Consider the following 56,168-nt stretch of genomic DNA (forward strand, 5'->3'; position numbering starts at 1 on the left):
CAGACGGCCACTCCGAGATCAGCCCACGAGCGACCCCCATTCTGGAGGGACGCAACAGTTCTGAAGTGGGCTGCCCAGATTGCCGTTCTGCTCGGACTCGTCTTCGTGGCTGTGATCGCGGCTCGCAGCGCCGCCAGGAACCTCGAGGCCCAGGGCCTCACGTTCTCGTGGCGATTCCTCAGCGATCCTCCGGGGATTCAACTCTCGGAAGGCTTCGCGACGCTACCCGAATCGGGACTCGAAGCAATCCTGGTCGGTGTGGTGAACATGTTGCGGGTGACCGCGTCCGGTGTTGTCGCCGCAACGATCCTCGGGATCGTGATAGGTATTGCCAGGCTCTCCTCCAACTGGTTGGTGAACAAGTCTTCGACGGTCTACGTCGAGACGATTCGCAACATACCTCTCCTGCTCCAGATCGTGTTCTGGGCCGCCGTCTTCGTCTCCTTCCCCAACCTGGAATCGGAGGGTTCGGGTCCGATCGAGGGGTGGCTGTACGCCACCAACAAGGGCTTGTCGATTCCGTGGTTCTTCCCGCGTGAGGCTTTCTGGCAGTGGTTCGTCTTCGTGGTCGCAGGAGCGGTCGCCGCTCGATTTGCGTTCAGGTGGCGCGTCAGGGTCTTGGAGGAGACCGGGCAGGAAGCCCACGCCGTTGGTTATTCGCTGGCCGCCTTTCTGATCTTCGCCGTCGTCGGCTGGTTTGCCCACCCCCTTGCCGGAGCCATCGGATGGATCTTCGGCGGCCTGGCGTGGCTGTTCGGCAGCATCCCGATGCTGCTCATGCAGATCATCCTGGCCGTCCTGGCGCTCGGCCTGGCCGCCTGGTGGATAAAACGGTTCCTCGACTCGCTGCGCAGCCCCGCAGGTCTGGCGAGACTGACAGACGATGACATATTCCGCATGGGTCTCGCCGGCGCGATGGGTCTGGTCGCCGCAGTCGTCTTCTTCTTGGTCCCGGGCATCACCGAAGGCATCAACCTCGGGCTCGAGCGGCTCTTCCAGTTCTGGGACACCAAGTTCGACTTCCTCCGGACCGGTACCGTGCTCGAATTCGGACGCCCCACAGTCGAAACACCTGGACGGTTCGCCGGATTCGGGTTGACCGGCATGACGATGAGCGGGCCATTCTTCGGTGTATGGATGGGAGTGACGCTCTATACGGCGGCGTTCATAGCAGAGATCGTGCGCGGTGGAATCCTGGCCGTCGCCAAGGGACAGTCTGAGGCCGGGCTGGCTCTGGGCCTCAAGCGAAGCCAGCTGCTGCGGATGATCATCCTCCCGCAGGCATTTCGTATCATCCTCCCGCCGATGGGCAACCAGTACCTCAATCTGGCCAAGAACACGTCTCTCGGAATTGCAGTGGGATACGCCGAGGTGGTCGCCGTCGGGCAGACCCTCTTCAATCAGACCGGTGCAACGATCCAAGTCATCCTGATCTGGATGGGTTTCTACCTGCTGGTCAGCTTGACCCTCTCTTCCATCGTCAACTGGTACAACCGCCGAGTCGCACTGGTGGAGCGCTGATGACAGACCCGATCGTCAACGAAGTACAGCAGTCCGAGAGTGCTCCGGAGAGGCAGTCGGCCGGCGCGATTCGCTGGGCGAAGGAGAACCTCTTCTCGTCGGTACTCAACTCGATCCTCTCGCTCCTGATGCTTGCCATCATCGTTTTCTTTGTCAGAGGGGTACTGAGTTACTCGTTCTCCGAAGACAGGCTCTGGAACGTCATCCCGCGGAACATGAAGCTCTATTGGACCGAGGCATACCCGGTAGCCGAGATGACCCGTACTTGGGTTTCACTCGGGGTTGTCGTCGTTCTCACCGGACTGAGCCTGGCGGTCTGGAGGGTCGGCGGCAGAACGTCTCCCCGTCAGTTCGGGCGCACTCTCGCCTCCCTGGGTATCACCGGCCTCGTGATAGCGGTCCTCGCCGAGGCGTCGGCCGGAATCCGGATCGGCGCAGCAGTGGCCGGACTCGTTCTGATCCTGGCCGGACAAGCCGTTCGTCTGTCGGCAGGACCCCGTTTCAAAGAGGAGACGATCCACATTCGCAGCATCCTGCTCGGCGTCCTGGTGATAATCGGGGTCATCGTCTGGATTCTGCCGATCGAGTCGGGTACCAAGGTCAGCTTGAGCATCCAGGGCGCCCTGCTCGTGGTTTCCTACCTCCTGGGCGAGTTGGTGGCGGGGCGCGTGTCGGGCGGGCTTTTGCGAGGCGTTCTCGTTGGACTGTGGATGCTGTCGCTCCCCGTCATCTACCTGGTGATCCAGCGGGCACCGGTTGTCACAGACGTGCCGCTGATGTCCGTGTTCCTGCCGGCGGTGCTCGGGTTCATCGTCGTCGGCGGAGCATTCCTCTGGTGGGCAGGATCCGCCGACTCCGGAGATCCGGAACGTCTTGCTTCAGGTGTCCTCGTGCTGGCCGCCCTGGGTTCGTGGGCGGTGTCGGTGCCGATGCTGGTTCGTTTCCTCCTCCTCGGCCTGGCGGGTTTCGCACTTGCCGCGCCGACCTTCGGAGGAACCTCGAAGGCACAGAAGAACATCGTCGTTGCCTGGTCGGCCGTGGTCTTGCTCACGGCTTACTTCATGGCGATGATGCAGGCGGACACCGGCCTCGAAGGACTTCAGGGAGAGTTCATCGGCGGCCTCAATCTGACCTTCCTGCTGGCGCTCGCCGGCCTGGCGATCTCGTTCCCGATCGGAATCATGCTCGCCCTGGGCCGGACCTCATCGATGCCCATCTTCCGGTTGCTGAGCACCGGCTACATCGAGACGGTGCGCGGAGTGCCTCTCATCACCGTGCTCTTCTTCGCCAACCTGGTGATCAACCGCTTCCTCCCGCGTGAAGTGGAACTGGACGACGTGGTGAAGGCGATCGTGGCGGTCGCATTGTTCTCTGCGGCCTATCTGGCCGAGAACGTCCGTGGTGGCCTCCAATCGATTCCGAAGGGCCAGTACGAGGCGGCGAAGGCGATGGGGTTGTCGACCGTCCAGACGACCGTGTTCATCACGCTCCCGCAAGCACTCAGGTCGGTCATACCCGCACTGGTCGGCCAGGTCATTTCGCTGTTCAAGGACACGTCGCTCGTGGCGATCATCGGACTGGCCGACTTCCTGCGGGTGGCTCGCGACATCGTGCCCAATCAGCCGGCGTCGCTCGGAAGCCTCCGGGAGAGCCTGCTGTTTGCGATGGTGATCTACTGGATCTTCACATTCAATGTCAGTCGCGCCAGCTTGAAGTTGGAGCGAAAGCTCGGCGTCGGCGAGCGGTAAGCGGAGGTAAATGTGCCAGGCGACAAAGACATCATCATCAGCGAGGGCGTCAAGAAATGGTTTGGGGATTTCCAGGCGTTGAAGGGCGTAACGACCAACATCAAAGAAGGTGAAGTGGTCGTCATCATCGGCCCCTCGGGGTCGGGCAAGTCGACATTCATCCGCTGCATCAACCGGCTCGAAGTTCACCAGGAAGGCCGCATAATCGTGGATGGAGTTGAACTCACCAACGATTTGCGCAACATCGAGAAGATCCGCTCAGAGGTCGGCATGGTGTTCCAGCAGTTCAACCTCTTCCCGCATCTGACCGTGATGCAGAACATCACTCTCGCCCCCATCTGGGTTCGCAAGCACACGAGAGCCGAGGCGGAGGCTACCGCGATGGCCTTGCTAGAGCGGGTCGGCATTCCGGAACAGGCACAGAAGTTCCCCGGGCAGCTCTCCGGCGGCCAGCAACAGCGTGTGGCGATCGCCCGTTCTCTGGCGATGGAGCCACGGATCATGCTCTTCGACGAGCCTACCTCCGCGCTCGACCCGGAGATGATCAAGGAGGTCCTCGACGTGATGAAGGAGCTGGCCAGGTCGGGCATGACCATGCTGGTCGTAACGCACGAGATGGGCTTTGCCAAGGAAGTGGCCGATCGCGTCCTGTTCTTCGACTACGGCAACATCGTCGAAGCCGGCACACCGGAGCATTTCTTCACGAATCCTCAGCACGACAGGACGAAGCTGTTCCTGAGTCAGATTCTCTGAGCAGCTAGCAGTTGCCGTCGTCCGGGGCGGCGATGCACGGCAGCATCGCCGCCTGTCGACACGGAGATCATCCGGTTTGTCTGATGTCGCGCCGATTGAACAGTCCGACGGATAGCGCCAATAACCCTGCGAACAAGCCGGCCAGGACCGCCCCGTGGCCCCAGTGCATTCCGTTCATCAGCGGGTCGCTGGTCAGGTAATAGTAGAACGGTGTCCACTTGGCCAGGCCTGCGAGGCTCTCGCTGAGCGGAAGGAAGGCGTGGAGCACGAACAGGATCAGTGCCAATCCGACCGTTCCGAAGGCGGCGAAACGGGGTCGTCCCGTTGCGGCACTAAAGGCCAGCGACAGAGCTCCGAACACCATCCCGAGGAGTGTCACCAGCAGGCAGGTGGCCGCGATGTTGCCCACGCTCATCCCCAGGCCGCCGATGATCGAACCGAGTGCAACGCCGGAGAACGTGGCAAAACCGACGATCGCGGCGCCGACGACGATCGATACGGTCTTCTCGTACACGATCTTCGATCGCTTGATCGGATTGGCGAGCAGCAGGCCCATGGTGCGGTTCGCTTCCTCTCCGGCGAGGGCCCGTGCCCCGATGGCGATCGTGACGACCATTACCGCAATCGGTGCCATCATGCCGAACGTCTCTATCTGGTAAAAACCCTCAGGAGTCCCCAGATCTCCTCCGCCGAACAAACTGAGGATCGCTTCGGGGAAGGACTTGCCCATGTCGATGAGAAACTCGTCGATCCAGTTGTACATCGGTCCGATGAGGACGCCCATGATCAGGAACTCCACGTAGGACACGATTATGAGGAGTCCCTGGTGCTCGGTGAGGGTCTTGATCCAGATCTTTGAAACCCGCGCCGATCCGGCGAGACGATCGGCGACCTTCTTGGTCATGGGGTGTGCTCGCAGACGGTCCAGTAGTGAAACGCCGGTGCTCTGTCCGCGAAGGTCGCGCCGGTTCAACCCCACGACGGCTGCCGCTCCGAGCACCGCGATTCCGGCGAGGAGGACGCCGATGTGACCCCAGTCGACCCCGTTCAATACTGGTTCGGCGGCCGAGTAGTAGTACCACGGGAAGATCTTCGCGACGTTTTCGAGGCCTTCGATGAGAGGGAAGAGCCCGACACCGATGAAGGAGAGAACCATGATTCCGGACGCAACACCCGACGCCAGTCCGGTCCTGCCGGTCCAGGCGCCGATGGCCATTGCCAGGAATCCGTGGAAGACCGATATGACGAACATGTGCCAGGCGAGGGCGGCGATGTGCATGCCGCCGATCTGGACATCCAGCAGGGCCGGGGTCGCCTCGCCGAATGCCCAGAGGATCAGAGCACCGATTCCCGTGAGGCCTATCAGGGAAGCCGCCTTCGACGCGAGGACGTGTGTGCGGCTCTTGGGATTGCCGAGAAGCAGGCCCATCGTGCCGTTTCGTTCTTCGCCGGCGATCGACGCCGAGCCCATCGAGAGGGCCAACGCCGCCAGCGTGAGCGCGCCGTACGAGGCGTAGATGGCACCGTAGGCGAGGCCGCCTGCATCCGTGTCCTCGGCGATCCCCATCAGCGAGCGAACCGCCTCCGGCATGCTCGTGTACACGGAGAGATCGATGTCGCGATATACCGACATGCCCATCAGGAGCAGCAGGCCGATGCTGACCGCCCCGACTGTGATCCCCTTCCATCTATCGAGGACGTTCTTGGTGAGGACGGTGGCCAGCATCAGGCAGATACCTCCTCATCGCGGTAGTAGGTGAGGAAGATCTCTTCGAGGTCGGCTTCGTGGGTGGTGATGTCGAGAACGTGGAATTGCTCGGTGACGACCTTGAGCAAGGTCTCCATCTGTCCATCGAAGGAGAGGGTCACGTGTTCATTCTGCGCGCTCACCTCGCGTACGCCGGGGAGGCCTTCGAAAGCAGATCCGCTGACCGGGCCGTCGAAGAAGATGTTCACCGTGCGGATGGCTTTCGACCGCAGGCCGGCCACGTCTTCGACTGCGATCAGTTTGCCGTGGCGGATGATGCCGACACGGTTGGCTACTCGCTGCACCTCCGACAGCGTGTGGCTGGACAGGAACACCGTGCGACCCTCTGCGGCTACCTCCCGCATCATCTTCTGGAACTCTCGCTGCACCAGAGGATCGAGTCCGGAGCTGGGCTCATCCATGATCAGGAGATCCGGCCGGTTCATGAAAGCCTGGATCAGGCCGACCTTCTGCCGGTTGCCGGAAGAGAGGTCGCCCACCTTCTTGTCGAGATCGGCATCGAGCCTATCGGCCAGGACCTCGACGTACGACCAGTCGACGCCGCCGCGCAGGTTGGCGAAATAGGTGAGCGTGTCCCGGCCGGTGAGGTTGGGATACATCGCCAGATCACCCGGTACGTAGCCGATGTGACGCCGGATCTCCACCGACCGGGCGTGGGAGTCCAGGCCGAGAATCGATGCCGATCCGGCCGTCGGCCGGATCTCGTCGAGGATCGTGCGGATCATCGTCGTCTTACCTGCCCCGTTCGGCCCGAGAAATCCGAAGATCTCACCCGGCCGGATGTCCAGATCAAGATCAACGAGAGCCTGCACCTCTCCGTAGTGCTTGGTGAGTCCTTCGGTGTGGATGGCGATCTGCTCGGTCATGCGGTTTCCTTTGCGTCGTCGGAGGCGTCGGCGAACGCCTCGGTCCATAGGTTCTTTGTGACGTCGGTGACTACTCCGCCCAGCACATCCAGCGCAGGCAGCACATAGGCGGCGGCCGACTCAGGATCTCGAGAGAAGTCGGCGGTGATGTCCACGCCGAGCAGGCGCTCCATGTGCTTGTGGAGAACGACACCTCCGAGCGACCAAAGCGTGAGCAGAGCGGCTCGCCGGCGAGGGATGTCGCTCGGGGTGAGGAGACCTGCGGCGACTCCGGTCTCCATGTAGCCGACCGCGTCGTTCACCAGTTCGTCGACCAGATCGTCGACGTGGGAAGACCCGTCCACGATGGTGCGCGCCAGGTAGCGAAGCAGGGGCGGTCCGCCGGCCGCGGACCGCAATGCCGCCAGGGGGTCGACACCGGCCCCCTGGGCCATCGCGCTGGCTTTCTGCTCGCGGATCCGGGCGGCGACGTGCTCGTCGCAGGCGATCCGCAGGGCATCCTTCGAGCCGAAGTGGTGAATCACCAAACCGGCCGACACGCCGGCGGCAGCTGCAATGGTGCGGAGGCTCGTGGAATCGATACCGTCGGCGGCGAAACACTCCATTGCCGCATCTCGGATGCGGGCTTTCGCCGTGCGGTCATCGATGCTTGAACGCATGTTCAATAACCTAAACGTTTGTTTCGCCGGGTGCAAGCCGCCGAACCGGGCCGGCCTCGATCGCCGACCAACCGCCGGATGCGGTGAGGCTGGAACCGGGTCTAGCCTCTGCTCGTGTTCCGGCGTGTTGGACTGATCTTTGTGCTGGCTCTCGCGGCATGTTCCGGTGAGGCAGGCTCGTCGACGCCCTTTACCGCCGCAGTCACGATGCCGGCGACTTCAACTGCGCCGCAGACCAGCACTACAACGCTGCCGACGATCGAGTCCTGCGCAGACATCCCCTACCGGCCGCTGGTCGTGCCCGATCGAGCGGCAGGTTCCGAGACGGATCCGGCCGACCTGGGCGAGGATCCGTATTCCACCATTCCCGGAACGACCGTCCGTCTCTGGGTCGATGAGGAGTCCGAACCGGTCATGGCTCTTGTGCGAGGCGCGTTGCCTCCGGAGCCGTGGGCGGGCCCGACCGCCCGGGTCGAGGTGTTGCGAGAAGTCGCCGCGCTCGGTCCGTTGCAGGACGGCGTGTGGGCGGTGGCCTGGTTCGAGAGTGAGGAGCGCTGCGATCTATACACGCTCGTCCTCTATCCGCCGACGTCCGCCGGTGAGGCCCTCGCCGTGGCCGAATCGCTGATACCGGACAGATAGGACGCGGCCCGGCCGGTGGCGGACACCACCGGCCGGGCGCTTCGTCTGCCCGAGGGCATATGCCTACATCGGGTCGTTGGCCGGTTCCTCACCTGGTTCGAACACCGGATTGCTCGCCGTGACCCGGGTCGCCTTGGCGGCGCCCGCCGGTTCGACGTCGATGAACAGGTCGCGAAGAGCGCCGAGGCTCCCGAGAATGCCCGAAGTCTCCAGCGGCAGGAAGATCTTCGTTGCCTGTCCGTCTGCGATTCCCTGCAGAGCCTCCAGGTAGCGGATGGCGATCAAGTCGGGTGTCGGGTCGCCGGTGTGGATGGCACCGAACACTCGCTCGATGGCCTGCCCTTCACCTTCGGCGACCGTGAGCTTCTGGTACTTGTCTGCGTCGGCCACACGCTTGATGGCCTCTGCTTCACCCTCGGCTCGCAGGATCTGGGCTTCCTTCACGCCCTCCGCTTTGAGGATGGCGGACCGCTTCTGACCTTCGGCCTCCGTCACGATTGCACGCCGATCGCGCTCGGCCTTCATCTGGCGGTGCATGGCGTCGGTGACGTCGGGTGGCGGCTCGATCCGCTGGATCTCGACACGGACAACGCGGGTTCCCCATTTGTCGGTCGCTTCGTCGAGGATCGCTCGCAGCGTCGTGTTGATCAGCTCCCGCGAAGTCAAAGCCTCGTCGAGCTGCAGGTCGCCGATGACGTTACGAAGGTTCGTCTGGGCCAGCTTGATGACCGCCTGGGCGAAGTTCTGCACGTTGTACTGGAGCTTCACCGGATCCGTTGCCTCGTAGTAGATGACCGCGTCGACGGTGACTACCACGTTGTCCTTGGTGATGACCTCTTGCGGGGGAACGTCGATGACCCGCTCACGCATGTCGACCTTCGTCATGCGCTTCACGAATGGCATGACCCAGCGCAGGCCTTCTCCCACCGTTCGCTCGTACCTACCCAGGAACTCGATGAGCCCCTGTTCGAACGGGCGAACCACCTTGAGGCCCATCGCGGCGATCACGATCGCCATCAACGCGAGGACGATCAGTAATCCAATCAATGCCTCCATGTCTTCTCCCTTTCTTCCGTTGCGTGTATCAGTTCTTCACAGCCCGGCTGCTACAAGCCGGTCGCGGCGCGTTCTTGTTCGATCTCGGCTCCGGTCATGCCCGATCGTCTTCCGTCACCACCAGGCGGGATCCGGTGATACGAATCACCCTGACCGGAGTGCCCTCCTCGATGATCTCGCCCTCGGTCGTAGCCCGCCACTTCTCCGACTCCATCCGCACCATGCCCGTGCTTGCTGCGGGGTCGATCGTCTCGAGGACGATGGCCTTGGCGTGGAGGTAACGGTTGCTTCCTACCGGGGTCGGCTCATGGTCGTCCTGGTGGTGGACGAACCGCCGCACGAAGAAGAGCGAGATGATCGACACCACGAAGAACGTGATCCACTGGGCCGCCGGCCCTGCCTCGAACCAGGCGAGCAATGCCGCCGCGCCGGCTCCGATGCCGAACGGCAGCAGGAAGAACCCCGCTGTGAACATCTCGCCGATCAACATGACGACGGCGAGGATCGTCCAGACCCAGCGCCATACCTCAAAGTCCATTCCCTCGTCTCCTTTCCCAATCCAGTACCCAAGCGCCGTAACCGCTGCAATCGAAACTATGTAGAGGAGGAACGCCATCTGTGCACTCCGCCGGCGCTCGGCTGCGCCACTCTTGACCTCTTGCCACGTCGGCAGATCCCCTGATGTGCGGCTGCGCTGCTCCGCCGCCCAGGCCTCTGCGAATGCGGCAATGTCGGGTCCCACCACCATGGTGGGGGTCTTGCCCTCGCTCGCCGCCTCGCTGAGGTGTTGTTCCAGCTCGATACGCATCTCGTTCGCCGTTTTGCGCGGCACATGTGTCTGCAACCAATAGCGCTCGCAGTCGGCGGCCGTTTCGGTCACTGATCTATCGGTCGACACGTGTACCTCCATCAAGAACTCGACTGACACCGTCTGTCAGATCCAGCCATTCCCCTTTCCAGACGGCGAGGCGTTCCTCGCCGTCCGGAAGAATCCTGTAGTACTTCCGTCGCGGCCCTTCGGTCGATGCCACCAGATAGCCCTCGATGAGCTCCTGTCGCTGGAGTCTGCTGAGCAGCGGGTAGATGCTGCCTTCGCTGGCCAGCGACAGTCCGCGCTCGTGCAGTTTTCGGACCATCTCGTAGCCGTAGCTCGGTTCCTCGGCGATGATTGCCAGCAGGCACATATCGAGCACGCCCTTGAGGAGTTGTGAGCTACGTTCGACGCTCATTTCTTCACTACCATGCAATGCAGCATAGCAGACATTACCTTGCAGTGCAAGATAGCGGGTCGGGAGGATCCGGCCCCCGACGGCGAAGCGCCGGCCCGGAGGCCGGCGCCTCAACCTGCTACCTCTAGTAGTCCATGATGGCGACGAAAGTGGCCAGAGCCTGATCCAGGGCGTCGAGGTCGGCATCGGTGACAACCTGCATTTGGACCAGCATGACGAATGATCCGTCTGCCGGTTGGGCGGCAACGTTCACGATCGACGAATCGGTTCCGCCGCACGATTCCCACACGTCCCACAGGCCGACGTATAGGCCGTCGTCGTAGGGTTCTCTGCCTCCGTCTACACAGCTGTCGAGGAAGCCGTGATAGTCGAGCATATCGTCGAGACTCCACGAAGCACCCAGACTCGGAGAGGCGCCGAAGAAGATACCCGGCGTTGTCCACGACCCGAAGTAGCCGTCGAGATCCGGAGAGGCAAGCACCTGGATCCCGACGTCCATGCCATCGAGATTCCAGACGCCGGAGGCGACGTCTGACCAGGATGACGGAACATCGACGTACAGCGAACCCGTGTCGTCGGATATCTCCATGTAGTCGCTGTAGTCGACACCCGAATCGACTATCTCGTCATCGAGTTCCGTTCCGAACGAGAATGAGACCTGGAGCCCTTCGTCCGAGTTGAGGGTGCCTTCGAGGAACTCGCCCGTGTCGGGCCGGTAGATCTCGATCGCTAACGGGTCGCTTGCATCGTGCGAGCGCAAGATGTCGCAGTAGTCGGCCATCGTCCCATCGGTCGCCAGGACGAGGCCCTCGAGCAGGGTCACGACGTCGCCGCCTTTGATTCCTGCGGTCTGGGCTGGTGAGCCAGACTCGACCGATGAAACCCAGATTCCGGAGAACCCGTCACCGACGAACGCCTGGCCGTTGATCCCGAGCGAAGTGACGTCTTCGCCTGCCGCCAACCGGTCGAGCACTCGCTCGGCTTCGCCGCGTCCGATCGCGTACGACTGTCCGGCCGAGTCGCCGGCATAGGTGACGGCGACGACCTTTCCGTCCGGGGTGACCACGGGTCCACCGCTGTTTCCCGGAAGGATGTCGGCCGAATGTTCGATCACGCTGTCGACGGAGGACCAGTTGCTCTCACCACCGGCATCCTCCTTCGAGACGATTCCGTCGAGGATGGTGTACTCCTCGGTTCCGAGAGGGAAACCGATGGCGTAGATATCCATTCCGGCGACGACTTCGCCGTCGAACCACTCCAGGTACGGGTAGCCCTCCCCGTCGATGTCGATGACGGCCAGATCGGAGCATTCAGAGACGCCCAGCACCCGTGCGTTGCGAGGATCGGGCTCGCCGCCCACGAAGACCTGGAGGAACGCTGCCCCGGTGACCACGTGGTTGTTGGTCACCGCGATGCCGGACGGGTCGATGATGAATCCGGAACCGCTGCCGGCTGCATTGAACTGAGTTCCGTAGTCAGGATCGACGAACGTGCCTTGGGCGACGATTCGAACCGTGGCTCCCTTGACGTCGGGAAGCGACGCGACCGCTCCGCTTTCGGGCTGGGTTGAAGCTGTGGTCCCGGCAGCGGTGGTCTCGGTGGACCCGGTGCTCGGGGATCCGGTCGTGGTGGTCTCTTCGCTTCCACCGCCGCAGGCGGCAAGGATCAGAGAGAGAATCGTCAAGAAGATGATTCCACGGACGGCTTTGATGCTCATTACGGCCTTCCCTGTCGAACTTGCTTCTATCCGGACGGCCGGAGCCGCCAAAGTCGAGGCCCCCGAGCCAATGCTAGGTATCGGCCGGTGGTCGATGGCGCTTTGTGCGCGAGAACCGAGGGGCCCCCGGCGCGTCCGGACGGCTTCCGGCGGAAAATCCTCACCCTGGGACTGATCGTTATGCCAGGCTGGCGTTCTGATGGCGACCGTCGACGTTCAAGAACTTCGGAAAGTATTCAAGGTACCGGTCCGCGAGACCGGACTGCGTAACTCGCTGCGCTCGCTCTTCAAGCGGGAGCATCGGATGGTGGAGGCCGTCCGGGGCGTCTCCTTCTCACTGGAGCCGGGTGAGATAGTCGGATTCCTCGGGCCCAATGGGGCGGGCAAGACCACAACGTTGAAGATGCTTTCCGGTCTTCTCTACCCGGATGGTGGAGTAGCCAGAGTGCTCGGCTTCCGGCCGGAGCGTCGTGATGCGGAGTTCCTGCGAAGGGTGGCCTTGATCATGGGCAATCGCAACAGCCTCCAGTGGGACCTGCCGGTCGCAGATTCACTCGAACTGCGCAAAGCCATCTACGAGGTGGATCGTGTCGAGTTCGATCGGCGTATATCCGCCTACACGGAGATGCTCGATGTCGGCGAGCTTCTCACCAAGCCGGTGAGGAACCTGTCGCTCGGGGAGAGGATGAAGGTCGAGATACTCGCCTCCCTGGTACCCCATCCACAGGTGCTGTTCCTGGACGAACCGACCATCGGACTCGACATAACCATGCAAAAGCGGATCAGGGAGTTCGTGAGGGTTTACGCAGCCGAGACCGGTGCCAGCGTCTTGCTGACGAGCCACTACATGGCCGACGTGACCGCGCTGGCCGAGCGGGTGATCGTCATCCACCACGGCAACATCCTCTTCGATGGAGGCCTGGCCGGCCTGTCCGACCGCTTCACGGCGCACAAGACCATCGTTGTTTCGGTGGCAGGGGAGCTCGGCTCTCTCACCGAGCTGGGCCGTGTGGTCGAACAGAACACCTTCAAAGCGACCCTCGAGGTAGCCCGCGACGAGATCGCTGCAGTCGCGGCCCGGCTGCTCGCCGAATACTCGGTGACCGACCTCTCGATCTCGGACCCGCCGATCGAGGACGTCATCGAACAAGCTTTTGCCATCGGCGACGTCCAGGAGGCGGAGGAGGCAGGAGAGTCGAGGCTGTGAGAAAGCTGATCGCCGTCTACGCGGCGGAGATGAAGTTCGCCGTCGCCAACCAGATGCAGTATCGGTGGGCGGCATTCTTCCAGCTGGTCGGGTTCCTCATCGAGCCTGTCGTGTACCTCGTCGTCTGGCGGACGGTGGCCGAATCGGGGGGCCCGATAGGCGGCTACGGAGTGGCAGAGTTCACGTCCTATTACATCGTCTGGACGCTGGTCAGGAACATGAACCTGGCCCTGGCTCCTGGTTCCTGGGACTACTGGATTCAATCGGGGCGGATATCCAACGACCTCATGCACCCGGTGCCGATCTTTCACCGTCAACTGGCGGCCTTCGCCGGTTTCAAGTTCGTCTGGATACTTCTCTGGTTCCCGGTGGCGGCCGGCCTGTCCCTCATCTTCAAACCCGATCTGAGCCCGACCCTGGTGCAGGGCCTGGTTTTCTTCGTGGCGATCTGGCTGGGATACGTCATCCGGTTCTCGATCTTGTTCTTGATGGGGCTGATCAGCTTCTGGACGACGCGCGCTCAGGCGTTGATCGAGATCGTGATGGGTGCCGAGCTTCTTCTGTCCGGCCGGTTGGTTCCGCTGGCCGTGATGCCCGAGTGGGTTGAGCGGCTCGCCGGATGGCTGCCGTTTCAGTGGACCTTCCAGTATCCGATCGAGGTCCTGATCGGCCGTCTGAGCGATCGAGAGGTATACGTGGGTCTCGGCCTGCAGTTCCTCTGGATAGGCCTCCTCACGGGTGGCATCTTCCTGACCTGGCGGCGCGCGATCAAGCGCTACACGGCGGTTGGGTCATGAACGGGTTCCGTCTTGCCGTCATGCATTGGAAGGTCGGCGCGATGCACGAGGTTCAGTACAGGGTCAACTTCTTCCTGCAGCTGGTCGATTCGGTCATCCGCCTGGCAACCGGGCTGGTTGCGATCTGGCTCGTGTTCTCGCACACGGACGACCTGGCCGGGTGGAACCGTCACGAGCTCCTCGCCGTCATGGGTATCCACATTCTCCTGTCGGGCATCAACCGCACATTCGTGGAACCGAACGTGTTCCAGTTCATCTACACGATCGGAGAGGGAGAGTTCGACTACGTGCTGGCCCGCCCCGTCGATTCCCAGCTGCTCGTCAGCGTTCGCAACCTGCGTTTCTGGCAGCTGGTGGATGTCGTTGTCGGAGCCGTCGTGATCGGTTGGGCGGTCTCGGGGATCATGGCGACGACCTCATGGCTCGAGGCGGCCACCTTCCTGATAGCCGTTTCCTGCGGCGCCGTCATCCTCTATTGCATGTGGATGATGGTCGCGGCCGCCGCGTTCAAATGGATCAGGGTCGACGACACGGTGGGTCTCCTGAACGGCTTGTTCCAGGCGGGTCGCTGGCCGGTCACGATCTACCCGGGCTGGCTGCGACTGACCCTGACTTTCGTGATACCGCTGGCTTTTGCCATCACCGTCCCGGCAGAGAGCCTCTCGTCACGCCTGACGGGCGGGACGATGGTTCTGACGCTCGTGGTGACCGGTGTGATGCTCCTGATTACCCGCCTCGCATGGCAGCGCGGTGTGCGCAACTACTCGGGAGCCTCGGCATGACCTCTCCAGCGACCCGCGACGAGGAACTCGCGACTCGCGACGAGGAACTCGCGACTAGGAAAACTCCAAGCCGGATTCACCCGCATCGACCTTGACCGTGTCTCCGTCTGCGAACGTACCGTCCAGAATCTTGACGGCCAGCGGATCGCCGATCGCCTTCTGGACGAGGCGCTTCAGAGGCCGGGCGCCGAACGAGGGGTCGTATCCATGCTCGGCCAGCCAGTCGAGAGCGGAATCGGTCAGTTCGAGGCCGATGCGCCTCTCCTCGAGGCGCTGGCGCAGGTTTCCGATCTGGATTTCTGCGATCGAGCGGAGCTGTTGGCGGGTGAGGCGGTGGAACACGATGAGCTCGTCCACACGGTTGATGAACTCAGGCCGGAAATGCTGGTGCACTACCTCGAGGACCCGCCTCTCCGTAACGTCATCCGGCAGGTCCTGATCGATCAGCTCCGATCCCAGGTTCGACGTCATTACCAGCACCGCGTTGGTGAAGTCCACCGTGCGTCCCTGACCATCGGTCAGCCGGCCGTCGTCCAGCAGCTGCAGCAGGACGTTGAAAACATCACTGTGCGCTTTCTCGACTTCGTCGAGGAGAATGACCGAGTAGGGGCGCCGGCGGACGGCTTCCGTGAGCTGACCTCCCTCTTCGTAGCCGACATATCCCGGGGGAGCGCCGATCAGCCGGCTGACCGTGTGCTTCTCCATGTACTCGGACATGTCGATGCGCACCATCGCCCGCTCATCGTCGAAGAGGAACTCTGCGAGGGCTCTCGCCAGCTCTGTCTTGCCGACTCCGGTCGGGCCGAGGAACACGAAAGAACCGATGGGACGATCGGGGTCGGAGAGGCGGGCGCGGCTGCGTCGAATCGCGTTCGAAACGGCGGCCACCGCATCCTCCTGGCCGATAACCCGCCTGTGAAGGTGCTCTTCGAGGCGGATCAGTTTCTGGATCTCCCCTTCCATCAGCCGCGAGACCGGCACGCCGGTCCAGCGGCTGACGACCTCGGCAATATCGTTCTCGGTCACCTCTTCCGACAGCATCCGGGTGTCGCTCTGGAGATCGTCCAGGGCGGCCTGGCGAGCGTCCAAGGCAGTATCCAGCTCGCGCAAGCGCCCGTACCGGAGTTCGGCGGCGCGCTCGAGGTCGCCATTGCGCTCGGCCAGTCCTGCTTCGGTCCGCGCGGCTTCGATCTGTTGCTTGAGGGAGCGGACCTCCTCGATCGACTCTTTCTCGCGGCTCCAGTGGGCCTTCAGCCTGTCGCCCTCCTCGGTTAGGTTGGCGAGGTCCTCTTCGATGGCGGCGAGGCGCTGTTGCGAGGAAGAGTCCTCCTCCTTCTGGAGTGCTGCCCGCTCGATCTCGAGTTGCCTGATGCGCCGCTCCAGGTCGTCGATCTCCTCGGGCATGGAATCGATCTCGATCCGCAGCCGCGCAGCCGCCTCGTCGACGAGGTCGATGGCCTTGTCGGGGAGATGGCGGGCCGTTATGTAGCGGTCGGACAGGACGGAAGCCGCCACGATTGCAGCGTCGGTGATGCGGACGCCGTGGTGGACCTCGTAGCGCTCCTTGAGGCCGCGCAGGATGCCGACCGTGTCCTCGACCGAAGGTGGTTCGACCATGACCGGCTGAAAGCGCCGTTCGAGCGCTGCGTCCTTCTCGACGTACTCGCGGAACTCGTCGAGAGTGGTGGCGCCGATCATGCGGAGTTCGCCTCTTGCCAGCATCGGCTTCAGCATGTTGGAGGCATCCATCGATCCCTCGGCTGCTCCTGCCCCCACGATTGTGTGCATCTCGTCGATGAATGTGATGATGCCGCCCTCGGCTGCGGTGATCTCGGCCAGGACGGCCTTGAGTCGCTCCTCGAACTCGCCGCGGTACTTGGCGCCGGCGACCATCGAGCTGAGGTCCAGGGCGACGATCCGCTTGGTCTTGAGACCCTCGGGGACGTCTCCGTCGGCGATCCGCTGGGCGAGGCCTTCGACGATGGCCGTCTTCCCGACACCCGGTTCGCCGATCAGCACCGGGTTGTTCTTCTTGCGGCGGGAGAGAACCTGGATGACCCTCCGGATCTCATCATCACGACCGATAACCGGGTCGAGTCTCTGCGCGCTCGCCGCCGTGGTCAGGTCGCGGCCGTATTGCTCGAGCGCGTTGAAGGCCGCCTCGGGGTCGGCCGAAGTGACGCGCTGACTGCCCCGGATCTTCGTCAGGGCGGTGAGCATCGCGTCGCGTGTGGCTCCGAGACCCCGCAGTATGTCACCGACCGTCTCGCCGGAAGCGGCCATGGCGAGGAGCAGGTGCTCGACGCTGAGGTAGTCGTCCTTGAAACCGAGCCGCTGTTCGTCTGCCTCTTCGAAGAGCCGCAGGGACGACGTCGAAAGATGAGGTTCCTCCCCCCCGTACACGCTCGGGAGGCCCGAGAGGATGGCGTCAACGTCGTTCTTCAGTTCGGCCGGCGATGCGCCCACTCGATCCAGGAGTGGGTAGACGAGTCCATCGGTCTGATTCAGCAGGGCTCGCAGGATGTGTGCCGGTTCGACATACTGGTGGTTGCGTGCTGCGGCCGCGCTGCGGCCGTCGAGGATGCTTCGCTGGGTTGCGTTGGTGAGTCGTTCGAAGTCCATGGGTGATCTCTCGAATAGTGAAACCGTAGGCTGACTGCCGATATTCCAGAAAATCTAAGTCGTATCATATCAGATCTACCAAGGGAGGGCCCGCAGTGGAGGGCAAGACACCGGCCGAATCCGCATCCACAGTGACCCTGGTCATGCAGCTCATTCATGCCAACTCGGCGGGTTTCATACATGGTGGGGAGATCATGAAACTTGTCGATACCACGGCCGGCGTTGCATCCATGCGACACGGCAACAGCCGGGTGGTGACGGTGGAGGTCGACTCACTCACCTTCCTCGCCCCGGTTCACATCGGCGACCTGGTGACGCTCGAGGCAGTGGTAACTCAGGCGTGGCGGACTTCGATGGAGGTCGAAGTGCGGGTGAAGCGGGAAGACCCGCGGACCGGAGATCAAGAGCAAACGACGACCGCCTATCTGACCATGGTGGCGGTCGACGAGAACGGTCGGCCGGCAAGAGTCCCCGAAGTGCTGGCAGAGACGCAGGACGACATTCGCCGGCAACGAGAGGCCAATGTCAGGCGCGAGGAGCGTATCCGCGTTCGGGAGAGACTGGCGTCCGAAGCCTGAGCGGGTGTCGTCGCGAGTCGCGAGTCGCGAGTCGCGAGTTGCGAGCTGCGAGCTGCGGATCCTCGACCCGGGGCCTTGTCAGCCGAGCATCAGCTCCATACGGCGGTTGACGGCGTCGAGGACGGCCCGGGCGGTTGCCTTGGCCGGGTCGTTCTCCCTGATCACCGCGCTGCCGACCAGGGAGTCGAGCGAACCTTCGATTCGAACCTCGGCGATTGCCACCCGCGCGGTTCCCAGATCGGTAGTCGCGACACCGGTCAGATCGAGCCGGGTGCCGTCGCCGATGATCCTCTCCACTGCGCGCAGAGCTGCCTCACCGACGAGCCTGGGGCGGGCGCCTCCATCGGAAGATCCGATCGATTCTCCGTCGTAGGGGACGTCGTTCCAGGCAAGCACGATGCGCACTCGAGCTTCATTGTCGGTCACCTGCTCGTCGAGCATGGCCAGGGCGGGGCGCTGGAATCTCATGACTGCAACGGTAGCGCGTCGGAGGCTCGCCGGCCCATCATGCCGGCACCGTTCTTTCCGCCGCCCAACGTCGCAGCGCGGAGATCTCCTCGGCTCGAGCGACCGACAAAGGAACCGTGGTCTTCATCTCGGATGCGATGTCCTCACCGTCCATGAGCTCATCCCCGGCAAAGGCCCGGTAGAGCGCACCGACGACGGCCGCCTCGATTTCTGCACCGGAGAATCCGACCGACAACTCGGTGAGCTCATCGAGATCGAAGGCTTCCGGGCTGTGGCCCCGCGCGGAGATATGGAAGGCCAGTATCGCCCGGCGGGCGGGTGCGTCCGGAAGATCCACGAAGAATGTCTCGTCGAATCGACCTTTGCGGAGCAGTTCCGCCGGAAGGGCGGACACGTCGTTGGCGGTAGCGACCAGGAAGACACCGTCGGGCCGATCCTGCATCCAGCGCAGGAACGATCCAAGCAAGCGGCGGCTCACGCCGCCGTCGCCGTCGCCGGATGTCGCCAGGCCCTTCTCGATCTCGTCTATCCACAACACGATCGGCGCCATAGCATCGACCGCTTCGAGTGCGCGGGCGAGCCGCTGCTCCGACTCGCCGATGTACTTGCCGTAGAGCCGCGAGGGGTCCAGGAGGACGAGCGGCAGGCCCCACTCCGAGGCGATGGTCTTGGCGATCAGCGATTTGCCGCATCCGGGGACACCCGTGAGAAGCACTCCCCTCGGGTGGTCGATGCCCAGCACCTCCGTGCCGGCGTCCCGGGCTCGGCCTCTGATCGCCAGCCACCGCTTCAATGAGCTCATCCCACCGACGCCGTCGAAGCCTCCGCCCGGCACATCGACCAGTTCGAGGATGCCGTCGGCCGCGAACATGGCCGCTTTGGCGACCCGGATCTTCACGAGGTCGGACGAATCGACGGTTCCATCGTCGGCGGCGGCTCTGAGTAGGAGCCGGTCGGCCTCCGACAGCGTGAGACCGGAAACGGCTTCAACCAGGCCTTGGACGGCCTCCGGAGTCAGGTCGACCCTGACTCCCGTCATCCGAAAGGTATCCAGGGATCGCTCCACCAGGGCGGCCATCTCTGCTCGGCCCGGAGGTCGCAGCTGCCAGACATGGGCGATCGATTCGAGTTCGGCGGGTACGTCGTGATCGGGTCCCGTGAGGATGAGCGTTTGTCCGGGGACGGCCTCCTGACAGATCTCCTTGAGCCGGCGAATCACCATGTCGTCGCGCAGGATCGTGTGCCCATCGGCAAACACGAACACGGAGGGTGATCTGATATCCGCGACGAAAGAGAGTGCTTGCTGTGGATCGACCGTGCCGTACATGGGCTCTCCACCGTCGCGGGTCAGGCCCCGAGTGGCGGACCAAACCCACATCGGGCTCCTCAACTCGGCCGCCAAGGCGCGCACGATGCCGAGGAACCTCGGTTCCTCATGAGTCTCGACGAGGAGCAGAGGAAACTGAGACGCCAGCAAGACTCGAAGGTCGGCGACACTGTCCATGCCAGCCATTATCGGCAGCCGAACCCATCTCCTCGAGCAGAATGGTGTTTGTGCAACGCTTTGAGATTTTGCCGCACACGGCCGACGTGGCGGTCGCCATCTACGGCGAGTCCCTGGCCGGCCTCTTCGCAAATGCCGGTTCGGCGCTGTTCGAGCTCATGTTCGACATGGAAGCAGCGTCCGGCGGCGAGCCGATCCGGATCGAGGCGGCGGCCGACGGGATCGAAGAGTTGCTCGTGGCCTGGTTGTCGGAACTGCTGTTCGTATCGGAGGTCAGAGGAATCGCCCTGTCCGGGTTCGAGGTGACCGTGAACGAAGGCGACTCGGTGGTCGGGTCTGCGAAACCGACCCCGACCGCCGGGTTGGTCTTGACGGGCGCACCGATCAAGGCCGTGACCTACCACGATCTGGCGGTACGCCGGGTAGACGGGGTCTGGAGAGCGACCGTCGTGTTCGACGTTTGAGGTGCCGTCAACCGCCGGAGCCGTCCTCCCGGTCGTGTCTCTTTCGCCGTGTCCCGGTCATGGAGAATCCCCGATAACTAGCCTGCGTTGGAACCTATGGAGGGAGTCCGCCTTGTTCAAGGAGTTCAAAGAGTTCGCGATGAAGCCGACGCTCATCGAGATAGCCGTCGGTCTGGTTATGGCCGTTGCGCTGGGTTCGCTGGTCAGTTCACTGGTCGACCATGTCGTCATGCCGATTGCCGGGATACTCTTTGGTGAGCCGAGTTTCGATTCGGCGCTGGTTCTCACGATCAACGATTCACGAATCCTTTTCGGGTCGTTCCTGAGTTCCGTCGTGTCGTTCTTGTCCGTTGCCGCGGCCGTGTTCTTCTTCATCATCAAGCCCTACAAGGCTTTTCTGGCAAGAAAGGAAGCGCCCGCGGAAGAGCCGGCAGCCGAGCCCGAGGACCTCGTCCTGCTGCGAGAGATCCGCGACGCGCTGCAAGCCCGTTAGACGGCATCCGAGGCGTTCGAGGGGCCGGCGGAATCCGCCGGCCCCGGCGCGTACGCTTGAGTTATGGCGCTGGTTCGATCCTCGGATGCCGTCTGGGACATACCCCGCATGCCGGGCATGCGGGTGCCCGGCAGGCTGTTCGCTTCCGAGCCGCTGATGCTGAAGGCCAGGGAAGACAGGGCAATACAGCAAGTCGAGAATGTGGCCCACCTCCCGGGCATCGTCGGCCACTCGATGGCGATGCCGGATATCCACTGGGGCTACGGGTTCCCGATCGGGGGAGTGGCAGCCACCGATGTCGAGCACGGCGGAGTTGTGTCACCGGGAGGCGTGGGGTTCGACATCTGCTGCGGTGTGCGCCTGCTCGCCTCTTCGTTCGCAGAACAGGACTTCGTCGGTCGCCGTCGCGAGGTGATGGCCGAGCTGGATCGGCGTATCCCGCGCGGGCTGGGGAAGGGATCGATCGCGGACTCGAGTCTGGTACGCAGAACGCTGGCCGGCGGTGCCGCAACCGTCCTCGAGGCCGGTTACGGCCGGGCGTCGGATCTGGATCGATGTGAGGAGCACGGGACGTCGGCCGGGGCCGACATCTCGGCCATCGGCGCCCGTGCGCTGGAGCGGGGCGGTTCGCAGCTCGGGTCCCTGGGCTCCGGCAATCACTTCCTCGAGGTTCAGGTCGTCGATCGGGTCCTGGACGGAGAAGCGGCGGCCGTTTTCGGCCTGTCGGAAGGCATGGTGGTTGTGATGATCCATTGCGGCAGTCGCGGCCTCGGTCATCAGACCTGCACCGACCAGCTCAAACTGATGGGGTCGGCGATGAGCCGTTATGGGATCGAGGTGCCGGACCGGCAACTGGCTTGCGTGCCCGTGCGATCGCCTGAAGGGGAGAGATACCTCGCCGCGATGGCTGCGGCATCCAACTTCGCTTGGGCAAACCGGCACGTGCTGGCTCATGAGGCACGCAAGGCCTTTTCTGCTGCGTTCGGCGTCTCGGCGGAACGAACCGGCATGCGGCTCGTGTACGACGTTGCACACAACCTCGCCAAGCTCGAACGGCATGAGGTGGGGGGAGCGGAGCGTTTGCTGTGCGTCCACCGCAAGGGCGCAACTCGGGCTCTCGGCCCGGGCCACCCGGACCTGCCGGAGGATCTCCGCCGGGTGGGTCAGCCGGTGCTGGTGCCCGGGAGCATGGGAACCGCATCGTGGGTACTGCGCGGTGTTCCCGACAACCCGGCTTTCGCCTCGGCGGCCCACGGCGCCGGGCGACTGATGAGCCGCAAGAAGGCCAAGCAGCAGGAGAAGGGCCGTGAGGTGATGGACGGCCTCGAGGCCGAGGGTATCTCGGTGCGCCCCGGCTCGGTGGGCCTCCTCAGCGAGGAGGCCCCCTACGCATACAAGGACGTCGACGAGGTGGCCAGGGTCTGCGAGGTAGCGGGCCTCGCCCAAAGGGTGGCGCGGTTGCGGCCGCTGGGAGTAGTGAAGGGGTAGTCGGGTTTCTCAGCAATACTGTTGCTCACCACGCGCCTTTGTATTGCGGAGAAAGTGGGTGAAGGTTTCTCAGCAATACTGTTGCTCACCACGCGCATTTGCATTGCGGAGAAAGAGTGCTTACTAGTCCTTCTCTCTCCGCACGTCGGGGAGGATCTGGCGGCGCAGCACGATCTCCGATCGGTAGCTGCGGTGCACCTGGCGGATCTCCTGCTCGGCGTTCTCGTGAGCTTCACGCACCCTTTCCTGCAGTTGATCGACCTTGGCGCGCAGGCTCAGCAGCAGGTTCTCGAGTTCGAGAACGCGCCTCACCCCTTCGAGGTTGAGCCCCTCCTCGGTCAGCTCCTGGATGAGCGACAGCCGGTCCAGGTCCGCCTGTGAATAGCGGCGAGTGCCGCCCGGCGTGCGGTAGGGCTCGATCAAACCGCGGCGCTCATAGATCCGCAAAGTCTGAGGGTGGACGCCTGCGAGTTCGGCTGCCACCGAAATCACATATACGGCTTGTTCTCGTTCGCTCGCCATTCGCCAATACCTCTGCCTATACCTCTAGGTGGGCGCGGGGACTCTCTTGCTCGAACTCCTCGGCGTACTGCTGGAGCAGTTTCTTGGCTGCACGCGGCAGCACCTGTGGAACTGCGACCTCCACCGTAACCAGAAGATCGCCCGTCTTGCCTCGTGTGCGCGGAACGCCCTTGCCGCGCACACGGAAAGTCTTGCCGCTGCGTGTTCCCGCAGGAACCTTCAGCTTCACCTGACCGTTCAGCGTGGGGACGTCGATAGCGGTGCCGAGCGCGGCTTCGGTGAAGGTGATGGGCACCCGCAGCGTGAGGTTCTGGCCGTTGCGCCGGAAGAGAGCGTGCCTGGCGACATGAACCCTGACGATGAGGTCTCCGGGCGGCCCTCCATTCCGTCCCGGCGCACCTTTGCCGCGCAGCCGTATCGCCGAAGCGTCGGCTACGCCGGGCGGAATCTTGACCTTGATGGTTCGCGACCGGACCTCTGTGCCGCGGCCGCGGCACGTGGCACAGGGGTGCTCGATGAGCTTGCCCGTCCCCCGGCATTGCTGGCACGGTTGCGAAATCGAGAAGAAGCCTTGACTCTGGGCAACGGTTCCGGTGCCACGACAGGTGGGACACACCTGGACCGGCGTCCCGGGCTCTCCGCCGGAGCCTCCGCAGTGCCGGCAAGTCGCTTCACCCTCGATTGCCACCGAAGTCGTCACGCCGTGGAATGCGTCCTCGAAGGACAGGTGGAGGTCGGCATGGAAGTCGGCGCCGCGGCTTGGTCCGGTCCGTGCGCCGCCACTACGGCCGAATCCGAACAGATCGCCGAATCCGCCCGCACCGCCGAGCAGATCCCCCAGATCTTCCACGCGGAACTGCTGTCCCGCACCACCGAACGGACTTCCGCCTCCGAAACCCTGGAATCCGCCTGAATCGACCATCTGCCTGATCTGGTCGTACTCGGCCCGGTGCTCCTCGTTGGATAGGGTGGCGTAGGCCTCAGAGACGTCTTTGAAACGGTCTTCTGCCGTCGGGTCGTCCGGATTGGCGTCGGGGTGCAGTTCTTGGGCGAGTTTGCGGTAGGCGCGCTTGATTTCCTCCTGCGATGCGCTTCTCGACACACCGAGGACCTTGTAGAAATCCTTGTCGACCCAGTCCCTATTCATGGTTCACCGCGACGAGCGCCGCCCGGATTACCTTCCCTTTCAGTGTGTAGCCCTTGCGCATTTCGGAAGAGACGACGATCGACTCGGTGCCGTCACCGGATGCCACTACCGCTTCATGAATCTCGGGGTTGAAAGTTTCCCCGGCGGCCGGAATCACATCGAGTCCCTCGGCTTTCAGCACTTCGAGCAGCTGCTCCCGAGTGCCGAGCATCCCGCCGAGCAGCTGGTGTTCGGTGGGGCTGGTGGCCTCGATGAGAAGCGCCGCATCGAAAGTATCGAGCACCGGAAGCAATCGTTCGATCACTCGCTCCGAGGCGCGCTCGATCGAGAGGGTCATGTCCCTCTGCGTCCGTTTTCGGTAGTTGTCGAACTCCGCGGCCAGACGCTGCAGGTCGTCGAGAAGCGACGACGCGTCGGCCTGGGCCTGGACTATCGCGCCGAGGAGCATCTGCTCGCGTTCCGCAGGATCGTCCGGGAGGATCAGGCCGAGGGCAGCCGGGTCAATCGGTTCGAGATCGTGGATCTCGATGATCTCCGCCTCAACCGGCCACCGTTCGGCTGCTTCCTGTTCGTTGTTGCTCATCTCAGTGGCGTGGCCGACATCATGTCGGTCACGCCTCCTCGCCTTCGTCGATGATCTCGGCCTCGACTATGTCCTCATCCGAGTCGTCGTCGGGATTATCTCCGTCGGCGGCGCTCTGCTCCTGTGCTGCCTGCGCATACAGGCGCTGAGCGAGAGACTGCGAGGCGGTGAGGACTGCCTCGATCTGGGTGCGGATCTGCTCGGCGGTGGATGCTTCGTTTTCGGCGACCGTCTTCAACTCGGCGAGCGCCGACTCGATGCTCGATTTCTCGTCCTCGAGCAACTGTTCTTCCTGCTCCTTCAAGAGCTTGTCGGTCTGGTGGGCAATCTGATCGGCCTGGTTGCGAGCCTCGGCGAGTTCGCGCTTCAGGCGGTCCTCCTCGGCGTACGCTTCTGCGTCCTTGACCATCCTGTCGATCTCGTCGCTGGCCAGAGCCGTGCCCCCGGTGATCGTCATTGCCTGCTCTTTCCCGGTGCCCAGGTCTTTGGCGTTCACGTGCACGATGCCGTTGGCATCGATGTCGAATGTGACCTCGATCTGCGGCATCCCCATCGGGGCCGGCGGAATACCGGTCAGCCGGAACTTACCGAGGCTCTTGTTGTCCGGTGCCATCTGACGCTCACCCTGAAGGACGTGAATCTCGACCTCAGGCTGGTTGTCGTCGGCGGTGGTGAAGGTCTCGGAGCGACGGGTGGGGATCGTTGTGTTGCGCTCGATCATCTTGGTCATGATCGAGCCCTTGGTCTCGATGCCGAGCGTCAGAGGAGTGACGTCGAGCAGCAGGATGTCCTTCACGTCTCCCTTGAGCACTCCGGCCTGGATGGCTGCACCGGCGGCGACCACTTCATCAGGATTGACTCCCTTGTGGGCCTCTTTGCCGCCGGTCAGTTCCTTGACCAGTTCCTGTACGGCCGGCATGCGGGTGGAACCTCCGACCAGCACGATGTCGTTGATGCCGGACATCGCCACACCGGAGTCCTTGACCGCCTGAAGGAAAGGAGCTTTCGTGCGCTCGAGGAGATGCTCGGTCAGCTTCTGGAACTCCGAACGAGTCAGCTTCTTCTGGAGGTGCAGGGGACCCTCGGCAGTTGCGGTGATGAACGGCAGGTTCACCTCGGTCTCGGTCACGGAAGAAAGCTCGATCTTGGCCTTCTCGGCCGCCTCCTTGAGGCGCTGCATGGCCATGCGGTCCTGCGAGAGGTCGACGCCGGATTCGTTCTTGAACTCTGTGACGAGCCACTTCATGACTGCGTCATCCCAGTCGTCACCGCCGAGGTGTGTGTCGCCGGCGGTCGACTTGACCTCGAAGACGCCCTCGCCGATCTCGAGCACGGAAACGTCGAACGTGCCGCCACCGAGGTCGTAAACGAGGATCGTATGGTCGTGCTCTTTGTCCAGGCCGTAGGCCAGCGATGAGGCGGTCGGCTCGTTGATGATCCTGAGCACGTTGAGACCGGCGATCTCCCCGGCTTCCTTGGTGGCCTGCCGCTGAGCGTCGTCGAAGTAGGCGGGCACGGTGATCACGGCCTCGGTGACCGGTTCTCCGAGGAACGCTTCGGCGTCACGCTTCATCTTCATCAGGATCCGGGCGGAGATTTCCTGGGCGGTCAGCTTCTTGCCGTTGACCTCAACAGACCAGTTCGAGTCGCCCATATGCCGCTTGACCGAGCGTATGGTGCGGTCCGGGTTGGTGATCGCCTGACGCTTGGCCACTTCGCCGACGAGCACATCGTCGTCTTTGAAGGCGACGACGGACGGCGTGGTGCGCCCGCCTTCGGCGTTGGGAACGATCGTTGGTTCTCCGCCCTCGAGGACGGAGATGACGCTGTTGGTGGTACCGAGGTCGATACCAACTGCTTTGGCCATGGGGCTCTCCTCTGCTTCGAATTCTCAAGTTCTCAGTGGTTACGCACAGTATAACCTGAGTGGACCCTTGTCATATTTCCTCTTCTTCGAGTTTCGCGTAGAAAAGAGATAACAGGAACCTGTTTCCGCGCGACATTTCGCCCCTATAGGGTGTGATTGCCGCGCGAAAACGAGATAGGCGGGAGGTCCTGATGCAGATCGAAGGGATCAACGTCGTGTTCCTGTGGGTGCGAGACGTCGATCGGGCTCTGAACTGGTACACCAACGTTCTGGGCCTCGAAGCCGGCCCACGCTACGGGGACTGGCAGGAGTTCAATGTGCCCGGCGGGACGAGGTTCGCGGTTCACGGTGGCCGGACTGAGGCAGGTCAACCGACGGCGGTAGTCGCATTCGGGGTACCGGACCTTGCCGAGGCGATGGCGCACATGGCCGGGGCCGGTGCCACTCCGATCGGCGAAATCACAGACACCGGAGCAGCGCGCTTCGCCACGTACGTGGACCCGGACGGCAATCAGGTGCAACTCCTCGAGAAGAACGCCTGATTCTCTGCCGGCAAAGTGCGGCCTCTCGACATTGTGAGAAAACGGCGGTTCGGACACTGTCCAACGACTCTGGCATTAGGCCGCCCTCCGTCGCACGATGTAGGAATGCTGTCGGTCGAAGGAGTTTCGAAGCGATTCGGTGAGTTGGTGGCGCTCGACGGTTGCTCGCTCACCGTCGATCGAGGCAACATTCTCGGGTTCCTGGGGCCGAACGGGGCCGGCAAGACGACAACGATGCGGATCATTCTCGGCCTGATCGACCCGGATGTTGGTGCAGTGTCGTGGGACGGCCGTCCGGTCGATACCGCTGCCCGACTCCGATTCGGGTACATGCCTGAAGAGCGGGGCCTCTATCCGCGCATGCCTCTGCATGATCAACTCGTCTACCACGGGCGTCTGCACGGGATGGCCAAGGTCGCAGCCGTCGCCGAGGCAACCCGCTTGCTCGAGATGCTCGGTCTCGAAGATCGGAGCGACGCCAAGATAGAAGAGTTGTCGCACGGGAATCAGCAGCGGGCTCAGCTGGCAGTGGCGCTGATGCACGATCCAGAGCTACTGGTCCTCGACGAACCATTCGCCGGCCTTGATCCAATCGGTGTGGACGCTCTTTCGAATGTTCTGAACGAGCGGGCTTCGACCGGCACCGCCGTCTTGTTCTCGAGTCACCAACTCGATCTGGTTGAAGACATGTGCCGGCAGGTCGTGATAATCAACGAGGGAGCGGTGGTGCTGGCGGGGGAGGTGGACGAATTGCGGCACTCGTCGCCGCGCCGCTACCTCGACGTCGTGCTCGAAGGGGGTAGTGCCGACTGGGTCGACCGACTGGAGGGAGTCGACCTCGTCGCTCACAACGGCAGTCGTTTCCGGTTGTTGGTGGACGACGCGGTGCGAGTATCCGATGTGGCCACCTGGGCCGAGCAGGCTGGCAGCCTTCGCGAGTTCAGCTTCACTCCGCCGGATCTGTCCGAGGTCTTTCGCGAGTCGGTGAGACGGAGCGAATGAGCAGCTGGAAGACGCTCTGGCTGGTGGCCTCCCGAGAGTGGCGATCGCGTCGCAAACCTTTCACGATTTCTACTTTGATCCTGGTGCTGGTGACAAGCGGCGGCCTGACGGTTATCGGCTTGACATCCGGGGGCACCGACGGACCGGTGACCTACCGCATCGGCTCGGTCGGATCGACGGTCGCGGTCGAAAGGCTGATCAATGTCTATGCGCCGCCCGGTTGTCGCGCCGACGTGACGGCATTCTCGTCGGTGGAGGAGATCGAGCGGCGGATGGAGGAAGGTGAACTCGAGTTCGGCATTACGGGCGCCACCGAGATCCTCTCCTATCCCGGGCGCTCCAAGGCGATGCTTCAGGCGATCGCCGCCGCCCTGTCGGACAGGCAGATCCGCCAACAGGCCGAGGCTCTGGGTGTGGCTCCGGCGGACCTGGACAACATGCTCGACACCACCGTGACCGTCCGGGAGGTCGTCGAACCGGCTGAATCGCTCGCGGCAGACTCGGCGCTGGCCGCCGCCAGCCTCTTCTTCACTTTCCTGGGGATCCTGGCCTACGGGCAGTGGGTGGCCTACGGCGTTGTGGAGGAGAAGGCCGGGCGGGTGGTGGAGGTCGTCTTGTCCGCGGTCACGCCCCGCCAGCTCCTGACGGCCAAGGTGGTTTCGATCGGCCTCCTCGGTTTCAGCCAGCTCATGATCGTCGGGTTCCTGGTGTTGCTCCTGGGGGGCCTCCTCGGCATCGTCGACCTTCCTGATGCCACAGGCGGGGCCTTCGTGATCATCGTCGGGTGGTTCCTACTGGGATACGCCTTCTTTGCGTCCGGCTACGCGGCTTCGGGTGCGCTGGTCCGGTCTGCGCAGGATGCCTCCGACGCGGTGGGCGGATTCAATCTGCTGCTGATGGTCGGGTACTTCACCGCGATCTCCTCCCTCATCGCAGAAAGGGACACCTTGGTTGCCCAAATCGCGTCGTTCATTCCGATCACGGCGCCGTTGACAATGCCGATGCGGATGGTGCGCGGCGATGTGGCTTTATGGGAGGGAGCGGTCTCCGTCGGGATCATGCTGGTTGCCACATACGGGATGATCCGCCTGGGTGCCCGTGTGTTCCGGAGAGGAATCATACGGGTCGGCACGAAACTCAAGTGGCGCGAGATGGTGCGCACTCAACATTGAACCGGACCGTGTTTTCTCAGCAATGTAATTGCGCGTGGAGAACGTCAGCATTGCTGAGAAAAGATCCTCGTGGTTCTCAGCAATGTAGTTGCGCGTGGAGAACGTCAGCATTGCCGAGAATACAGGGGTCAGGGGAGCGTTGCTCCCCGCACCGTGAAGTTGCGCATCAGCGGGTCCACGGCGGTGAGGGTCCCGTCGAATGTGATGACCGTTCCCCTTTCCGGGACCGTCCCCGAACCCGGAAACTCCACGATGGCGTCGACCTCGGTGGTGCCGAACAGATCGTGTTCCAGGCCGGCAACGGTTGCGACCACCTTGACGCCCGGGCCGCGACCGAAGTCCGCATCGGATTCGTACGACCGAGCGCTCTTGACCTTGCCCGTCCAGTGAACCCGTCCGCCGGCGTAGTTGGCGGCGAACTTGTCCCGCACCGCGAAACTCAGCTGCCGCCCGCCGAAGAGGTCCTGCGTCGCCGCGTCTGCGTCGATTGTGCGAACCCCCTCGAGATCCGCGGGCGGTGCTGCGGAGGCGGTACCCGATTGCTTCCAGCCGCGCACCTCCGGATCGGCGGGCGCCAGGCGCTCGAGCTCTGTCATGCGGGCATCGAGATCGTCGGATCTCCCGGCTGCTGCGAGCGTGTCGATCTCCTGCAGGCGCCGCTCGACGTCATCGGGCCGGGCCTCGACCGCCTCCCTCATCCGGTGGAGCGCCTCGGCGAGGTCGCCCGCAGCCCGAGCGGCCACCGCTTCGTCGACTTCGGCGCTTTGGCCGCCGAGGCTTTGCCCCACCCCGACCAGGCGACGCACGGTCGAGGTGATCACATCTGGATCGCGAACCACTTTGCGAACTTCCACCAGGACGGAGGTGTCGGTCACCCTCAAGGTCGGATAGGTAGCCAGCAAGCGGCTGAGTGTCGACCTCCGCTGGCCGGTCAGCCAGGCGGCGAGCCGGTCCGGATCCTCCGCCTTCACAACGAACTCTTCGTCGAAAGCGGGATCACCTGTTTCGATGTCCTGCATGCCCACCATGCGGCGAAAGAAGCCGCCGACCTTCGTCTGCCGGGCGAGTTCCAACCCGAGATCGAGGGGCGGGTATTGCACTTGGAATCGGGTGTAGCGCCTCTGGTTGTCGCCGCTGCCCTTGGTGATCGTGCGGACGGAAACCTCGTAGCCGGAGACCAGACCGTCCATCCGGGGGTACGAGAACATGCTCCCCGTTTGCAGATCGAGACCGAGTCGATCCGCAGCTTGTGTCCATTGTGCGACCGTTGTGCGGTGGTTCGCCAGGGCGAGAGCGAGGGCCACCACGGCCGCCATCAGGATGAGGACGAAGATTACGCCGGGCATCCCCCAGAGTCTACGGATCAGGCCGGCTTCCGACCGAATGAGTTCTGCCGGGGAGCCGCCGGCGTCCGTTCCCGCCGGAGGGCACCCGGCAAACCAGGCTGCTCCGGCCGTCGAGCACGGAGCTCCGATCTGCCCAAGGGTTTCTGCGCTTCTTGCCGGCGCGACCCCCGGTCAACCGGCATGCCCGCTGATCGGCCCCGCCCTCGGGGCTCTCTGGGGATCGGACCGGGACCCGCGCCTTCCCCACTGCTCCGAGTCGATCCGATACAGCACGTGTCGTTTCAGCGGGCTTCCGCTGGGGACGCCCGGATGGTCGAAGTCGTCGTGCGGATCGTTGGTCATTCCCAGTCTCTCCATTACGGCAATGGAGCGAACGTTGGCCGGGATGGTGAACGAAACGATCTGTTCGAGCTCGGCTCGCTCGAACCCGAACGCCAGGGCGGCAAGTGCCGCCTCGGTGGCGTATCCCTTCCCCCAGGAGTTTCTGTTGAGGCGCCATCCGATCTCGATTGCAGGAGTGAAGGGGGCTTGGAATCCCGTTGGCCACAAGCCCGTGAACCCGATGAAATCGCTCTCGCCCGGCACCTCAACGGCCCACAGGCCGAACCCCCAGATGTTGAAAGCTTCCTCCACGCGGTCGATCAAGGCGTCGGACTCGTCCCTCGACAAGTGGTCGATCATGTGCCGCATTACATCCGGGTCGGCGTTCATTTCCGCGAACCGGTCCCGGTCGGACTCGCGCCAGCGGCGGAGTAGTAGTCGATCGGTTCGGATCTCCATCTCCTCATCGTAGGGGTACTTCAGAACTTCGGGCCTCTAGCATCTCGACGCATGATCGATATCGATGCGGTGAGGGCCGACACCCCCGGCTGCGGCCATGTGGCCCACTTGAACAACGCCGGCTCGTCGCTGCCGCCGGTGCCGGTCATCAACGCCCAGATCGACTACATCACGCGGGAAGCAGTGGTCGGCGGCTACGAGATGGCCGCGGAGCGGAGTGAGCAAATCGAGGCGGTCTACACGTCGATCGCCCGTCTGCTGGGTTGCCGGGGCAGCGAGATTGCCCTCATGTCGAGCGCTACCGATGCTTGGAACGCTGCGTTCGCTGCTCTCGACTTCGAGCAGGGCGACCGGATACTGACGGCCGAGGCCGAGTACGCCAGCAATGTCATCAACTTCCTCAAGGCCGCCCGCGACACCGGGGTCGTGGTCGACGTCGTTCCTTCGACGGCGAGCGGTGAGCTGTCGATCCCGGCACTCGAGTCGATGATCGACGAGCGAGTGAAGCTGATCGCAGTCAGTCATATCCCGACCAACGGCGGCCTGGTCAATCCGGCCGAAGAGATCGGCGCGGTGGCCAGGTCGGCGGGGGTGACCTACCTGCTCGATGCTTGCCAGTCGGTCGGCCAGTTCGAGCTCGATGTCGAGTCCCTCGGCTGCGATCTGCTGACGGCGACCGGGCGCAAGTATCTGCGAGGTCCGCGCGGAACCGGCTTCCTGTATGTTCGGGACGGGTGGTCGAACGAGCCGCGAGTCCTCGACCTCCATTCGGCCCGCTGGACCGGAGAGGACTCTTACGAAGTCCTGCCCGGCGCCCGCCGTTTCGAAACGTGGGAGTTCGGGTGGGCTTCGCTCGTCGGGCTGGGCGCCGCCGCCGACTACGCCCTCGAAATCGGCCTCGACAGAATCGAGCAACGCATCGTGGACATGGCAGACCGGCTGCGTCGGCGCCTCGCCGGAATGCCGGGAGTGAACCCGACCGATCTGGGCACCAGGAAATGCGGCATCGTGACTTTCACGGTCGACGGCGTCGATGCTTCTGAGGTCGCCGGACGGTTGCGGGAAAAGCGCATCAACGTCTCGGTATCCACGCCGTCGTCGACGCCGATCGATGCCCGGCGCCGGCACTTGCCGGACCTCGTCCGCGCCTCCGTCCACTACTTCAATACCGGGGACGAACTGGACCGGTTCGAAACGGCTCTGGGATTGCTGGCTACCCGCTAGCCGGATCGCTTCTTCGGCCGGCCTCCGCCAGAGTCGCCACGACCTCGGCGACCTCGCCGCCGACGGCCCACGTGAAATGGCCATGGTCGGACCACAGCACGTAGCTCGAGTTGGGGATCCGCTCGGCCAGCCACCGTCCGACGGAGGCAGGGACGTGCTCGTCCTTTCCGCCGTACCAGAGCGAGGTCGGTGTCTCGACCTGCGAGACGTCGAATCCCCATGGCTTCCGGTAGAGACCTGCCTCGTAGGCCGCCGCCCTTCCCCCTTGCTTGACCGCTTCGCGGAACAGCCCGCCGAACCAGGCGCGAACCTCAGGTCGCTCCATCGCCGCCTGATCGGCCTCACCCATGGAGGCAATCGACTGCTCGATCACCCGGTCCTCGCGACCTTTCTCGAAGGCGTAGGCGATCATCCCGTATTGGAGTCTCCTGAGCAGCCCGTTCGAGGACGGGAGGGTGATCGCCAATGCATCCCGCATTCCCGTCGCCTCGAGCGGGCCCGATCCGACCACGATGCCGATGTGGGTCACCCGGCTTCCGAGTGCGCGCCCGCACGCCAGCGCGAAAGGCGAACCCCCTGAGGCTCCGAGCAGCGCGAATCGTTCGATGCCGAGAATGTCGGTCGCTTCGGCGACGTCACCGGGCCAGTCGACGAACCGGTGACTCGGGCGGAATGTCGACAGTCCGAATCCCGGCCTGTCGAAGGCGACGACCCGGGCGTGCACGCCGTGTCGTTCGATCACACTCCGGGCGATGCCCAACTCGAGGCGGTTGCCCGGGGATCCGTGGCAGTAGATCACCGGCGGTGCGCCGGCCGGCCCCCACTCGGAGTATCCGAGCCGGCGGCCGTCGGAGAGATCGAGGGTACCTTCGGTAATGGTGCCCATCGCTACTCCAGTAGTCGAGCGAATGTGTAGACCCCTTCCACGATGCCGAAGAAGGGCCAGATTCCCCAGATGATCACCCAATAGGTGAAAGTGTTCTCACGAAATCCGAGATCGCGGTCCCAGATGAAGAAGAAGATCGCCGTGTACCAGAACGGAACCGAGGCGACCAGCGCGAGCAGGAACCCCCAACGGTGCCCGAGGAGCATTCCGATGCTGCCGGCGATTTGCAGCGGGGCCCAGAAGAAAGGGTCGGCCCAGGCGCTGCCCTGGTTGAAGGCGAAGTAGGCCGTGGGGTCGGTGGCCTCCGGCCTGCCGCCGTACACGTTGGCAATCGTCCACTCGCTGCGTGGTCGAATGACCGCCACGAACTGGAGCGCCGCCAGCAGGCCGATCAGCACCAGCCCGGCGATTGCGACGATCCAGGTGAGGACGGTTACTTCCATCTGCGGTTTGTTCCTTTCAGGCAGGCGTCAGCGCCGATAGGGCGGCGACGACGGCGATGAGTCCCATCAGACCCCAGATGGTGAGGAAGGCCAGTCCAACCGTCACGTTGGCCGGCGAACCGATCCGCAGCCCGCGTCGCTGCATCGCCAATCGGGTGAGGATCCCTCTACCGGCGAAATAGACGTAGATGCCGCCGCCGACGAGGCCGAAGTAGGCCCAGGAGGGTTCGTCGAGGATCACCAGCACCCCGGCAATCACCATCGTCCACAGGGTGAGAGCATCCCAGACGACTTCACCCCTGATGTCGGCCCAGAAGCTCGCCTCGACGTCCTCCTCGGCTTCCATGAGGGACAGCTTCACGGCCGCTCCCGGAGCCAACCACGCGATGAGCTGGCCTCCCCAACACAGCATGGAGAGGGCGACGACGACGATTCCGAGGAAAACCCGCATCGCTCAGCTCGGCTGCTCGGCGCGCCTCGGTCTGGCGGCGCCGCCTGCTGCTGCAGCCGGGTCGGAAGCGCCGATGGAGATGCGCAACGGTTTGCGTCCTTCTGGGGTCATGACTTCTCCGCGGCTCAACGTCATCCAGTCTGTGGAAGAAGTCCGAGCTCTTGTAGAGGCGAACGCCCCGAATCGTGCCCCAGCCTTCATCCCGACCCGTGCCCGGAAGGGTGAGGTCCCGGACTCGAGAACGAAGCGCTAGACGCCGATCGGCTCCCGTTCGTCGATGATGTAGACGCTCTCCACCGGCTCCTCCCCCCGTCGCTGGTGCCAGCGGTCCCACAGCACAAGCAGGCTGGGCAGCACGATCACAGATCCGAGCAGTGCGAAGCCGATGGCGTAGGCGGTGACGATGCCGAACTGCTGGAATGCGGTCAGGGAGGAGCTGATCAGTACCGCAAACCCGGCGATGGTGGTCAGGGCAGAACCAACCAGTGCGCCGCCCGTATGACCCGTCGTCGAGCGAAGGGCGGCGGCCGGATCGTCGAACCGTTGACGGTCCTCGAGATACCGGTGCGTGATGTGGATCGTGTACGGCACGCCGATCCCGATCGCCAGCGCGGCGGTGGTGGCGGTGACCGGGCCGAAAGGAATCCCGCTGGCCGCCATCATGCCGTAGGTCCACAGCACTACAACGATGACGGGTGCGATGGTGATCACGCCGAGCATGGGCCGGCGGCATTCGAACCAGAATCCTCCCGTCAGCAGCGCCATGGCGGCCACAAGGGTGATGGCCAGTGAGGAAATCTGCGACGAGTTGAGGGCATCTATCACCACGGTGACGATGATGTGCTCGTTGGTGACGATGGCACCGACACCATCGAGCGTCGCAACAGGCTCGAAGTCGGCGGCGAGTTCTCGATCCAGCCGGGCGGCGAAGCCTTCTCCGGCTTTGGTGGATATCGCCACTCGGATCGCCGGAGGGTCTTCGGCGGAGAGGACCTGGGAGATCCCCACCGGATCCAGGGCGGCCGCCGCTGCGTATATCGCGCCGACGTCTGCGTCGCTGCGAACCGTCAGGTCCGGTTGGAGGCCCAGTTCGATGGCCGTACCGAGAAACCCGGGGTCTGCCATCAACCCGGCCACCACCGATAGCGGGCTGAGGGCGGCGGCCCGCCCGCCCTGTTGCACGACGTACTCGTCGTCGTCGAGGCCGGCGAGCGCCGCCGCCAGAGCGTTGTGAGATTCCGGAGTGAGCACATCGCCTTCGATGAGAACGTCGGTGACTTCTCCGAAGCCGGACTCGTAGTTCTCGCCGAGCGTTGTATAGGTCTGGAGAATCTGAGCGTCTTCCGGGATGAATGCGGCCGAGCTGAACTCGGTGTCGAGGTTCATCAGGCCGAAGATCCCGACGCCCGCCAGGAGCGCGGTGGCCGCCAGCACGATGATCGGATGCCGCTCGGCCAGAACGGCCGTGGCACCGGAGCCGCGTGTGATCCAGCGCTTCTCCTGGCCGGCCAGCCGTTCCACCGGCAGCGAGCCCCGCCCCTCCGCCCGGCGGTCGAGCAGGAGCCGGATCGCCGGGACGAAGGTGAGCATGATCAGGAACGCCGATGCGATTCCGATGGCGGCCATGATGCCGAAGTCGCGCAGCGCCGGGACCGGGTTGACGATGTTGGTCAGGAACCCGATAGAAGTCGTCAGCGTGGCGAGAACGAGGGCGATGCCCACCGTCGCCGTGGCCCGGCCGGCCGCACCCGAAACGCTCCTGCCGGTGCCGATCTCATCGCGATACCGGGCGGTCAGGTGAACGGAGTAGTCGACGCCGAGTCCTACCAGCAGGATCGGCAGGGCCTGGAGCAACTCGCTGGATCTGCCTATCAATCCAAGGTAGCGAGGGCCGAGCAGCACACCTGCACCCATCATCCAGGCGATCGCCATTCCGATTCCCGTCAAGGCGAGGGCGACGTCCGCCGCGGTCCGGCGTATTGCGCCGCCGATCCCCGCCCCCGTGCCGGGCCGGACCCAGAACACCACGGCGAGTATGCCCATGATGACCAGTGTGGCGAGCAGGAACAGCCCCCGGACCTCGTCGCGGAACGTCGTGTCCGAGAACAGCAGTTCGAAGCTGAAAGCCGACAAACTGACTCCGTCACTGCCGTCCCCTTCGACCGCGGCGGCGGCACTGCGGTGGACCTCTTCGAGTTCCTCGTACGAGTCCAGTCCGGATGTATCCAGGAAGACGACCATGAGACCCGAGTCGAAGGGGCCGTCCATCGCTCCTTCAACCGAGGATGGGAGCAGAGAGCGGAGCTGTTCGGTCTCATCCGGCGTCATCCGGCCCAACGCCATCTGATACATCTCTCGAACGGCTCTGTCGTCGACGGTGTCGATCGGGGTGCCCAGGAACTCCATTGCGCGGATGGCCGGAGTCAGGTAGGAGATGATCGGTCCTGCCTGGCGATCGGCGAGATAGGGGGCAGCCGAACTCGTCCGGAGCCGGGCTTCGGCGGCGACCAGGGCACGAAGGGCGTCGGCGGTCATAACGTCCCCGGCCTCGGACTCGACCAGCACTTGCAGCGATCGACTCGTGGATGTGAAACGGTCCTGCACGTCGAGCAAGGCCGTGTATTCGGGAGCGTCCGGGGCGAAACTCTCGATCGTCGGAGCGATCTCGTCCTGGGGAATGAAGGCGGCGAGCGCGGCCGTGATGGCGATTCCCACGACGACGACCGCGATCGGGGCGCGGCGGATTGCGGCTGAGAAGAAGTGGATTAGAGCGGTCACTGCGGACTCCGGATGTCGGATCCCTAGAAGATCCAGGTGTTGTCAACTGATACAGATCTCGTTATATTCGTATCATGAGAGTCGAGGCCCTGTCAACGAGAGATCGGATCCTCCAGGCTGCCATCCAGCTCTTCGTCGACAAGGGAATCCGGCGGGTGGCGATGGATGAGGTCGCCGAGCGCTCGGGTGTTGCGCGGGTCACGCTCTATCGATATTTCGCGGACCGCGAGGCGCTGGTCCGAGCTGCCTTTTTCGCTCCGATGGAGTCACTCGAGGGGTTGCAGCGAGACCTGGCCTCCTCGGACGGCCTCACAGTCGAGGGCGTGCTGGGTGCCATCGGGGAGAGGATCGCGCAACAGCCGGCCATAGATCTCCCGGTTCACCGCGACGAACTCGAGAAGCTCTATCCGGTGCTGGCAGCAGAGTATGCGGAGCATCGAGACACCGTTGCCCACCGGCTCATCTCGTGGATCTTCGGATTGGCGGAAGCATCGGGCCGGTTGCGCCCGGGGGTCAGGAAGGAGCTCGTCGAAGGGGTCGTGTGGGATCTGCTCGTCAATCCCCACTCGATTCCGGCGGTGCGGGAATCCGGCATCCGGGCCAGGGAGCTCTACGCGGCGCTGATCGATGTGCTGCTGTACGGGATGCTGTCGGACGATGGGAGCAGAGGACCGGGTGGCGCCTGATCGGCACGGTCCGAGATTCTGTCACGCCGGCCCGGTATCGTTCCCTGTGATGAGCGAGCACACCGCACCGGAGACCAACGAGGGCAATCGCGGCACCGCCACGTCGGCTTTCGGCGTCGGCAGGCGGGAGAACCACGACGCGTCGGCCTTCTACGCCCGATTCAGCCCTCCGGAACTCTCCGAGGACGATTCCCTCGGTCCGCTGGAGTTCGGCCTGCCCGACCCGCCCTGCATTCTCGGCGACGCCAGGGACATGGCGCAGGTTCCCGACCGTTCCGTCGCTCTGGTGGTCACCTCACCCCCCTACTTCGTGGGCAAGGAGTACGAGCAAGCGGTCACGGGAGCCGGAGAGATCGGCCGGCCGCAGGTTCCGAACTCCTACGTCGAGTACCTGGCGATGCTGCGTGATGTCTTTGCCGAGTGCAAGAGAACGCTCGAACCCGGCGGTCGAATCGCGGTCAACGTCGCCAACCTCGGCCGCAAGCCGTACAGGAGCCTGTCTGCCGATGTGATCCGGATCCTCCAGGACGACCTGGGCTTGCTGTTGAGGGGTGAGATCATCTGGCAGAAGGCGGAAGGAGCATCCGGGTCCGTCGCCTGGGGTTCGTTCAACAAGGCCACCAACCCGGTGCTGCGGGATGTGACCGAGCGTGTGATCGTGGCTTCCAAAGGGCGTTTCGACCGGGCCCGGTCGCGTCAACAGCGCGAAAAGGACGGCTATCCGTACGAGAACACCATGCCGGTCGACGAGTTCATGGAGGCCACCCTCGACGTGTGGCGCATCGACGCCGAGAGCGCTCGCCGGGTGCAGCATCCGGCCCCTTTTCCCGTGGAGTTGCCGCGGCGCCTGATCGAGCTCTACACGTTCGAGAACGACCTGATCCTCGATCCGTTCCTCGGGTCCGGCACAACTCTCGTAGCCGCGGCGCGCACCGGACGGCGCGGCGTCGGATACGACCTCGACCCCGACTACATCGAAACCGCCAAGGCACGCTATCGGGCCGAGAAGAAGCGCTACAGGCGTTATGAGGAGCAAGAGGACGCCCATCAGGAGCGACTGGCGCTCGACCTTCCCCCCGAGTTCACTCCCGAGGAACGCGCCGACCACTTCCAGCGTCGGGCGAGCCGTGAAGGCAAGAAGGCCCAGGACCTGGCCAGGCAGGTGCTCGAACAGGCGGGCTTCGAGGTCATCGACGAGGCCTACAAACTGCCCAAGTCGGGCGTTCATTTCAACTTCCGGGTCGTGGACGGGAAGGGTGATCGCGAGTTCCTGGTCGACGTTTCCGGGGCGTTCACCACGGCCCGACCGGGTTTGCTGCGCACAGACACCCTCTGGAAGACCCTCGGCCGTGCCCACGTCCTCAAGTCGCTCGACGAGGAGGCCCGGCTGCTGATCGTGACCTCGAACCTGCCGAGGCCCGGCAGCGACGGGGACAAGGCGCTGCATGCCGTCGGGCCCGGGAACGTGTGGGACGCCGTCGAAATGTTCGACGGTGAAGGCGTCGGCCGGCTCGAACAGTACGCGCAGGGTCACGCCGAGCAGCTGCCAGGATTCTGGACGGCCGAAGAGCTGGCCGCCCGCCGGGACGAACAGCTCGCCCGGTACTACGACGCCGAAGACGAATGAACGGGGTTGCCTACGCGGTCGTGCGCTTCGACCCTCCGGCGGTCTTCCTTGCCGAGGACATCGACGTGCTCCAGCGCCTGCTGGCTCTGGAGCTGGTGGCAGATACCGACCCCGCCGAACTGTCGGAGGAGGGTGCGGGCGAGCTACGTCGGGCGTTGCTCGATGAACGCTGGGGTGACGCGGTGGTCACCTGGATGGACCTGTCCGGGGTGGCCGTCGACGTCTACACCTTCCTTCCGGTCTACGGGCGCGGTGAGCTGCCCGGTGAGCTGATCGGAGCACAGCTCCAGTTCAAGCGCCTGTTCCGGGACGCCTGATCGTGCCGGCCCTCCGCACCGAGATCACCGAGATCGTCACCGGGCTCGGCATGTTCGGCTATCCGAATCTCGGTCACGCGATCGGGATGCGGCCGCCGGCGTTCGAGAACGTCGAAGGAGATGTCTACGACCGTCTGGCGTCTGCATACCAGTCCGGGTTGCACCGCGATCTGTTCGACACGGCATGGCGCAACGGCGTCCGGTTCGCTGCCGCCAATGAGGGGTTGCGCGGCCGGCCGCCGTGGATCGTCGAGTGGAAGGGCGCCCACCGCCCGCCCGGGTACGAGGAGATCCCGGCCGACCTGCGCGTCGACCATGTTTACCTCGTTTCCTGCAAGTACGGCTCGAACATCCTCACGAACTCGTCGCCCACCGGCCTGTTCGGCACCGAGAGCGGCGAAGACGACTGGTTCGCGACGGTTGCCCCCTCCGCCTACCAGCGACTGTACGACGAGTGCCGGCGCCTCGTTCCCGACCCTTCGCTGCCGGCCCTGGCAACCGGTCTGACCAAGTCGCACCGGCTCGTGCTCAAGAGAACCCTGCCGCGCAACCTGGCCGGCAACGCCAAAGGGGCATACAGGGAGTTCGCCACCGCGGCGGCGAGTGGTTCCTCCGCACGCTGGCAGGAGAGCCTCGGCACGAAGCTTCTGCGAGAACAGATGGTCTGGCGGCTGCTCCGACTCCAATCCGCTCCCTATTTCGTACTCGGAGAGTCGGCGGACGGCCACGCGCTCGCCTATCGCGTCCAGACCCCGTGGGACCTGCGTGCGTCCCACGAGTTCCTCTCGTTCCGGCAATGGGGTGAAGCCGACCGCGGTCAACCGATCGTGAGCTGGGAGGCCATCTACCTCGACCGGCGGACCGGTGCGGAATCCCCGATCGCCGGACACATCGAGGTCCGCTGGAGTCACGGAAAGTTCGCCCAGGCACCGGAAGCCAAGGTGTACCTCGATACTCCGCACCATGCGGTGCCCGCCTACCTCCCCCTGGAGGGTCGGGCGGGAGGCGAGCTATCGCTGTTCGACTGACCACAGGCGTAATCTGATCCAGGCAAGAGAGTCTCAGCGGGTGGAGGATACGTGAGCCGGAAACCGCCGCTTCAGATCATCGGGTGGCGAGAGTGGATTGGTCTGCCGGTGCTCGGCGTCCCCGCCATCAAGGCGAAGGTCGACACGGGCGCACGTTCCTCTGCACTGCACGCCTACGGTCTGCGGATCGAGCGGCGGGCGGGTGAGGAGATCGCCGTGTTCGACATTCACCCTCTGCAGCGGCGATCGAGTCCATCGATTCGAGTCGAGGCGGTCGTAGTCGACCATCGCAAGATCACGAGTTCGGGCGGCCATCACGAAACTCGTCCGGTCGTCGTGACCAATCTGGACCTGATGGACCAGGTCTGGCCCATCGAGGTGACCCTCACGCGCAGGGACACGATGGGATTCCGCATGTTGCTGGGGCGACAGGCCATCCGGCGGCGGTTCGCCGTCGATCCCGGCCGCTCATACCTTGGAGGGAAACCGAAGTGAACCGGCAGGCAGCTTTTTCAACTGCAGCAGGAGACTGCGAATGATCCAACTCCACCACAGCACCGGCAGTGGAGCACCGCGGTTGGTAGACCCGGGCACGGACCTGCAGGAACTTCGCAGCCGGGACGGGTGGGTGTGGGTGGATGTAGTTGCTCCTTCTCCGGCCGAGATCTCATCGCTGGCAGGACAGTTCGCTCTGGAAGACCTCGACGTGGAGGACGTGCTCCGGTTCACGGAGTTTCCGAACATGGAGCAGCGAGATGGGTACCTCTTCGTCATTGCGCACACACCGGCGGTCGACACGCGAAGGCTCCGCACCGTCGAGGTGGATGCCTTCCTCGGCAGGGACTTTCTCATAACGGTCCGACCGGAGGCGTCGCCCGGCTTCGATGCCATGGCCCAAATCGACGGCGATGAGCGGGCAACCAGGCCGGACGGCTTTCTGGCAGTCCTGCTCGACCTGTTCATGCAGCGAATGCGGGTGCTGGTAGACAAACTGGACGGTGAGGTCGATCGCATCGAGGTGCTGGCCATCGGCGGCGACCCGCTGGCGGTCGAGCAGATACAGGTGCTTCGCCGGGACGTCGTGCGCCTGAGACGCGTGTTGATCCCGCAACGGGACGTCCTGCGAGCGATGGCGCGCTCGACCGGCGGTTTCATCGTCGGCGACTCGGCAAGAGGGACGCTCGACAGCACGTTCGACGATTGCCTGCGTGCACTCGAGGAGATCGAATCCGCCCGCTCCCTGCTGGCATCTGCGCTCGAGACTTATAGGGCAACGGTTGGTGAGCGGACCAACGAAGTCATGAAGGTGCTGACGGTCTTCGCGGCAATTGTGCTGCCGCTGGGTCTGATGGCCGGGATCTACGGCATGAACTTCGCGAACATGCCGGAGCTCGACTGGGAGTACGGCTACTTCGCGCTGCTCGGAGTCATGGGATTGACCGGCCTGGGCCTGTGGCTCTATTTCGCCAGGCGGGGCTTCGTCGGCAGCCCGCGCGTTCCGCGCCTCGACCGGGCAGTCGGAAAGGGCCTCGCCTCATTCGTGCACCTGACCCTCACACCGGCCCGCACCGTCTGGCAGATTGTGGCGGGACCCGAACCCGCATCGGACGATTCCGAGGAGATCGGCTAGCCGTCTCTGTGCTTGCGGCGCCTGAAGAATCCGCCCAGTTCCCAGATGAGAATTCCGGCGACGGCCGATCCGATCAACAGGATGATCTGAGGCGCCTCAAACGACCAGGAGAGAAACTCGACTTCGACGGATTCCGAGTTCTGAACTGCAAAGGTGGCAAAAGCTCCGAGGAGCACGACGATTGCGCCCATTCGGAAGAGCCAGCGAACATCCACATCTCGCTTGGGGGTTGGTTGCTGGCCTGCCGGTGCCGGTGTGTCGCTCACGATGTCCTCCTCTGACCAGGATTCTACGCTGGCGGATCGGGCGGTTCCTGCCTGATCGGCAGCGAGCCCTCGAAATAAGTGCGAACCGTCGGGTAGGCCAGTTCTACGGTCGGGTCAACGGCGATTGCGTCGAGAATGGCCTTCCATAGAGTTTCCTCGGTCGATCGACGTGCCCGCGCATCCACGAGGAACCTCCCCGTCAACAGAACTCCGCTGTCCCTGACCGTCAGATAGACGATTGGGGTGATCGCCCCGATCTTGATCTGATACCTGCGGGCCGTCGCCCGGATCTGGTTCTCATGTTTGCTGCCGAGCTTCGGCGCATGTTCCTGCAGGGCAGTTCGCAGGATGTCCTCGGCCGTTCGCCAGTTCGACTCGAAGGTCACCAGAAGCGGCAGCTCATGCCATACGAATTGGAACCCCTCGGTGTAGTTGGCGATCGGAGTCGTGAAAACGTTCCCGTTCGGTACGTGGACCAGGCGACCGGTCGATTGATCGGCATCCACCCAGTTGCCCACTTCCATCAGCGAGAACCGAAAGAGGCGAATGTCGACGACGTCCCCCTTCAGGTTGCTGATCTCGATCCGGTCCCCGACTTTGAACGGGCGTCTGGTCAACAGGTATACCCAGCCGGCCATGTTCTTGAGCACATCGGAAAGAGCGATCGCGATACCGGCCGAGACCAGTCCCAGGTAGGTGGCCACATTGTCGAATGCATCCAGCCAGATCCACGACAGAGTGATGATGCCGATGATCGTGATGCTGTAGGTGGTGAGCTTTGTCGTGCGGTATGCCGCTTCACCGTCGTCGACCCGTTGGTGAACGCTGCGCAACATCAGGAATCGAGCGGTGAACAGAATCACCAGCACAACGAATGAGGCGAGGATCTTCCCCTGCATATCGGTTGAGATTCCCAGGTTGTCGGTGATCCAGATCATTGATTCTCCCCCAGCCAGGAGCGCATGATGTCCTGCTCGAGCTGGCCCTTCCGGTCGACGGGGGTCGGGAACCTGACGGTCAGCTGGACATCGTCGGCGCCCTTGCTCTCCACGACGACGATCGGGTCGACAGTCGGAAGGTCCAGCGAGTGGAGTTGTGCCCGACGCTCCATGTGCTCGCGAGCCTGATCGATGAAGCCGGAACTGGCTTCTCGAGCTGCGGCCAGCAGTCCTTCCTCCGCTTTGCGCCATCCGGACCTGGGAACGTTCACCGTGAAGGCATGCAACACGTAGTCGTGGCCGGATGTCTCATTGAGCACCGCAGTGTTCAGGAACACGCTGTTGGGAATAGTGATGGTACGACCGGTACGGGCGTGCGCGGCGCCGACTTCGAGCAGGGTGGTAGCGAGGAGCGTGTGATCGATGACCACACCGCGTACGGAGCCGACCTCGATGCGGTCCCCGACCGTGAAGCTGCGGCTGCTGGTGCGAACGAGCGCCCCGCTGACGCACATGATGAGTTCCTTGGTGGCGAGCACGAAGGCAGCCCCCAGCGCGACGAGGGAGATGGCAGCCGCTCGCAACTCTGCCGCCCAGATGAACACGAGCCCGATGGCCATGAGGAGAAAGGCGGCGTTGCGAATCTGAACGATCCAGCGGCGACCGATCTGAGGCGAGGCCCAGTCCTGGCGCCGCACGTAGTTGACGGCGAACCACCGCAGCCCGAGCGCAACGAGGGCCAGCACGCCGCTGGCTATCAGATTGCGTATCGTCTCAGTGTCCATCTCTCCCTTTCGATCCGGAGTTGGCAGTTAGATTACCGCCGGACCGGCGAGGTCCTGAGTCGATGAGTCGCCCGCCGCACCAACGTGGCCCGACACCCCCTCGTTCCTCAGCTCCTTCCCCTCACGGTGTCCGCCCGGGCATCGACGGCATTCCCGGGCACCATGCTCGGGAATCGACACGAGTATCCCGAGCCGGGTTGAACTCGACGATCGTGAGGATTCTGCAGGAGAACCGGGAAGGCAAGCGCGCCGCAACGCCGGCCTGCCAAGGCCCTGCGCGGGAGCCGGCGCCTCAGGCCTCGATCGCCACCTTCTGTTCCAGTCGCTTCGCCATCGCAAGCACTGCGGGAACGAGTACGGCGATCCAGGCCAGCGCTATCACAAGCTGGATCCAGATGTCTCCGAACGAAGCGTCTTTGACCCCGACCTCGAAGATCGGCGACAGGAACCAGTACGTCGGCGAGATCTTGGCGATCCATTGAGGCAGGTTCGGCCATATGTAGAAGACAACCGGGTAGAAGAGCAGAATCCCGCCGGACTTCATCAGCGCGAACAGCATGTTGGAGTCTTTGGCGAAGATGCCGAGTATCAAGCCGATCTCGGCCATCATCAGCGCGGCGATCAGAAGAACGACGGTCAAGGCGATCGGGTGGCTGCCGAATGCATTGTTGAGCATCAGCGTGATGATGCCGGTTGCCATGCCGAGGACGATGCCGAGACCGGCCTTGCCGGCCAGGAAGTCGTTGACCGTGGTCGGTGTGACCAACACGGAGTTGATCGTGCCCTTCTCCTTCTCCTGGACTATCGATGCAGCAGGAACGAAGGCGGCTGAGATAGCCACCGCGTAGATCATGAGCAGCGGCACCATCCGGCTGGCGATGGGCACTGCCTCGGCGTCCCCAACCGTGACTACGGCGACCTCGACCGGCGCGGGCCGACCGGCGACTTCGCGTACGAGATCCAGGGTCGTCACCTGCAGGATGATCCGATTGGATGCGAGGCTTTCGCCACCGATGTAGAACTGCAGGGCAGGTCGAGAACCGCTCCTCACCGCCGAGTCAAAACCCTGGGTGAGCACCAGGCCGGCGTCGAGGTCGTTGGCCTCGACCATTCTCCTGAGGGTTTCCTCCGAAGACATCGTGGTCACCTCGATACCGGCCAGATCCCGCGCGGCCGGCACGATCGTCGAGTTGCCGTTGTCGACGATGCCGAGGCGGGGGCTCGGCGCAAACAGCGATCCGAAGACTCCCACGATGACGAACGTCATCACCACCGGGAGGATCAGGGCGTAGAGGAATAGAGGAGAACGCGGCCCCATGCGGAGTTCCTTCCGCATGATGAGCCAGCCTCTGGAAGGGTTCATAGCGACTGCACCTTTCTCCTCAGAATCGTCAGCCCGGCGATGAAGGCGACCACCGTCCACGCCAGGACAAGTCCCAGATTGGGCAAAGCTTCCGCCCATCCCTCGCCGTAGGAGGTGGTTCCTGTGATGGCCTGAACCAGCCCGTAGCTGGGAATCGCCCTGATCCACAATGACGCAGTTCCCGGAAACAGCAAACCGAAGGCCGGGATCAGCATCGGAACCATGAACAGCATGCTCCAGAAGAGCACGCTGATGAAGTCCTTGCCGAATGCCCCGGCGATCAGTGCGAACCCGGTCACCATCAAGGACCCCAGCAGGAGTGTCGTCAGCAAGAGCACCGGGGCGGTGGCGAGCGATTGGATGGCGATGAGCAGCAGGACCACCTGGCTGAAGGCCAGCAGGGCGCCGAAGATGATCTTGGCCGTCAGGAAATCGGCCAGCGTCGCCGGCGTGGTGATCACTGCCGTGACGGTCCGGTTCTGCATCTCTCCGGCGATGAGGCCTGCCAGCGACATCATTTCGACCAGCAGCACCAGGAAGGCCAGCATCGGCCTGAGTTTCTCCCGCAGCGACACCTGGTCACCGAGACGGTCGGTTCCGAGGACCTCTTCCTGATAGTCCACCGGCAGCGGGAGGCCGCTGATGGCGAAAGCCGCCTCCCGGATGAACGAGTCCATGGCCGTGCGGAGCTCGTCGGGGATTTCTGCCGTTGCCACGATGCTGACCGTCGTCGGTTCTCCGGCGGCAATCGCTTCGAAGAAGTCGTCGGGGAACGCCAATCCAAGCGCGACGCCGTCATCGCCTTCCTCCACCGCCGTCATGAGCGTCTGACGGGAGTCGAAAGCAACTACGGTCAAACCATCGGCCTCTGCTCCGGTTGCCTGCTGGAGGAGGTTCTCGATTCCGGCTCCTGTCGCCCCGATGGTGATGTCCTCGTCGACGCTGTCGGGTAGTACCCAGAAGATGGCGACGTAAGCCACCAGGCCGATTACGGACATATACAGGTAGAAGCGGTCTCTCAGGAACGCCTGCAGGTCCTTGCGGATGATGGCGCCGATGATCGCTGCACGCGAGACCGGCGCCCTCGGCGAGGTCTCGTCGGACGTCATGCGCTCAACTCCCGGCCGGTGAGCTTGATGAAGATGTCTTCCAGGGTCGCTTCCTCTGTGTGGATCGTCATCAATCCTTCGACGGAGACTGCGTCGCGGATCTGGTCTCCTGCGTTTGCCTCGTCGAGGCGGATCACCCGCTCGTCGACGCCTGATCCGCCGTCGCGCGCGCGAATTCGAACGGTGCGCTGGCCGTGCTCGAGTTTCAGATTCTCCGCGGTGTCCAGCGCCACGATCCTGCCCTCGTTGATGAAGGCAACCCGGTCGGACAACTGGTCCGCTTCGTGCATGTCGTGGGTGGTGAGGATGACCGAAGCGCCTCTTTCTGCCTCGGCTTTGATCACATTGCGCACCGACTGCGAAGAGACCGGGTCGAGGCCGTCGGTGGGTTCATCGAGGAACAGGATGTCCGGGCTGTTGATCATCGCCCTCGTCATCATGAGCCTCTGGCGCATACCTTTCGAGTAGCTTCCCACCCGGTCGTCGGCGCGGTCGATCAGCCCCACGCGTCGCAGGAACGGATCGAAGTCCATCTTCTTGATGCCGTAGAGGCGGGCGAAGAAGTCCAGGTTCTCGCGTGCGGACATGTTCTCGTAGAGGTTCTTCTCCTCGAAGCAGACACCGATGCGGGCCTGGATGTCGAGGGTTTGTTCGGGCATGGTCATGCCGAGCACCGAAATGGATCCCGCGTCCGGCAGGAGCTGTCCGGTGAGCATCTTGATGGTCGTCGACTTGCCTGCACCGTTCGGGCCGAGAAAGCCGAGGATCTCCCCTTGCGCGACCGAGAAGCTCACCCCGTCGACGGCCTGGATGTTGCCGTAGGCGAAGGAGAGGTCACGAACCTCGATTGCGTTGCCGTTGGTGGTCATCGGGTTTCCTTCCGTGCATGCCAGCGCCGGGCGAGCGCGGCCATTTCGACATCCATGAAATCGAGTAGTTCGGCCAGTTGCTCCATCCGGCGATGTTGCTCCGGCGGGGCGTCGGAGAGGACGCCGTGACCCTCATCCACGATCTTGCGGAGTCCGGCCATGCCGATGCGTTTCTCGTCGAGGAGGTACTCCCATCCGTCGGTGGCCATCCGGTAGTAGCTGGCGCGATCCCGTGGGAACGTGACTCTTTCGACGAGGCCGATTTGCTCCAGGACTCGGATGTTGCTCGAGATCGTGCCGGCACTCATGTGCAGCGCTTCCTGCAGCTGTTTCGAAGACTGGTGAGGTGGATCCGAGATCAGCAGCCAGCCGATCAGTTTGCCCTGGGCGCGATTGCCGCCCCGGTCCGACCAGTACCGCCCCACGTGCTCGGCGTACTCGGCGTTTGATATGTTCATATCTTTCAAATATTACCGAAAGTTCAAAACATAGGTCAAGGCGTTTCTCGGCAATGCAGATGCGCGTGGGGAGCATCAATATTGCCGAGAAACTGAGCTCCCGATTCCCGGCAATGCAGATGCGCGTGGGGAGCAACAGTATTGCCGAGAAACTCCTGGGGAATTGGATGTGGGGCCGGTCGTAGACCGGCCCCACATGTTTGGGGGAGGGAGGTTGGCTTTGCTACGCGCTGGAACTGGTCTCGGCCCCGGAGGTTTCGGAAATCTGGTCGCGCAGGTAGTCGATCATCTCTTTCACGTGGTCGGGGACCTCCCCGCCAAACCGCTGGGTCATCTCGTCGATGAACCCCTGCAAGTCTTCGATGTTCATATCGCCGAAGTGATGGAGGCCGTCTCCCATCATGCCGGGTCCCATGTGACCGTGGCCGTGGCGGAAGAAACCGCCCTCCGAGTTGCCTCCGTCAAACATGTGGCCGCCGAAGAAGTCGTCGCCCATCAGCGAACTCATCTCGTCGAGCCATGCATCGAACTCGGGAGTCCCGGGAGGTCCGGGCGGCGGAGTCATGCCTTCAGGGAGTTCGTGCATGAAGCCGAACCCCATCGGACCGTGAGGTCCGTTTCCGTCGAAGCCGAAACCACCGGCCATCTTGTCGCTCATCCGCTGCCGGATGGCATCGGCCTGCTTGCTGTCGATGACCTCTTCACCGACCAGTTCGTCCAGAACTTCGTCGAGCGGCGTGAACCGGTACTCACCGGAAGACCCTTCGTCCTCCTGCGCTTGTGCACCATCCGGTCCCAACAGCGCGAAACCGGCTACCGCGAGCAATCCGGCCGAGAGAAGAGCGATGGATCCGATCAGAAGCTTCTTCATGACGTGTGCATACCTCCTATTGCGGACAGTATGGATCGGCGAACTGAACGACGGATGAAGCCGACCTAAGAATGGGGTGAGAACAGCCACGAATGCCGGCAGGGCCGGGCCGCGCGATGGTCGCTCACGGCAGCCGGGCACCTGACACGCCGGCCGTCTGCGAACGGCCGGCGGTATCGGGGTGACCGCCTCGATAGGATCCGGGGTAGGAGGTAATCGTGACGAGTAGACGTTTGGTCGGGGTAGTGATTCTGCTGGTTCTGTTGATGTCCGCATGTGCTGCCGGCGCTAATCCGCAGGTCGATCTGGCAGCGGAAGACGGTGAGGTGGCCGGTTTCTGGACGGGTCTGTGGCACGGGATCATCCTGCCCTTCACGTTCATTGTTTCGCTGTTCAGCGACAACGTGAATGTCTACGAAGTATTCAACAGCGGTGGCTGGTACAACTTCGGGTTCGTGCTGGGCGCCGGCACTCTGCTCGGCGGTTCGGGTTCCGGAGCGAGGGGGCGGAGGCGCTAGCCGGCGACCGGCTACCAGCTCTCGGGTATCGGCTGTCCTTCGGTGTACCCGGTGAATGACTGGACTCCGACGACGGCCCGTTCGTGGAACTCATCGATGTTCGTCGCGCCCACGTAGGTGCTGGCGGATCGCACTCCGGTCACGATGCGGTCGAGTATGTCTTCGACGCTCGGTGTTCTCGGGTCCAGGTACATGCGCGATTGCGAGATGCCCTCTTCGAACATCTCTTTGCGCGCTCTCTCGAAAGCGGTCTCGGCCCGGGAACGGAAGGTGACGGCTCGCCGGGAGGCCATCCCATAGTTCTCTTTGTAGAGCTTGCCGTCTGAGTCGCGGAGCGTGTCGGCGGCAGACTCGAACGTGCCGGCAAACCAGGATCCGATCATGACGTTGGCTGCTCCCGCAGCGATGGCCAGAGCGACATCGCGGGGATGCCGGACCCCGCCATCGGCCCATACATGCCTGCCGGCAGCACGGGCCGCGGCAGCGCAATCCACGACCGCCGAGAACTGCGGGCGCCCGACTCCGGTCATCATCCGGGTTGTGCACATGGCTCCCGGTCCAACCCCGACCTTCACGATGTCCGCACCTGCGTTGATGAGGTCCTTGGTCCCCTCCGCGGTTACGACGTTCCCCGCCACAACCGGGAGTTCGTCGTTGACCGAGCGAACCGCCGCCAGCGCTTCGATCATCTTCTGCTGGTGGCCGTGCGCGGTGTCGACAACGATGACATCGACTCCAGTTTCCATGAGCGTTCTCGTCTTGGCAGCAACATCTCCGTTGACGCCGATCGCAGCGGCCACCAACAACCTCCCGGTGCGGTCGACGGCCGGTCGATAGTGAGTTGCGCGCAGCGCGCCTTTCTCGGTGACCACCCCGGAGAGGCGGCCGTCGTCGTCGATCACCGGGGCCAGATGCACGCGCCGCTCGCTGAGGGCGTTGAAGAGGTCCGGGGGTGACAACTTGTCGGAGATGGCAATCGTGTGCGAACTCATGACGTCCCCCAGAGGCGTGAAACGGTCGAACCCCTCGCCGTCGACTTCTGTGAAGATGCCCACCGGGCGGTGCGCCTCGTCCACCACGATCACCGCGCCGTGGGACCGCTTGTGCATCAGATCGAGCGCGTTGATGATGCGATCGCTCGGGTGGAGCGTGATAGGCGTGTCGAAAACCAGATGACTGCGTTTCACGGCCGAGGTCATGTCTGCGATTGCCTCGGCAGGAATGTCCTGGGGGAATACGGCGACCCCGCCGCGCCTGGCAACAGTCTCGGCCATCCGCCGGCCCGCCACGGCGGTCATGTTCGCAACAACCACCGGAATGGTCGTGCCGATGCCGTCGGGAGTCGTCAGATCAACCTGCATGCGTGAGGCCACGTTCGAGTAGCTCGGCGCCAGGAAGACGTCCGAGTAGGTGAGGTCGTGCGACGGCTTTCGATCATTCAGGAACTGCATGGGGTGGACCCTTCGGTTTCTACCGTCGAGTATGGCACGGCCCGACGGCGCTGCCCCCTTTCCTGCGTCGTGTGCCACTGATGCATGTCACGTGCCCGGGTCCTCCCCGGGTAGTAGCTTCTCCGGCATGAGTGCACGGCCGTTCGACCCGCCTGTGAGACCCATGAAAGCCAAGGTCAGGGAGGAGCCACCGCGTCCACCCGGATGGGTGTACGAACCCAAATGGGACGGCTTCCGGATGATCGCCTGGGGAGGCTCCAAGCCGCGTCTCGACAGCCGGAACGGCAAGCCGCTTTTGCGGTACTTCCCCGAACTCGAGCCGGCGCTCGCCCAACTGCCTGCCGGGACGGTCGTTGACGGCGAGGTGGTGGTCGTTTCCGGCGGAGTGACCGAGTTCGACACCCTGCAGCTGCGCATACATCCGGCCGCCTCCCGCATCGCCATGCTTGCAGAGGAGATCCCGGCCGAGCTCGTCGTGTTCGACCTTCTCGCCGACCGGGGCGAGGATCTGCGATCGGCGCCATACCTCGAACGGCGCACAAAGCTCGAGGGTCTGTTCAAGGGTCTCGGATTCCCCTGGCATCTGACTCCGGCCACCTCGAGTTTCGAGGTGGCGGAAAGATGGTTCACCGAGTTCGAGGGCGCCGGATGCGATGGGATTATCTGCAAGCAAGCCGACGGTGTCTACCTCGAGGACAAACGCGAATGGATCAAGTGGAAGCATCGACGGGACGCCGACTGCGTGGTTGGCGGCTATCGGATCCACAAGGACGGCGACAAGATCGGTTCGATCCTTCTCGGGCTCTACAACGACGCGGGCGATTTGCACTTCATCGGGCACTGTTCCGGGTTCACCAACCAGGATCGGGTGGCGATCCTCGAGCTACTGGAACAGATCCGTGCGGATGAGAGCTTCGGAGGCGACGGCGGCGCCGTGCGGGTGCCCGGCGGCGAATCGCGCTGGTCGAGCGGCAAAGACTTGTCATGGATCCCCGTGCAACCCGGTGTCGTGGTGCAAGTCAGCTACGACCAGCTGGAGGGTGGGAGGTTTCGTCACGCCGCGAGATTCGAGCGTTGGCGTCCCGACAAACCGGCAGCCGAATGCACGATGGATCAGCTCGTGCGCCCTGAGGGTGCGGCCTTCAACGAAATAGTGGCCGGAGAACCCAGTACTTAGAACTCTGAACCAGAACCTCTGCACCTACTGCTTGTCGTAGGTCTCCACGACGTCCTCGACTATCAACAGCTCGACTCCCGCTCGCGCGAGAATGTGGCGAGTGTCCTGGCCCGCGTGGTAGCGACGGCGGGCGACGACCCGTTCGATTCCCGCACTGGCAATGAGCATCGCGCAAACCCGGCAGGGCTCCATCGAGCAGTAGAGCGTCGTACCTTCGAGCTGCAAGCCGTAACGGGCTGCCTGGCAGATTGCGTTCTGCTCGGCGTGAACAGTGCGAACGCAGTGTTGCCTGGTCGTGCCGTCCTCATCGATCATCTGTTTGAAGTCGTGCCCGGCATCATCACAGTGCGGCAAGCCCGACGGGGACCCTACGTAGCCGGTGCAGATGATCCGTTTGTTGCGTACAACGACGCATCCGCTCTTGCCCCGGTCACAGGTCGCACGTGTGCCGACCTGGTCCACCAGCTCGAGGAAGTACTCATCCCAACTCGGCCGCATTGGATCACTCCCGTCTCGATGTGGAGATGCACGATACCGGTGACGGGCGGGGTCGGGAGAACCGGGAACCTGCAACCCGGCAACGGAGTGCGTCGGGAGCGCGTTGTCGGTGACCGGCGGCCGCCGGGCTACTCCCAGTTCTCCTTCCGCATCTTCGACGGCTGCACGCGCGGTGGTTCGCCCGGCATCTTCGGGTAATGAGGAGGCCACGGAGCATCGCCCAGCCCGTTCTCCTCATCGGCCGCAACCATCTCGAGCAGGCCTTCGAGCCGACCGGCGGCTCCGTCGATTCCGTCCGTTAGGTCGCCCACATCTGCCCAGCGGTCCTTGAACGACATCATGTCCATCGCGCGGTGGTCTATGTCGGCCAGCTCACTCCACCGGAACGGGGCCGATACCAAACCGGTGTGACGGATCGAGTACGCAGAGGCAATCGTCTTGTCCCAGGCGTTCTGGTTGAAGTCGATGAACACCCCATCCCGCTCCTCCTTCCACCAGGCGGTCGTTGCTAGGTCATTGCGTCGCTCGACCTCCCTGGCGAGTGCCAGCCCGGCCCGGCGGATCTCATAGAAATCCCATTCCCGTTCGACGCGGGTGTAGATATGGATGCCGCGATTTCCCGACGTCTTCGGCCACCCCACGAGACCCAGGCCCTCGAGCACCTCGCGTACGGTCCCGGCAACCTCTCGAGCGGCCTCGAAGTCGTAGCCGTCGGTGGGGTCCAGGTCGATGCGGAGCTCATCGGGATGCAGCAGGTCGTCGGCCCTGGCGTTCCAGGGGTTCAGGTCGATGCAGTTCATCTGGGCCATCCAGATAACGTCGCCTTCGTCCATCGGGGCGAACATCTGGCCGGGCCGGGCGGAAGGGAAGCTCACATCGACAAGTCGCGGGGCGCCCTTCGGCCGCTTCACGAACAGCGCCCGCTCGCCGACGCCCTGGTTCCAGCGCTTCAGCAGCACCGGCCTGTTGTAGACGCCCCGCAGTGCTCCCGAAGCACACAGTAGGAAGTGTTCGACGACGTCGAGCTTCGTCCATCCCTGTTCGGGAAACAGCACCTTCTCCGGATTGCTTATCCGGATCTCGCGTCCACCGACTTCGACACGGGTGTCCTCTGAGGCCAAAGTCCTTGTCCTCTCGTTTTCGCGCGACATTCACACCCTATAGGGTCGGAATGTCGCGCGAAAACGAGTTTGCGGTGGAGCCGGTATCCTGCGGCGATGGCTCCTTCCGTCGACACCGCCATCATCTTCACGGCGAACATGGTCGGACTGGCCGCCTTCTACCAGCAAGCCTTCGAGCTGGACGACCCGGCCGAGCAAGACCGGCATCGTGGGTTTCAGCTCGACGGGTTGTACCTGGGCATCGACCAGGTCGACGGTGCATCCGCCTCTGCAAGCAATGTCACTCTGTGGTTCAGGGTCGAGGACCTCGAAGGAACATTCGAGCGGATCGTGGGGCTCGGGGCCGCAGTGAGGTATCCACCGACCGACACGCCGTGGGGCGACCGGCTGGCAGCCGTCTTCGATCCGGACGGGAACATGGTCGGCTTGTCGCAGAAGGCGCAGACGGATCCGAGGGAATCGGCGGGAATCCCGGCCGGTGGGTAGCCGCCGGCACCGGCGCCTGATGCCCGGCGGCTACTGTCGGTCCGGCGCTCATCCGCCCGGGTTGTCACCCGGACTGCATTCATTTCTGAAGTAGGCCCATTCCTCGCACTCCGACCCATCGTCGAAGATGCAGAATCCGCTCGTACCGGTGTCGTCGGTTCGCATTTCCAGCGTTCCGCCCTGCTCCTCGCAAAACACCGAGGCGGGGTTGGCAAGACCGGCGTCGTCGTCGTTGTCGTCCGTGCCGCAGCCGGCGAATGCCATGGAAATCACGAGCAGGCCCACTGGGATGATCCGCTTCATTCTGACCTCCTTACACAACACTAGGACGTCACTGACCATGCGGTAGGTTCCTCCCCCCGGTTGGGCGGCGTCGATCTCCACAGACCTTTCGGGTTAGTTCACCGGAGGCTGAAAGGTGGGTAGGAGTCCGTGAGCAGCAGCATCGCGTAGGCCTGCACTCGAGTTCCCCATCTGGCTACCCCGACCACGAAGTCGAACAGCCCGCGTGGGTAGCGGCCGGTAAACAGTATCGCGAACCAGGCGATCAGAACTGCAAAGACCGCAGCAACGGCCAGCACTGCCAGCACGATGTAATGCGGGACGGCCAGCAGCCACTTCACGAGCGGCAACCACCGGTTCAGGTCTTGTGCGGCATCCGGGTAATCGAGTTCCAGGTGTACCGACTGCTCATTCTCGGTGTCTGGGTATTTGTCGGTGAGGAGGGCTACGTAGGATCCGATGCGCATCTCGAAACGGGTCAGCTCCCGGGCGAAGTCGAACCACCAGCGCGGGTACTTCTGGCGGAAGACGATCATGAGCATCGTCGCGCCGAAGAGTCCGGCAACGATTCCCCCGCCGCTCTCGGTGGCCCTGCTCAACACTTCTCCGGTCTCGCTGATCACCGTTGCGGTTGAACTGGCGGTCCCTGAGAGCAACGTTGCAACGATGGCGATCGGGATGACCCAGATCAGCCTGAAGAACGTAGTGAACCGGTCAAGCGACTCGGGGTAGTCGATGTCGAGGCGGGCTGGGTACGAATCCGACTGGGTGACCACGGTAAGCCTCCTTGGGTAGGTCAACGTCGGGCACACATTGCCCGACGAAACAGGCCATTGCCGACGGTACGCGGTCCGCCGGTCATTCGGTAGGGCCGAACGACTCACCGGTCTTGATGGCGGAGGCGGGAGAGCGGCGCGGGGCGCCGTAGCCGATCGAGGAACGTTCGTCGGGCCGGGGCGACTGCTCCACAGCAATCCAAGTGGCGGGCAGTTGTGGGCGAAGGCTCGTAGTGGGATAGGGTGGGCCCATGGATGCCATGAATCACCGAATCACGCTTGCAAAGAGACCGGTCGGCGCAGTGGCCGACGACTGCTTCGCCGCCGACGACGTACCCGTGCCTTCTCCCGGGCCGGGCGAGGTCCTGGTGGAGGTGACGTGGCTGTCGATCGACCCGACCATCAGGGGCTGGATGGCCTACGACACCTATCTGCCGGCTATCGAGATCGGCGCGCCCATACGCAGCGGCGGGTTGGGAAAGGTGGTCGAGTCGGACAACGACGCCTACCCGGTTGGATCCACCGTCTTCGGGATGACCGGATGGCAGCAGTACTCCGTGTTCGAGAGGGGCCTTCAGATCGTTTCCGATCGTGTTCCGCCCGAAGCGGCGCTGAGCGTGTTCGGGACTACCGGTCTCACCGCCTACTTCGGTCTCCTCGACATCGGCCGTCCGGTCGCCGGCGAGACGGTCCTCGTGTCCGGAGCTGCGGGTGCGACCGGTTCCGTCGCGGGCCAGATCGCCAAGATCAAGGGCTGCCGCGTCGTCGGTCTCGCCGGGTCGGACGAGAAGTGCGCCTGGCTCACGG

The 56,168-nt window shown here is 63.6% G+C and carries 58 protein-coding genes (1 of these 58 running past the window's edge); 25 read left to right on the plus strand and 33 right to left on the minus strand.

The genetic code is table 11. From position 1 onward, the window contains the following. The 3 genes from VLT15_12665 to VLT15_12675 form a co-directional block, all read left to right on the plus strand. Nucleotides 1-1,521, plus strand: a 1,521-nt coding sequence (locus VLT15_12665; protein HSR46062.1) for an ABC transporter permease subunit, incomplete at its 5' end; no start/stop codon positions are given. Continuing rightward, complete coding sequence (locus tag VLT15_12670) at nt 1,521-3,269, plus strand: amino acid ABC transporter permease (GenBank protein HSR46063.1); 1,749 nt, start codon at nt 1,521-1,523, stop codon at nt 3,267-3,269. The genes VLT15_12665 and VLT15_12670, both read left to right, overlap by 1 nt. A gap of 12 nt (nt 3,270-3,281) precedes the next feature. Beyond that, nucleotides 3,282-4,022: an amino acid ABC transporter ATP-binding protein gene (locus VLT15_12675; protein ID HSR46064.1), complete on the plus strand. Its 741-nt coding sequence runs from the start codon at nt 3,282-3,284 to the stop codon at nt 4,020-4,022. Between the two features lie 67 nt (nt 4,023-4,089). Here the strand turns inward: VLT15_12675 and VLT15_12680 are convergent, their stop codons facing one another. Genes VLT15_12680 through VLT15_12690 form a run of 3 tightly spaced genes read right to left on the minus strand, consistent with a single transcriptional unit; the run spans nt 4,090 to nt 7,315 of the window. Then, nucleotides 4,090-5,748 carry an ABC transporter permease subunit gene (locus VLT15_12680; protein ID HSR46065.1) on the minus strand — a complete coding sequence of 553 codons (1,659 nt, stop codon included), beginning with the start codon at nt 5,746-5,748 and terminating at the stop codon, nt 4,090-4,092. Next, on the minus strand, nt 5,748-6,656 hold the full coding sequence (locus VLT15_12685) for an ABC transporter ATP-binding protein (protein ID HSR46066.1): 909 nt from the start codon (nt 6,654-6,656) through the stop codon (nt 5,748-5,750). Before VLT15_12685 ends, VLT15_12680 begins: the two co-directional genes overlap by 1 nt. Further along, nucleotides 6,653-7,315, minus strand: a complete 663-nt coding sequence (locus VLT15_12690) for a TetR family transcriptional regulator (GenBank protein ID HSR46067.1) — start codon at nt 7,313-7,315, stop codon at nt 6,653-6,655. Before VLT15_12690 ends, VLT15_12685 begins: the two co-directional genes overlap by 4 nt. Before the next feature lie 114 nt (nt 7,316-7,429). Here VLT15_12690 and VLT15_12695 point away from each other — a divergent pair, with 114 nt between their 5' ends. After that, nucleotides 7,430-7,957 (plus strand): hypothetical protein, encoded by a 528-nt coding sequence (locus VLT15_12695; protein ID HSR46068.1) that lies wholly within the window; start codon nt 7,430-7,432, stop codon nt 7,955-7,957. A gap of 63 nt (nt 7,958-8,020) precedes the next feature. Here the strand turns inward: VLT15_12695 and VLT15_12700 are convergent, their stop codons facing one another. From VLT15_12700 to VLT15_12715, 4 genes are all read right to left on the minus strand, one after another. Continuing rightward, nucleotides 8,021-9,004 (minus strand): SPFH domain-containing protein, encoded by a 984-nt coding sequence (locus tag VLT15_12700; protein ID HSR46069.1) that lies wholly within the window; start codon nt 9,002-9,004, stop codon nt 8,021-8,023. A gap of 103 nt (nt 9,005-9,107) precedes the next feature. Further along, a complete protein-coding gene (locus VLT15_12705) occupies nt 9,108-9,941 on the minus strand; it encodes an NfeD family protein (GenBank protein ID HSR46070.1) in 834 nt (277 codons plus the stop codon). Continuing rightward, a complete protein-coding gene (locus VLT15_12710; GenBank protein ID HSR46071.1) occupies nt 9,898-10,242 on the minus strand; it encodes a PadR family transcriptional regulator in 345 nt (114 codons plus the stop codon). The genes VLT15_12705 and VLT15_12710 overlap by 44 nt, the downstream gene beginning before the upstream one ends. Before the next feature lie 124 nt (nt 10,243-10,366). Further along, complete coding sequence (locus VLT15_12715; protein ID HSR46072.1) at nt 10,367-11,959, minus strand: S1C family serine protease; 1,593 nt, start codon at nt 11,957-11,959, stop codon at nt 10,367-10,369. Between the two features lie 199 nt (nt 11,960-12,158). Between VLT15_12715 and VLT15_12720 the strand changes: the two genes are divergently transcribed. Genes VLT15_12720 through VLT15_12730 form a run of 3 tightly spaced genes read left to right on the plus strand, consistent with a single transcriptional unit; the run spans nt 12,159 to nt 14,745 of the window. Continuing rightward, nucleotides 12,159-13,166, plus strand: a complete 1,008-nt coding sequence (locus tag VLT15_12720; protein ID HSR46073.1) for an ATP-binding cassette domain-containing protein — start codon at nt 12,159-12,161, stop codon at nt 13,164-13,166. Further along, on the plus strand, nt 13,163-13,963 hold the full coding sequence (locus VLT15_12725) for an ABC-2 family transporter protein (protein HSR46074.1): 801 nt from the start codon (nt 13,163-13,165) through the stop codon (nt 13,961-13,963). The genes VLT15_12720 and VLT15_12725 overlap by 4 nt, the downstream gene beginning before the upstream one ends. Beyond that, on the plus strand, nt 13,960-14,745 hold the full coding sequence (locus VLT15_12730) for an ABC-2 family transporter protein (GenBank protein HSR46075.1): 786 nt from the start codon (nt 13,960-13,962) through the stop codon (nt 14,743-14,745). Before VLT15_12725 ends, VLT15_12730 begins: the two co-directional genes overlap by 4 nt. Nucleotides 14,746-14,799: 54 nt before the next feature. Here the strand turns inward: VLT15_12730 and clpB are convergent, their stop codons facing one another. Then, complete coding sequence (gene clpB, locus VLT15_12735; GenBank protein HSR46076.1) at nt 14,800-17,367, minus strand: ATP-dependent chaperone ClpB; 2,568 nt, start codon at nt 17,365-17,367, stop codon at nt 14,800-14,802. Nucleotides 17,368-17,462: 95 nt separating this feature from the next. On the opposite strand from clpB, the gene VLT15_12740 reads away from it, so the two are divergent. After that, entirely contained in the window at nt 17,463-17,945 is a 483-nt protein-coding gene (locus tag VLT15_12740) for an acyl-CoA thioesterase (protein ID HSR46077.1), read from the plus strand. 78 nt (nt 17,946-18,023) lie between these two features. On the opposite strand, the gene VLT15_12745 is transcribed toward VLT15_12740, so the two are convergent. Beyond that, entirely contained in the window at nt 18,024-18,413 is a 390-nt protein-coding gene (locus tag VLT15_12745) for a hypothetical protein (GenBank protein HSR46078.1), read from the minus strand. Between the two features lie 37 nt (nt 18,414-18,450). Next, entirely contained in the window at nt 18,451-19,917 is a 1,467-nt protein-coding gene (locus tag VLT15_12750) for an AAA family ATPase (GenBank protein ID HSR46079.1), read from the minus strand. A 50-nt stretch (nt 19,918-19,967) separates the two neighbouring features. Between VLT15_12750 and VLT15_12755 the strand changes: the two genes are divergently transcribed. From VLT15_12755 to VLT15_12765, 3 genes are all read left to right on the plus strand, one after another. Then, on the plus strand, nt 19,968-20,381 hold the full coding sequence (locus VLT15_12755) for an archease (GenBank protein ID HSR46080.1): 414 nt from the start codon (nt 19,968-19,970) through the stop codon (nt 20,379-20,381). Between the two features lie 112 nt (nt 20,382-20,493). Then, nucleotides 20,494-20,874, plus strand: coding sequence for a large conductance mechanosensitive channel protein MscL (mscL, locus tag VLT15_12760; protein ID HSR46081.1), 381 nt, complete (start codon nt 20,494-20,496; stop codon nt 20,872-20,874). 63 nt (nt 20,875-20,937) lie between these two features. Beyond that, on the plus strand, nt 20,938-22,362 hold the full coding sequence (locus VLT15_12765) for an RtcB family protein (protein HSR46082.1): 1,425 nt from the start codon (nt 20,938-20,940) through the stop codon (nt 22,360-22,362). Between the two features lie 123 nt (nt 22,363-22,485). Here VLT15_12765 and VLT15_12770 read toward each other — a convergent pair whose 3' ends face one another. From VLT15_12770 to dnaK, 4 genes are read right to left on the minus strand one after another with little or no spacing between them, the layout of a single operon-like run. Then, nucleotides 22,486-22,884, minus strand: coding sequence for a MerR family transcriptional regulator (locus VLT15_12770; GenBank protein HSR46083.1), 399 nt, complete (start codon nt 22,882-22,884; stop codon nt 22,486-22,488). 16 nt (nt 22,885-22,900) lie between these two features. Next, a complete protein-coding gene (gene dnaJ / locus VLT15_12775) occupies nt 22,901-24,031 on the minus strand; it encodes a molecular chaperone DnaJ (protein HSR46084.1) in 1,131 nt (376 codons plus the stop codon). Further along, entirely contained in the window at nt 24,024-24,614 is a 591-nt protein-coding gene (locus VLT15_12780; protein HSR46085.1) for a nucleotide exchange factor GrpE, read from the minus strand. Before VLT15_12780 ends, dnaJ begins: the two co-directional genes overlap by 8 nt. Nucleotides 24,615-24,642: 28 nt before the next feature. Continuing rightward, the gene (gene dnaK, locus VLT15_12785; protein ID HSR46086.1) at nt 24,643-26,481 is read right to left on the minus strand and encodes a molecular chaperone DnaK; all 1,839 of its coding nucleotides are present in this window, start codon (nt 26,479-26,481) and stop codon (nt 24,643-24,645) included. Between the two features lie 191 nt (nt 26,482-26,672). Here dnaK and VLT15_12790 point away from each other — a divergent pair, with 191 nt between their 5' ends. The 3 genes from VLT15_12790 to VLT15_12800 all read left to right on the plus strand — a co-directional run bounded on the left by VLT15_12790 (nt 26,673) and on the right by VLT15_12800 (nt 29,197). After that, nucleotides 26,673-27,023, plus strand: coding sequence for a VOC family protein (locus tag VLT15_12790; protein ID HSR46087.1), 351 nt, complete (start codon nt 26,673-26,675; stop codon nt 27,021-27,023). A gap of 105 nt (nt 27,024-27,128) precedes the next feature. Beyond that, nucleotides 27,129-28,025, plus strand: coding sequence for an ATP-binding cassette domain-containing protein (locus VLT15_12795; protein ID HSR46088.1), 897 nt, complete (start codon nt 27,129-27,131; stop codon nt 28,023-28,025). Further along, nucleotides 28,022-29,197: an ABC transporter permease gene (locus VLT15_12800; protein HSR46089.1), complete on the plus strand. Its 1,176-nt coding sequence runs from the start codon at nt 28,022-28,024 to the stop codon at nt 29,195-29,197. The genes VLT15_12795 and VLT15_12800 overlap by 4 nt, the downstream gene beginning before the upstream one ends. Before the next feature lie 128 nt (nt 29,198-29,325). Here the strand turns inward: VLT15_12800 and VLT15_12805 are convergent, their stop codons facing one another. Continuing rightward, the gene (locus VLT15_12805; GenBank protein ID HSR46090.1) at nt 29,326-30,543 is read right to left on the minus strand and encodes a tetratricopeptide repeat protein; all 1,218 of its coding nucleotides are present in this window, start codon (nt 30,541-30,543) and stop codon (nt 29,326-29,328) included. Between the two features lie 171 nt (nt 30,544-30,714). Beyond that, nucleotides 30,715-31,323 carry a GNAT family N-acetyltransferase gene (locus tag VLT15_12810; GenBank protein HSR46091.1) on the minus strand — a complete coding sequence of 203 codons (609 nt, stop codon included), beginning with the start codon at nt 31,321-31,323 and terminating at the stop codon, nt 30,715-30,717. A 51-nt stretch (nt 31,324-31,374) separates the two neighbouring features. On the opposite strand from VLT15_12810, the gene VLT15_12815 reads away from it, so the two are divergent. Further along, nucleotides 31,375-32,547: an aminotransferase class V-fold PLP-dependent enzyme gene (locus VLT15_12815; GenBank protein ID HSR46092.1), complete on the plus strand. Its 1,173-nt coding sequence runs from the start codon at nt 31,375-31,377 to the stop codon at nt 32,545-32,547. Here the strand turns inward: VLT15_12815 and VLT15_12820 are convergent. The 4 genes from VLT15_12820 to VLT15_12835 form a co-directional block, all read right to left on the minus strand. Then, nucleotides 32,537-33,433 (minus strand): alpha/beta hydrolase, encoded by an 897-nt coding sequence (locus VLT15_12820; GenBank protein ID HSR46093.1) that lies wholly within the window; start codon nt 33,431-33,433, stop codon nt 32,537-32,539. The two genes, VLT15_12815 and VLT15_12820, sit on opposite strands and share 11 nt — an antisense overlap. Nucleotides 33,434-33,435: 2 nt before the next feature. Then, nucleotides 33,436-33,876: a hypothetical protein gene (locus VLT15_12825; GenBank protein HSR46094.1), complete on the minus strand. Its 441-nt coding sequence runs from the start codon at nt 33,874-33,876 to the stop codon at nt 33,436-33,438. Nucleotides 33,877-33,892: 16 nt separating this feature from the next. Next, complete coding sequence (locus VLT15_12830; protein ID HSR46095.1) at nt 33,893-34,327, minus strand: hypothetical protein; 435 nt, start codon at nt 34,325-34,327, stop codon at nt 33,893-33,895. A gap of 249 nt (nt 34,328-34,576) precedes the next feature. Then, nucleotides 34,577-37,105, minus strand: a complete 2,529-nt coding sequence (locus VLT15_12835; GenBank protein HSR46096.1) for an MMPL family transporter — start codon at nt 37,103-37,105, stop codon at nt 34,577-34,579. Nucleotides 37,106-37,179: 74 nt separating this feature from the next. Between VLT15_12835 and VLT15_12840 the strand changes: the two genes are divergently transcribed. From VLT15_12840 to VLT15_12865, 6 genes are read left to right on the plus strand one after another with little or no spacing between them, the layout of a single operon-like run. Next, complete coding sequence (locus VLT15_12840) at nt 37,180-37,791, plus strand: helix-turn-helix domain-containing protein (protein ID HSR46097.1); 612 nt, start codon at nt 37,180-37,182, stop codon at nt 37,789-37,791. A 49-nt stretch (nt 37,792-37,840) separates the two neighbouring features. Further along, entirely contained in the window at nt 37,841-39,418 is a 1,578-nt protein-coding gene (locus VLT15_12845) for a site-specific DNA-methyltransferase (GenBank protein ID HSR46098.1), read from the plus strand. Then, on the plus strand, nt 39,415-39,735 hold the full coding sequence (locus VLT15_12850; protein HSR46099.1) for a hypothetical protein: 321 nt from the start codon (nt 39,415-39,417) through the stop codon (nt 39,733-39,735). Before VLT15_12845 ends, VLT15_12850 begins: the two co-directional genes overlap by 4 nt. 2 nt (nt 39,736-39,737) lie before the next feature. After that, nucleotides 39,738-40,763, plus strand: a complete 1,026-nt coding sequence (locus VLT15_12855) for a hypothetical protein (protein ID HSR46100.1) — start codon at nt 39,738-39,740, stop codon at nt 40,761-40,763. Nucleotides 40,764-40,814: 51 nt separating this feature from the next. Further along, entirely contained in the window at nt 40,815-41,258 is a 444-nt protein-coding gene (locus VLT15_12860; GenBank protein HSR46101.1) for a RimK/LysX family protein, read from the plus strand. 40 nt (nt 41,259-41,298) lie between these two features. Continuing rightward, on the plus strand, nt 41,299-42,393 hold the full coding sequence (locus tag VLT15_12865) for a magnesium transporter CorA family protein (GenBank protein ID HSR46102.1): 1,095 nt from the start codon (nt 41,299-41,301) through the stop codon (nt 42,391-42,393). Here the strand turns inward: VLT15_12865 and VLT15_12870 are convergent. The 8 genes from VLT15_12870 to VLT15_12905 form a co-directional block, all read right to left on the minus strand. Further along, nucleotides 42,390-42,659 carry a lipopolysaccharide assembly protein LapA domain-containing protein gene (locus tag VLT15_12870; protein ID HSR46103.1) on the minus strand — a complete coding sequence of 90 codons (270 nt, stop codon included), beginning with the start codon at nt 42,657-42,659 and terminating at the stop codon, nt 42,390-42,392. The two genes, VLT15_12865 and VLT15_12870, sit on opposite strands and share 4 nt — an antisense overlap. A gap of 23 nt (nt 42,660-42,682) precedes the next feature. After that, nucleotides 42,683-43,597: a mechanosensitive ion channel domain-containing protein gene (locus VLT15_12875; protein ID HSR46104.1), complete on the minus strand. Its 915-nt coding sequence runs from the start codon at nt 43,595-43,597 to the stop codon at nt 42,683-42,685. Further along, nucleotides 43,594-44,382 carry a mechanosensitive ion channel family protein gene (locus VLT15_12880; GenBank protein ID HSR46105.1) on the minus strand — a complete coding sequence of 263 codons (789 nt, stop codon included), beginning with the start codon at nt 44,380-44,382 and terminating at the stop codon, nt 43,594-43,596. The genes VLT15_12875 and VLT15_12880 overlap by 4 nt, the downstream gene beginning before the upstream one ends. Nucleotides 44,383-44,674: 292 nt before the next feature. After that, on the minus strand, nt 44,675-45,745 hold the full coding sequence (locus tag VLT15_12885; protein HSR46106.1) for an ABC transporter permease: 1,071 nt from the start codon (nt 45,743-45,745) through the stop codon (nt 44,675-44,677). Beyond that, nucleotides 45,742-46,854: an ABC transporter permease gene (locus VLT15_12890; GenBank protein HSR46107.1), complete on the minus strand. Its 1,113-nt coding sequence runs from the start codon at nt 46,852-46,854 to the stop codon at nt 45,742-45,744. The genes VLT15_12885 and VLT15_12890 overlap by 4 nt, the downstream gene beginning before the upstream one ends. After that, entirely contained in the window at nt 46,851-47,723 is an 873-nt protein-coding gene (locus tag VLT15_12895) for an ABC transporter ATP-binding protein (protein ID HSR46108.1), read from the minus strand. Before VLT15_12895 ends, VLT15_12890 begins: the two co-directional genes overlap by 4 nt. Next, a complete protein-coding gene (locus tag VLT15_12900) occupies nt 47,720-48,181 on the minus strand; it encodes a MarR family transcriptional regulator (GenBank protein HSR46109.1) in 462 nt (153 codons plus the stop codon). The genes VLT15_12895 and VLT15_12900 overlap by 4 nt, the downstream gene beginning before the upstream one ends. Before the next feature lie 223 nt (nt 48,182-48,404). After that, complete coding sequence (locus tag VLT15_12905; protein ID HSR46110.1) at nt 48,405-49,052, minus strand: hypothetical protein; 648 nt, start codon at nt 49,050-49,052, stop codon at nt 48,405-48,407. 218 nt (nt 49,053-49,270) lie between these two features. Here VLT15_12905 and VLT15_12910 point away from each other — a divergent pair, with 218 nt between their 5' ends. Continuing rightward, entirely contained in the window at nt 49,271-49,570 is a 300-nt protein-coding gene (locus tag VLT15_12910) for a hypothetical protein (protein HSR46111.1), read from the plus strand. 11 nt (nt 49,571-49,581) lie between these two features. Here VLT15_12910 and VLT15_12915 read toward each other — a convergent pair whose 3' ends face one another. After that, nucleotides 49,582-51,021, minus strand: coding sequence for a GuaB1 family IMP dehydrogenase-related protein (locus VLT15_12915; GenBank protein HSR46112.1), 1,440 nt, complete (start codon nt 51,019-51,021; stop codon nt 49,582-49,584). Nucleotides 51,022-51,148: 127 nt separating this feature from the next. On the opposite strand from VLT15_12915, the gene VLT15_12920 reads away from it, so the two are divergent. Continuing rightward, a complete protein-coding gene (locus VLT15_12920) occupies nt 51,149-52,198 on the plus strand; it encodes an ATP-dependent DNA ligase (GenBank protein ID HSR46113.1) in 1,050 nt (349 codons plus the stop codon). Between the two features lie 24 nt (nt 52,199-52,222). Here the strand turns inward: VLT15_12920 and VLT15_12925 are convergent, their stop codons facing one another. Further along, the gene (locus VLT15_12925; protein ID HSR46114.1) at nt 52,223-52,696 is read right to left on the minus strand and encodes a cytidine/deoxycytidylate deaminase family protein; all 474 of its coding nucleotides are present in this window, start codon (nt 52,694-52,696) and stop codon (nt 52,223-52,225) included. Between the two features lie 128 nt (nt 52,697-52,824). Further along, nucleotides 52,825-53,817: a DNA primase small subunit domain-containing protein gene (locus VLT15_12930; GenBank protein HSR46115.1), complete on the minus strand. Its 993-nt coding sequence runs from the start codon at nt 53,815-53,817 to the stop codon at nt 52,825-52,827. 96 nt (nt 53,818-53,913) lie between these two features. On the opposite strand from VLT15_12930, the gene VLT15_12935 reads away from it, so the two are divergent. Then, nucleotides 53,914-54,303 carry a VOC family protein gene (locus VLT15_12935; protein HSR46116.1) on the plus strand — a complete coding sequence of 130 codons (390 nt, stop codon included), beginning with the start codon at nt 53,914-53,916 and terminating at the stop codon, nt 54,301-54,303. Nucleotides 54,304-54,351: 48 nt separating this feature from the next. Here VLT15_12935 and VLT15_12940 read toward each other — a convergent pair whose 3' ends face one another. Together VLT15_12940 and VLT15_12945 are read right to left on the minus strand one after the other, a co-directional pair. After that, nucleotides 54,352-54,606 carry a DUF333 domain-containing protein gene (locus VLT15_12940; GenBank protein ID HSR46117.1) on the minus strand — a complete coding sequence of 85 codons (255 nt, stop codon included), beginning with the start codon at nt 54,604-54,606 and terminating at the stop codon, nt 54,352-54,354. Nucleotides 54,607-54,704: 98 nt separating this feature from the next. Continuing rightward, a complete protein-coding gene (locus VLT15_12945) occupies nt 54,705-55,361 on the minus strand; it encodes a DUF4389 domain-containing protein (protein HSR46118.1) in 657 nt (218 codons plus the stop codon). Between the two features lie 251 nt (nt 55,362-55,612). Here VLT15_12945 and VLT15_12950 point away from each other — a divergent pair, with 251 nt between their 5' ends. Continuing rightward, nucleotides 55,613-56,168 carry the 5' portion of an NADP-dependent oxidoreductase gene (locus VLT15_12950; protein ID HSR46119.1) on the plus strand. Its footprint extends 437 nt past the window's final position, so the window shows 556 of its 993 coding nt (coding positions 1-556); its start codon is at nt 55,613-55,615; its stop codon lies beyond the right edge, outside the window.

The sequence above is a fragment of the Acidimicrobiia bacterium genome, assembly GCA_035471805.1.
Taxonomy (GTDB): Bacteria; Actinomycetota; Acidimicrobiia; order Spongiisociales; family JAHEDJ01; genus JAHEDJ01.

Coding starts and splice junctions, on each gene's coding strand:
- VLT15_12790 (HSR46087.1), top strand. CDS start 26,673: ATGCAGATCGAAGGGATCAACGTCGTGTTCCTGTGGGTGCGAGACGTC.
- VLT15_12730 (HSR46075.1), top strand. CDS start 13,960: ATGAACGGGTTCCGTCTTGCCGTCATGCATTGGAAGGTCGGCGCGATG.
- VLT15_12690 (HSR46067.1), bottom strand. CDS start 7,315: ATGCGTTCAAGCATCGATGACCGCACGGCGAAAGCCCGCATCCGAGAT.
- VLT15_12810 (HSR46091.1), bottom strand. CDS start 31,323: ATGGAGATCCGAACCGATCGACTACTACTCCGCCGCTGGCGCGAGTCC.
- VLT15_12800 (HSR46089.1), top strand. CDS start 28,022: ATGAGCAGCTGGAAGACGCTCTGGCTGGTGGCCTCCCGAGAGTGGCGA.
- VLT15_12940 (HSR46117.1), bottom strand. CDS start 54,606: ATGAAGCGGATCATCCCAGTGGGCCTGCTCGTGATTTCCATGGCATTC.
- VLT15_12710 (HSR46071.1), bottom strand. CDS start 10,242: ATGAGCGTCGAACGTAGCTCACAACTCCTCAAGGGCGTGCTCGATATG.
- VLT15_12865 (HSR46102.1), top strand. CDS start 41,299: ATGATCCAACTCCACCACAGCACCGGCAGTGGAGCACCGCGGTTGGTA.
- VLT15_12920 (HSR46113.1), top strand. CDS start 51,149: ATGAGTGCACGGCCGTTCGACCCGCCTGTGAGACCCATGAAAGCCAAG.
- VLT15_12925 (HSR46114.1), bottom strand. CDS start 52,696: ATGCGGCCGAGTTGGGATGAGTACTTCCTCGAGCTGGTGGACCAGGTC.
- VLT15_12890 (HSR46107.1), bottom strand. CDS start 46,854: ATGACGTCCGACGAGACCTCGCCGAGGGCGCCGGTCTCGCGTGCAGCG.
- VLT15_12770 (HSR46083.1), bottom strand. CDS start 22,884: ATGGCGAGCGAACGAGAACAAGCCGTATATGTGATTTCGGTGGCAGCC.
- VLT15_12915 (HSR46112.1), bottom strand. CDS start 51,021: ATGCAGTTCCTGAATGATCGAAAGCCGTCGCACGACCTCACCTACTCG.
- VLT15_12720 (HSR46073.1), top strand. CDS start 12,159: ATGGCGACCGTCGACGTTCAAGAACTTCGGAAAGTATTCAAGGTACCG.
- VLT15_12830 (HSR46095.1), bottom strand. CDS start 34,327: ATGCGGGTTTTCCTCGGAATCGTCGTCGTCGCCCTCTCCATGCTGTGT.
- VLT15_12715 (HSR46072.1), bottom strand. CDS start 11,959: ATGAGCATCAAAGCCGTCCGTGGAATCATCTTCTTGACGATTCTCTCT.
- VLT15_12820 (HSR46093.1), bottom strand. CDS start 33,433: ATGGGCACCATTACCGAAGGTACCCTCGATCTCTCCGACGGCCGCCGG.
- VLT15_12780 (HSR46085.1), bottom strand. CDS start 24,614: ATGAGCAACAACGAACAGGAAGCAGCCGAACGGTGGCCGGTTGAGGCG.
- VLT15_12825 (HSR46094.1), bottom strand. CDS start 33,876: ATGGAAGTAACCGTCCTCACCTGGATCGTCGCAATCGCCGGGCTGGTG.
- VLT15_12880 (HSR46105.1), bottom strand. CDS start 44,382: ATGGACACTGAGACGATACGCAATCTGATAGCCAGCGGCGTGCTGGCC.
- VLT15_12805 (HSR46090.1), bottom strand. CDS start 30,543: ATGCCCGGCGTAATCTTCGTCCTCATCCTGATGGCGGCCGTGGTGGCC.
- VLT15_12670 (HSR46063.1), top strand. CDS start 1,521: ATGACAGACCCGATCGTCAACGAAGTACAGCAGTCCGAGAGTGCTCCG.
- VLT15_12850 (HSR46099.1), top strand. CDS start 39,415: ATGAACGGGGTTGCCTACGCGGTCGTGCGCTTCGACCCTCCGGCGGTC.
- VLT15_12765 (HSR46082.1), top strand. CDS start 20,938: ATGGCGCTGGTTCGATCCTCGGATGCCGTCTGGGACATACCCCGCATG.
- VLT15_12685 (HSR46066.1), bottom strand. CDS start 6,656: ATGACCGAGCAGATCGCCATCCACACCGAAGGACTCACCAAGCACTAC.
- dnaJ (HSR46084.1), bottom strand. CDS start 24,031: ATGAATAGGGACTGGGTCGACAAGGATTTCTACAAGGTCCTCGGTGTG.
- VLT15_12795 (HSR46088.1), top strand. CDS start 27,129: ATGCTGTCGGTCGAAGGAGTTTCGAAGCGATTCGGTGAGTTGGTGGCG.
- VLT15_12900 (HSR46109.1), bottom strand. CDS start 48,181: ATGAACATATCAAACGCCGAGTACGCCGAGCACGTGGGGCGGTACTGG.
- VLT15_12750 (HSR46079.1), bottom strand. CDS start 19,917: ATGGACAGTGTCGCCGACCTTCGAGTCTTGCTGGCGTCTCAGTTTCCT.
- VLT15_12815 (HSR46092.1), top strand. CDS start 31,375: ATGATCGATATCGATGCGGTGAGGGCCGACACCCCCGGCTGCGGCCAT.
- VLT15_12845 (HSR46098.1), top strand. CDS start 37,841: ATGAGCGAGCACACCGCACCGGAGACCAACGAGGGCAATCGCGGCACC.
- VLT15_12680 (HSR46065.1), bottom strand. CDS start 5,748: ATGCTGGCCACCGTCCTCACCAAGAACGTCCTCGATAGATGGAAGGGG.
- VLT15_12905 (HSR46110.1), bottom strand. CDS start 49,052: ATGAAGAAGCTTCTGATCGGATCCATCGCTCTTCTCTCGGCCGGATTG.
- VLT15_12935 (HSR46116.1), top strand. CDS start 53,914: ATGGCTCCTTCCGTCGACACCGCCATCATCTTCACGGCGAACATGGTC.
- VLT15_12885 (HSR46106.1), bottom strand. CDS start 45,745: ATGAACCCTTCCAGAGGCTGGCTCATCATGCGGAAGGAACTCCGCATG.
- clpB (HSR46076.1), bottom strand. CDS start 17,367: ATGGACTTCGAACGACTCACCAACGCAACCCAGCGAAGCATCCTCGAC.
- dnaK (HSR46086.1), bottom strand. CDS start 26,481: ATGGCCAAAGCAGTTGGTATCGACCTCGGTACCACCAACAGCGTCATC.
- VLT15_12745 (HSR46078.1), bottom strand. CDS start 18,413: ATGAGATTCCAGCGCCCCGCCCTGGCCATGCTCGACGAGCAGGTGACC.
- VLT15_12895 (HSR46108.1), bottom strand. CDS start 47,723: ATGACCACCAACGGCAACGCAATCGAGGTTCGTGACCTCTCCTTCGCC.
- VLT15_12875 (HSR46104.1), bottom strand. CDS start 43,597: ATGATCTGGATCACCGACAACCTGGGAATCTCAACCGATATGCAGGGG.
- VLT15_12840 (HSR46097.1), top strand. CDS start 37,180: ATGAGAGTCGAGGCCCTGTCAACGAGAGATCGGATCCTCCAGGCTGCC.